The organism is Paenibacillus mesophilus (genome assembly GCF_005938385.1).
Classification (GTDB): domain Bacteria; phylum Bacillota; class Bacilli; order Paenibacillales; family NBRC-103111; genus Paenibacillus_AB; species Paenibacillus_AB mesophilus.
Map to the genome: position 1 here is coordinate 1 of NZ_VCRA01000002.1, position 57,671 is coordinate 57,671.

A 57,671-nucleotide genomic window follows, 5' to 3' on the forward strand; every position below is an offset into this window, starting at 1 on the left:
CCCCGCCCGATGTTGAAGCGCTGATTCGCAAAAACATTTTGCCGATTCGACCCATTCGTCCAGGGCAGAAGAATACGCGCAAAATCCGCTGGAAATCAGTCGTTAGCTTCGTCTACAGAGTAGCATAATTCCGTTCACATGAACATTTTTTAAGTGGATATTCCATCCGCTTTGTTTGCTGTACGCTTTTTCCTTGCTGGCACCAAAAAAACAAACGGCACAGGGCTTTTTCCCATGCCGTTTCCAATTCCATTTTTATTCCTGGTCTTGTCTTTGAGCTTAACTTAATGACATTGGCCGAATGGCCTGGCTTTTCCATGAATATCGTGGGTCTTACATTCGCGCCTTCATCGTTTTTAAATATTCGGACGGCGCCATGCCCGTCGCTTTCTTGAACTGGCGCGAGAAGTAATGGATGCTCGAATAGCCGAGCCTTTCCGCGATTTCCGTCACGTTGCACGTTTCCTCGCGGATATATTGTCTGGCCCGCTCGATGCGCATCTTGCCGATATACTCGGTGATCCCGGAGCCGGTATGCTCCCGGAAGACGGCGCGCAAGTGGGTTTTGCTAAGGGCGAATTCGGCGCATACGCTGTCGAGCGTAGGATGATCCAGCAAATGGGCGTCCAAATAGTCCACGATGCGTCCGATCAGGTCGCGCTGGCCTTTTTCCTTCGTAATCGAAGACAATTTCGGTTCGATCGACCGATTCTGGTTATTGCGGATCAGCCGGATGAGCAGCGCTTCCAAATAAATTTTGATCAGCTGCTCGGACCCGAATTCCGGCTTTTCCTTTCTCGTAAGCGGATGCATCGGCTTCTCGGACTTCGGCGCCAAGTAAGGCTTCGCGACGGGAAGCTCGAACAGCTTGTTGCCTTCCTCGATCAAGAGAGACAGCAGTTCCCGCTCACTGTTGCCGAGACGAAGCGCCTTATGAGTGAAAAACTGCATCGCTTCGGATTGGCAGTCGAACGAAATAATGAAGATGTTCGGCGGCGTGATCCGGTTGCATCTCAGGGCGTGAAATTCGTTCGGCGAATAAAACACCATTTCTCCCTGCTTCAGATGAAACGTACTGAAATCGGTCGTAATTTCCAGTTCGCCTTTGTCGCAGTATAGAAATTCCCAAAAATCGTGCTGCTCGCCGCCATACGCATAATCTTTGTTCAGCTCGCTGTAATGGAACGAATAAATTTTGTCTATGGATATTTGTTCCCTGAGCAATATATGCCGGTATCGCTTCTCCACGACTCCCCATCCTTCTTTCCAGACCTGTCATAAGCTTATCGTAAGCGCCGGGTACGATCGTGTCAATAAAGTGCAAACAGATCGACAAAAATGCAAATTTTTCGTCGTTTATGCCAAAGCTTTTCCGTTCCGTTCCCCGGTATGATTACGGTAGAAAACGGTTACCAACCGACAAAAAGGAGAGGGATTGCAATGAATAAAATTCGTACGGCCGTAGTCGGCCTGAACATGGGACTCGCTCACGCATACGCTTACAAGCTGGCGGAGCGCGCGGATCTTCGCTGGGTTGTCGATTTGGACGAGGAGAAAGCCGCGAAGGTGGCCGCCGAGCTCGGCTGCAATTATACGACCGACTGGACGAAAATTCTCGACGACGTCGATGCGGTCAGCTTGTGTACGCCGCACCATCTGCATGCGCCGCAATCGCTGACGGCAATTGCCGCCGGCAAGCACGTTCTGCTGGAGAAGCCGCTGGCCAATTCGGAGGAAGATTGCCTCCGCGTAGTCCGCGCGGCTGACGAGAACAACGTTACATTGATGCTCGCCTTCGTCGTTCGTTTCTTGCCGGCGATCCGCAAGCTCAAGGAAGCGGTAGACAGCGGCAAATACGGCGTGCCGATCAGCGCTCAAGGCTGGGTGGAAGCGTTTCTGAACCCGGTGCCAGGTACATGGTTCTCCAACAAGGAAAAATTGGGTGGAGGTTGTCTGTTCAGCCACGGCTGCCACTATATCGACATTTTGCTCTATTTGCTCGGCGAACCGAACCGGGTTTCCCACTTCGGCACGCGGGTAGGAACCGACTGGATGGAAGGGGAAGGCACATCGCACGGCATCATCGAATTCAAGAGCGGTGCGCTTGGACATTTGGTGACGAGCTGGGGCATGAAGTACAAGAAATCGCCGGCCAAATTCCAAATTCATTTGACGGAAGGCTTCCTGGAGCTGGACAACAGCATGTGGAAGGTGACGGCGATTTCCAAGGACGGCACCGAGACGCTGTACGAACGTCCGGCCGAATATCCGAACCGCCAAGGGCAGAACGTCTTGTTCGAGATCGAGCACTTCCTGGAAAGCATCGCTACCGGACAGCGTCCGGAAACGGACGGCTATGAAATTTTGAAGTCGCACCGGACCATTTGGGCGATGTACGGAAGTCAAGGAGTTCCGGTTACGGTATAACGACGGACATAAGGAGGCAATTTTCATGAAGACGATTAAAGTAGGAATTATCGGGTGCGGATTGATGGGATCGCTCCATGCCCGCACTTTGCATACATTGCCGGGCGTGAAGGTTGCGGCCGTGCACAATCGGACGAGGGAAAAGGCGGAGGCGCTGGCGGCCGAAGTCGGAGCGACCGTCTATGATTCTTATGACGCATTGCTCGAACAAGACTTGGACGCGGTTTGGGTCGCGACTCCCGATCACCTGCACGTGGATGCTTCCAAGAAAGTATTGGAGTCGGGCAAGCATCTGTTCCTGGAGAAAGCGCTAGCGACTTCCGTCGCGGACGGCGCGGAAATCGTGGCGGCAGGCGCCGCCCACCCGGAATTGAAATCGATGGTCGCTTATCCGCTCCGTTTCTCTCCCGCTTTCCGGGCGATGAAGGAGACGGTGTCGCGCGGCGATGCGGGCAAACCGATTCAAGCGTGGTCGATGCGGACTCATTTCCTCGATCCGAACCAACGCGTGTACGACAAATACCGCGATCATTATTACGATACGCCGAGCTGGTATTTCGACGACGTTACGGCAAAAGGGCCGATTTTCTCCCACGGCTCGCACGATTACGACCTGCTCACTTGGATGTGCGGTGAAGTCGAGTCCGTATTCGCATACGGCGGTACTTACTTGCTTCCTCCGGGCAGCGTAGCGGACGCATTCACCGTATCGCTTCGCTTCGCGAACGGCGGTATCGGACAAGTCAGCACGCCTTGGGTAACCCGGGTGGAATACGACATTACCGGTGTCGCGACCGAGAATTTGACCGTAGTGAACAATAACGGCCAACTGCTCGTGAAAGACGATAACGGTCCGGAACGCAAAACATCGTTCTCCGACAACGACATGTGGGTACGTCTGAACGGCCACTTCATCGATTGCGTACGCAATGACAAGCAGCCGCTCATCTCGCTTGAGGACGGCTTGCGCGTAATCGCCGTATCCGAAGCGGCGTACCGTTCGCTCAAGGAGCGCCGCGAAGTGGCGGTCGATTATTCCGCGCTGCGGAGCGCCGCGCGGACAGGCAGCGGGGTGTAACGATGAAGCCGTCTATCAAGCTGGCATGCATGAGCTGGATTTATATGAAGCACCCGTTCGAGCGGGCTTTGGAGTCGATTGCCGCAACGGGGTACAAGTACGTATCGTTCGGCTTGCCGCACGAAGGCAAGCCTGCGTTCGACGATAGCGCGGAAGGAGAAGCGGAGCGCATTTCCGGGCTGCTCCGGCGTTACGGGCTGAAGCCCGTAACGCTTGTCAGCACGGATGTGCTGTCGCCAAGCCAGCCGATCGAGAAGGCGATAAGCCGGTTGGAATTCGCCAAGGCGATCGGAGTCGACGAGCTGCTGTCGCTCGGAACGACGAGCTACAAACGGTTTCCGGATGAACCGAAGACCGAAGAAGAAATGAAGCTGTTAAACGACGCCTTTGCCGAGAAGTACCGCCGGATCGGCGAGGAAGCCGGGAAGCGCGGCATCGTGGTGACGATCAAGCCGCATACGGGCAACACGGCGACGGCAGCGGTCATTGCGGATACGCTGCGAACGATAGGGTCGCCGCATATTCTCGGAAGCTACGATCCGGGTAACGTACGGTTCTACGAAGGCATCGAGCCTTCCGAAGATTTGCCCGCCATCGCGGCGCAAACCGTGTCCCTCGTAGCGAAAGATCATCGCGGGAAGCGTGCGGAATTGGACTTCCCGATTCCGGGTGAGGGGGACGTCGATTTCGCCTCTATATTCGCCACATTGAGGTCCGCGAACTTCTCGGGACCGGTCGTCGTAGAACGGCTGGACGGAGCGAACGGGGAATTCAGTGCGAACAGCCCGATCGAGGTGCTGGATGAGCGTGTCAAGGCGGCGCGCATCAATCTGGAGCGTCTGCTGGCAAAGGCAGGATTCGAGGTATAAGGAACGTCAGTCAGGGCGGTAATTCCGTTAAAGTTCCTAAGGCTCACACGAGGGGGAAGGCGCATGGGGTCTGAGGTGCAGAAGACCGTGGAAATACGGCGGCTGGCCGACTGCACGTTCCGACAGGCGGTCGAGCTGTGGAATCTCGGATTTTCCGGTTATTATTCCGATATGTCGACGACGATCGAGAAATTCGTACCGAGATTGGGGCGGGAATCGATCCGCCCCGACCTCTCGGTCGCCGCTTTCGTGGATAGCGAACCGGCCGGCTTCGTGCTGGTGGCCAAGAAGACGGTGGACAGCGTCGACATCGCTTGGAACGGGGGCACGGGCGTCAGTCCGAACCATCGGGGCAAAGGAATTGCGAAGCTGCTCATGCGCGAAGCGGTAGACGCAATGCGCGAGAGCGGAGCGGCCATGGGGCTGCTGGAAGTCGTCCAGAAAAATGCGGGCGCGATTGCCGCTTACGAAAGCTCTGGTTTCCAGATTTGCGACGGATTGATCGGTGCGAAGCGGACCGGTCCGCTAACCGGTGCAGTTCCTTCAGAGGCCGCGCTTTCCGCCGAAGGGTACCGGATCGGGCAAGCGAAGCCTCATCAGCTCCCCAAGCTTTCGTTCTTCCGTCACGAAACGGCTTGGTCGGCGGCCTGGTACAATCAGAGAGAAGCCGACGGCATTGTCGTATTCGACAAGGAGGGCGCCGTCGGCGCCTATGCGCTTGTCCGGAAGTCTTACGGGGACAACGGCAAGCTGACGGGTGTAACGCTGTATCAGTGTGCGGCCGATCGTTCCCGATCCGATGCGAAGGCGTTGCTCCATGCGGCACTTGCGGCCGCTTTCGGTCCGTTCGGGGACGATTGCGCGAGAGTGACCGACAATTTGTCCATGTCCGATCCGGCTTTGACGGAATGGCTCGAAGCCGCCGGATTCCAGACGCTTTATACGCAATATTTGATGACCTTGCAGCTCAGATGATGCTTACGAAGCCAGCTTTTGCTTGCGCAAAAGCGTAGTTGATGCTTACGAAGCGAGCTTTGCTATCGCAAAGCTCAGATGATGCTTACGAAGCTAGCTTTTGCTTACGCAAAAGCTTAGTTGATGCTTACGAAGCAAGCTTTGCTATCGCAAAGCTCTCAGGAGGAGCGCCATGATTAGAGCCGGTATGTCGGAAGTCGATATTACGCCCGCACTTGGAAGCGAAATCCCGGGGTATTTCGGGCCGAGGCTGGCAAGCGGAATCAAAGATCCGCTGTACGTGAAATCGCTTATCGTTGAGACCGATAACGGAGCGGTCGCCTTCATCGTATTGGACTCCATCTCCGTCCCGAGGCCGACCGTACAGGCGATCCGCAACCGCGTACAGGCGGAGACGGGCATCGACCAGGCCGGTATATTCGTATCCGCAACACATACCCACACGGGAGGTCCCGTGTCTACCGGCTTCGGCTGTACGGAGAGCCCGGACTATTTGGCATGGGTCGCGGACAAAGCCGCGGACAGCGCTCTGCTCGCTTACCGCTCCTGCAAGGAAGCGAAGATCGGATTCGGCCGCGGGCATGAGGCGGACATTGCGTTCAACCGCCGGTTTTTCATGAAGGATGGCACGTTCCGCACGAATCCGGGAATCGGCAATCCATTGATCGACCGGGCAGCGGGACCGATCGACCCCGAGGTTCTCGTCATGCGGATCGACGATGCAGACGGCAATCCGATCGGCGTCGTCACGAACTACGCATGCCATACCGACACCGTAGGCGGGTCCGAGCTTTGTGCCGATTTTCCGGGAGAGCTCAGCCGATTCGTCAAGCGCGAGCTTGGGGAACGAACGGTCAGCCTGTTTCTGTTCGGAGCGTGCGGCAACATTAACCATATCGACGTATCCGGCAGAAGACCGAGGGATCCGGAGCATTACCGGTGGATGGGGCGAATTTTGGGAGCGGAAGTGGTTAAAGTCCGCGATAAAATTATCGTCGGCGGCGAAGTGTCGGTATCGGCACAAAGCGGGGAGTTTACGGTCGAACTGCGCAGTCCGACGGAAGAGGAAATCGCAGCTGCGGGGCGATATTTGGAGAGCGGTGCGCAGGACGTGCGGGAAACGACTTACGCCCGGGAAATCCGAAGAATCGCGGCGGAATGTCTCGTGGCGTCGACGACGGTCGAGGTTCAGGCGATGCGGATCGGCGAGCTGGCGGTCGTCGGGCTGCCCGGCGAAATTTTCGTCGAGTTCGGCTTGGATATCAAAAGGCAATCGGCGAGCGCCTATACGATGATCGATACGATGTGCAACGGTACGATTCGCGCCTATATTTGCACCCGCGAGGCGCATCGTCAAGGCGGTTATGAGCCGAGAATGACGTTCCGCAACCGGTTTCCCGAAGAGACGGGCGAGCGGCTGGTCGAAATGGCCGTGGAGTTGCTGGAGCGTCTGGACGCGAAGTAAACCGAGTCATACGAACAAAAAGACCGTCCGGGGGAAAATGCCCAGACGGTCTTTTGGCGTGCAGACCATATGTCAGCGCGTTTGGACCCCGCTTCAACTGCTGCCCGCAGTCATGTTGTCTAATGAGATTCGGCGATAATGATGCGACTATATTATGAACAATGAACCATATTTGCTTATTTCTGAACCTCATTACGCTATTTGGCTCCACTTCTCGTCAATCGGAGGAACAATGAACCTGGAGTAACTAATACTGAACTTTAGTTTAGTAATAGTGAAATTTGGATCGCTGTATGCCGAATTCGCCCGTCCGGCAAGCGATTAGCGCAATCAAGTTCAGTAATAGCAAAGCTTGGTTCGTTCAAGCCAATATCCAATTTGCTGTCTACCCTGTAAAATCGCATCCACCCATTCCATCGGAGTACTCTTTAAATATGTCTCATCCTTGTCCTCCATTTCCTGCCGCCTCCTCTCCCCCGAACCGGTGAAGGCGGCGATATTCACCCGGCGGAAGCCCGGTTGCCTTCTTGAACATGCGAATGAACGAGTTGACGTTGAAATATCCGACCTTCTCGGCCACCTCCTGGATTTTGCAGTCGGATGACTGCAGCAGCTCCTTCGCTTTTTGCATGCGCAAATCGTTCAAATAATCGGAGAAGTTCAATCCCGTCTGATCCTTGAACAGCTTCGAGATGTAACCGGCCGACATGTGAAGCCGCTCCGCCACCGATTCCAGCGAGATGTCCTCCTGGTAATGGCGATGCAAATAATCGATCAGCACCTGTTTGGCCGGGTGGCAGTCTTCCTTCTTCTCGTGGATCAAGGCGGTCGCCTTGCCCAGAAATGCTTCGAAGAAGTTCGTAAAGTCGCCGATGCTTGCGCACGACTGCATATCCTCATAGGGCGACAGCTCATCGAAAATGCCGCTAATATCCAGGTTCATCGCGATGAGGACGGCCATCGTCTTTGCGGTCACTTCTTTGGCGAAATCAATGTAATGCGCCGCCGGCGAGCTTTTCCGCTCCATCAGGCCGAGCACCCGCTTGACGATCTCGATGACGGCCGGTTCGTTGCCGGTTTGCAGATGGGCCGTAAATTCCCGCTCCTGGGCCGGCATGAAACCGATGCGCACCGCTTGGGGAATGTATTCGAGGACGATTTCCGTATCCCCGTTCAGCTTGCGCTGCTGCACCATCGCCCGGGCCATTTCATAGGCCGCCGTAAATCCGGTAGGCTCCCGCAATTCCGGATGGTACGCGATCGTCAGGAAGCAGTACGCTTTGTCGCGATCGAAAACCGTCTTTATAAATTCCAGCGTACGGATGAGCTCGTCGGCGGGCTTATCGGTAAAAACGAGCGTCATGATTTCATCCTTCTCGGCTTGCAGCGTAATCGTATCGGGGAAACGCTCGGATACGGCCGCATCGATATATTCCTTGATCAGGAAGGCGGCCCGCTCCGGCTTGACCGACAGCGCCTGGCCGAATTGGCGGGTAAGCGTAAGCTGGAACAGCACGAGAAAGAACGGTTTGTTCGTATCCGCCAGATGGTTGTCGGCCGAGTAAATATTTTTCAGCTTATTGATAAAGCCGACTTGCCGAAGCTTCACCGTTTTCTCGTTCAAGTCGCTGTGGATGTCGCGGTTCAGCCGCAGGATGCCTTTGATTTTGTCGTGTATAAAATTGAACTCGTCGATTTTGCTGCGCAGCGGGCTGTCCGGATCGGCATGCTCGATCGTGTCGATAATCGTGCGCACGGGCGTATTGAAGCCGACGCTGACGATGACCGAGATCGCGACGCTCATCGCCGCAGCCAGCGCCAGCACGGCAAGCAGGACTACCTTGAGCCGGGACGCTTCCTTCGCCAAATTCTCGTCGGAGATGACGTTGACGTAGGTCAGCCCGGTCTGGCCTTTCGTATAGAAATAGTAGCTGTTGTCGAGATTGAAAAAATCGCTTTTGTCCGTAAGCTTGTCGCCTACCCGGTCCGGAAGCGGTTCGTCCGTCGAACGGTAGAGCGGCCGGCCTTGTTCGTCCAAGACGTAAAACCGTTTGTCGATGGAGCTGTGGAAGGCGCGGAACATTTTATCCGAATCGAGGAGCACCGCGATATACATGGCGTCATTCATTTTATTGCGTAGCACGAGCGGCATATAAGTGCCGGTACGGTTGTAGAGTGCATCCGCGAATCGGGATTGCGGAAACAATCGGAGCGTCTCCGTAACATTCAACTGCTCGAGCCAGAACAAAGGTCCGTAATCCGGGCTTACGTAGGCGCGCACAAACGTTTCGTCGGTCCGCCCGGGTCCGTGCCTGTCGATGACGAAGCTGTTTTTGCCGAACTGCATGACGATGTTGTCCATGAACAGCAGCTCGTTGTTCAAAATGTTGCGAATTTCCTCGACGACGAGATTGACCGGCTCGAATTGCTCGGCATTAGCCGATTCGGACAGCAGGACGACTTTCGGGTTGAAATACAGTCTTGTGATCGTGCCTTGAACGATGCGGATATGGTTCTCGTAGCGCTCGGCGGTCACTTCCACGTTTTGCCTGTTGTATTTGATCACTTCCGCTCGTATATTTTCGCTGAAGTAGGCGAAGGAAAACAGGTTGAAGGAGAGAAGTAACAAGATGACGGAAATGAATCCGCCCAGCAGCTTGATAAACAGCGAGTTCCGTTTCAGCTTGAACTTTACCGGGATCATTATCAACGCCCCTTTCCAACGATGCCCCGTCAGCTTGAAGCCGCCGCACACGAAAAGAAAAATAGACAGCGCTTACATTTAAGCGGTTACGCCTTCCTTTCAATATTATACTATTGCTTAACGGAATCAATATTCAATTGTTCATCGGATATGCAATATCGGTTATTAGCGGCAAAAGGGTATTGTGAGCAAAACTACGGATGGAGGCTGCGGCTTATCCCGTGCGATGATGGGGATACGGCGGGAAGAAGACGCCGCTTTGCACCGGTATCGAAAGGGGGACGGTAAGCCACGGAAAAGGAGAAAACGAGAGAGAGCCATATGACGAATTGGGAGGTTGACAAGCATGACTAAGACGGGTGCATGGATGCTTGCCGGAATGCTTGCGGTGACGGCGGCCGTATCCGGCTGCGGCGCAGGCGACGGGAAGAAAGCGGATGAGGGCGGAAGCAAGACGGCGCCGCCGGTCGATACGAAGACGGTGGCGAAGGGGATGCCGAACAAATTCGAACCGCCGGTGAAACTGAGCACGGCCAGCTTCAACTACGGGGTGCCGAAGTTCGCGCAGGGCGACGATATGAACAACAACCCGTGGACGCGCTATTTGAAGGAAACGGCCGGGATCGAAGTGAATACGGTGTGGGACGGGCCGCGCAAGGAGCTGGAGCAGAAGCTGAATCTGATGATGGCGTCGGGCGACATTCCGGACTTTTTTCTGGCGACTCCGGATCAGTTCGCTCAGTTGAACAAGGCGGGACTGCTGCAGGATTTGACCGATGTGTACAAAAACTTCGCCACGGATAACATCAAGCAGGTGATGAAGGACGCCGGACCCGAACCGCTGGAAGCGGCGACGATCGGTGGCAAGCTGATGGGGCTGCCGTTTACTGGCGTAGCGAAGGAATCGGTCCCTGTCGTATGGATCCGCGAAGATTGGATGAAGAAGCTCGGGCTGTCCGCGCCGAAAACGATGAACGATTTGCTGGCGATTTCGGAAGCGTTTACAACAAAAGATCCCGACGGCAACGGCAAAAACGATACGTTCGGCTTGTCTCTCGATAAGGACATCAGCATCATAAACGGGTTCCTTAACGGCTTCCATGCCTATAAGGGCATCTGGATCAAGGACAAGGACGGAAAGCTCGTCTACAGCTCGACCCTGCCGGAAATGAAGACCGCTCTGGTAAAGCTGCAGGATATGTACAAAGCCGGGCAAATCGACAAAGAATTCGGCGTCAAAGATTCGCCGAAAGTAAACGAAAGCTTCGGCAGCAACAAGCTCGGCATTTACTACGGGGCTTTGACGGCCGGCTTCGCGCCTCTGTCCGTACAAACGCCGAAAGTCCGCTGGCTGCCGTTCGCCGTTCCCTCGATCGATTCCCAGCCGGCCAAGCTGCAGCACGGCTTGAATATTTTCAGCGGATTCTGGGTCGTCAAGAAGGGTGTGAAAAACCCGGAGGCCGTTCTGAAAATGGCCGACATCTGGCTGCAGCTGTTCTACTTGAATACAAAGAGCGACATCTACGACAAATACAATGACAGCAAGGGCATCGCCCATTGGACGAACGCCCCGGTCAAAATATACAAACCGTTCAAAAACGCGGAAATATCCGTCCATCTCGAGACGCTGCTGAAAAGCTCGACGAAGGCCGACGACGCGGCGCTCGCCAAGCTGACGCCCGAGGAGCGGGGCGAATACGCGCGTATTCTGGAATACCGCGCAGGCACCAGCGATTCATGGAAAGAAGCTTCCCGCAGCGATTCGTGGGGCTCCGGACCGATCATCAACAACGTCTACTTGAAGGAAAACCGGTTCATGCCCGACCAGTTCATTACCGTGCCGACCGCGAGCATGGTATCGAAGAAAGCGAACCTCGACAAGATGGAGCTGGAAATGTACACGAAAATTATACTCGGCGCCCCGCTCGACTCGTTCGATACGTTCGTCAAAGATTGGAAGCGGCTTGGCGGCGACGACATCACGAAAGAAGTGAACGAATGGTACTCGAAAAAGTAAGGGAACGGACAGCGCGAAGAAGCGGGAATCCCGCTTCTTCGTCACCCCGCGTATTGCGGGCGGATACGGATGTCCGCTCGGGCCAGGTTAGAGGCTCCAATGTGGATTCCGCCATTCTCTCGGGAGGTTATCGCGCATGATTCGTAGACTGAAGTCGGAATGGCCTCTCCATCTGATGCTCTTGCCGGGACTTGCGATCATCCTCGTGTACAGCTACGGCCCGATGGCGGGCATCGTGATGGCGTTTCAAAACTTCGTTCCGGTGTTCGGCTTCTGGAAATCGGAATGGGTCGGGTTCGACAATTTCACTTACGTGTTCAGTTTGCCGGACACGATGAAGGTCGTCTGGAATACCGTGGCGATCGCGCTGATGAAAATAACCGCAGGTCTGATCGCGCCGATCGTGACCGCGCTGCTGCTTAACGAGGTCAGGGTCAAATGGTTCAAGCGGAGCGTACAGACGCTCGTGTACATGCCCCACTTTTTGTCGTGGATTATCGTGGGAGGCATATTGATCAATATTTTGTCCCCTACGCAAGGGATCGTCAACGAGGTTTTGTCGTGGTTCGGCGCCTCTCCCGTCTATTTTCTCGGGGACAACCACTGGTTCCGCTTCGTGCTCGTCATCTCGAACGAATGGAAGGAGTTCGGCTTTGCGACGATCGTCTATTTGGCCGCGCTTACTTCCATCGATCCTTCTCTCTACGAAGCGGCGGTTGTCGACGGCGCCGCAAGATGTCGGCAAACCTGGCATATTACGCTCCCCGGCATGCGTCCGGTCATCGTGCTGATGGCGACGCTCAGCCTCGGCAGCGTGCTGAACGCGGGCTTCGACCAAGTGTTCGTCCTATACAGCCCCCAAGTGTACGAGACGGGGGATATTATCGATACGATGGTATACCGGATGGGGCTGCAGCAAATGCAATACAGCGTGGCGACGGCGGTCGGGCTGTTCAAATCGGTCGTGTCTCTGCTGCTGATCAGCGTATCGTACTGGCTAGCTTATCGGTTTGCCAATTATCGGATCTTTTGATTCTCCCCCCAAAAGTGAAGCCATTCTTCGCAGCGTATTCCGGTACTTTTGGGGGAGCCCTCTGTTTTGATGTCAGCTTTGCTCCGCAAAGCTTAAGTTTATGCTTACGAAGCCAGCTTTGCTTCGCAAAGCTCTGTTTACGCTTACGAAGTCAGCTTTGCTTCGCAAAGCTTTGAGGAGGACAGCCCAATGGTAGAAGACCGCTCATGGGGACGCAGGCTGTTCCTGATCGGCAATACGGCGTTTCTGGCCGCGCTCGCCTTGATGTGCATACTGCCGCTAGTCCATGTATTGGCCGTTTCATTCAGCTCGAACACCGCCGCATCGGCCGGTTTAGTGAAGCTATGGCCGATCGATTTCAATACGAAATCGTATGAATACGTCCTCCGTCAGGAAGCATTCCTGCGCTCTCTCTTCGTTTCGGTAGAACGGGTCGTGCTCGGTACGATCGTCAATATGGTTCTGATCGTGCTGACCGCCTATCCGCTATCCAAGGAAGTGCAGGCGTTCCGGATGCGCACGATTTACGTGTGGACGTTCTTCCTCACGATTCTGTTCGGCGGAGGACTCGTACCGACCTATATGGTCGTGCAGAAGACCGGAATCATGAACACGATATGGGCGCTTATTCTTCCTCATGCGGTACCGGTGTTCAGCGTCGTGCTGCTTCTCAACTTTTTCCGGGGGCTGCCGAAGGAGCTGGAGGAGGCGGCGCTCATCGACGGCGCAGGACCATTCACGATCATGTGGAGGGTGTTCGTGCCGTTGTCAACTCCGGCGCTGGCGACGCTTGCGCTATTCTCGATGGTCGGACACTGGAACGCTTGGTTCGACGGACTTATTTACATGCATACGCCGGAGAAATATCCGCTGCAATCGTATTTACAGACGGTCATCATCCAGCAGGATCTGCAGCAATTGTCCATGACAGACGACAAGCTGCTCAAGCTGATTTCCGATCGGACGTTCAGCGCGGCGCAAATTTTTCTCGGCGCCCTGCCGATCCTGCTCGTCTATCCGTTTTTGCAAAAGTATTTCATGAAAGGCATCGTGCTCGGCAGTGTCAAAGGCTGACATTGTGCCAAGCAAGCGAAGACCGGTATAAGGAGGGCAGCTTCCCTTCCGTATCCGGTCTTTTTCCTCTATTCGCCGCTTTTTCGCCATAATGGCGGAAGGAAGAAGCAAAAAGAACGATTCTCTCCTCCGGATTCGTCCTTGCGTACGAAATCACTAGGCAGACCGTCCGTTTTGCACTATAATAGGTCTAATCAAAGCGTAAAGAGCAGGGGATGCACGATGAATTTTACGAAAATGCACGGGCTAGGCAACGATTTCATCGTCGTCGCGGGCGAATCGCGTTTGCCGGACAACGCCTCACAGCTGGCCACCCGATATTGCAACCGATTTTTCGGGATCGGAGCCGACGGGCTCGTCTTTATTTTGCCTTCCGATAAAGCCGATTTCCAAATGCGCATCATCAACTCGGACGGCTCGGAGGCCGAGCAATGCGGCAATGCGATCCGCTGTGTGGCGAAATACGTATACGATAACGGATTGACCGATAAAACGAAACTTGCGATCGAGACGATAGGCGCAGGCGCTCAAGAGGTTCGCCTGAACGTGAAAGACGGCAAGACGCAAACCGTGCGGGTAGACATGGGAGCCCCGATTCTGGACGGACTGACCGTCCCTACCACGGTGGATGCGAATCCGGTCGTCGGGCATCCCGTCGAGGTGGACGGAACCGAATTCCGTTTTACCGCCGTGTCGATGGGCAATCCGCATTGCGTCATCTATGTGGACGATGCGGCTTCCTTCGATTTGTACCGCTGGGGTCCGAAGCTCGAGAATCACCCTTTATTTCCGAAACGGATCAATGTGGAGTTCGCCACGGTCCACTCCCGCACTCATATCGACATGAGAGTATGGGAGCGCGGAGCGGGTCCGACGCTCGCTTGCGGCACCGGAGCGTGCGCTACGCTCGTCGCATCGGTGCTGGACGGCAAAGCCGAGCGCCGGGCGGTCGTGTCGCTGAAAGGCGGCGATCTGGAAATCGAATGGAACGAGACGGACAACCGCGTCTATATGACGGGTCCGGCGGAAACGGTATATCGCGGAGTGTTGGCCTGATTAATTTACTTGCGGAAACGGGTGAGCAGCGGGAATGAAAGCGGATTTGCGGGAAGCGTTCGGTCAGCGGGTCATTATCGGCGACGGGGCGATGGGGACTTTCTTGTATCAGCTCGGCTTTCCGGTCGGCGTATCTTACGAGGAATACAATTTGCTGAAGCCGGATGTCATCGCTGGCGTTCATAAGCAGTATTACGATGCAGGGGCGAGATTGTTCGAGACGAACACATTTTCAGCCAACCGGGAGAAGCTGTCGAAATTCGGACTCGAGCACGAGGTGGCGGCGATCAATAAGGCGGGCGTAGCGATCGCCCGTCAAGCGGTCGGCGCCGATGCATACGTCGTCGGAGCGGTAGGATCGATTCGTGCGGCCCGGCGGCGCAACATTGCGACCGAGCAGCTTGTGCGCGATTTTCAAGAACAGATCGAAGCTTTGCTCGAAGGCGGCGTGGACGGCTTGCTGCTGGAGACGTTCTATGATATGGAGGAAATGCTCCTGGCGCTGCGCGCCGCGCGGCAATTGACGGATCTTCCGGTGATCGGCCAATTCGCGACGGACGGCGGGACGACGACGAACGACGGCTTCGGCTATCAGGAAGCGTTCGAGCAGCTGAAGGCGGAAGGGGCGGACGTTCTCGGCTTCAATTGCCACAGCGGTCCGAACGGCATTATGCGGACGATGGAGAAGCTGAATCCGATAGCCGGATTGCCGTTCTCCGTATTCCCGAACGCGGGCTTGCCCGGTTATGTGGACGGCAAATACGTGTTCGGTGCAAAGCCGGATTATTTCGCCGAGAATGCGCTGAAGTTTGCCGAATTGGGAGCACGTCTTGTCGGCGGATGCTGCGGGACGACTCCGGAGCATATCGCGGCGATTGCGAAGGCGCTGCAGGGCTACACCCCGAGAACGGCGCCGGCTGCAGAGAAGGGCGAATCGCCGATCGTCGTCCGAACGGGGCCGGTCGCGGCCGAACCGGAGCAGCCGATCGAGTCGGCGGGCCAACCGGCCGAGCCGACTTTAACCGAGCTGGTCAAACAGCGCCATACGGTTATCGTGGAATGGGATACTCCGCGGGATTTGGATATCGGCAAGTTTATGGAAGGGGCGAAGGTGCTGCAGGAAGCCGGCGTCGATTCCATTACGATGGCCGACAACGCTTTGGCCGTTACCCGCATGAGCAACCTGCCGATGGGCTTCCTATTGAAGGAAAAGCTCGGCGCCCGGCCGTTGCTGCACATCGCCTGCCGGGACCGCAACTTGATCGGGACGCAGTCCCATCTGATGGGAATGCACGCCATCGGTCTCGACCATACGCTGGTCATTACCGGAGACCCGTCGCGATTCGGGGATTTGCCGGGGGCCAGCTCGGTATACGACATGACCTCTTTCGAAATGATCAGGCTGATCAAGCAGTTGAACGAAGGGATCGCGTTCTCCGGCAAGCCGCTCAAGCATAAAGCGAACTTCATCGTGGCCGCCGCCTTTAACCCGAACGTGAAGCATTTGGACAAAATGGTGCAGCGGCTGGAGAAAAAAATCGAAGCGGGCGCCGACTTCATTATGACCCAGCCGGTTTACGACGCGAAGCTGATCGAGAACGTATACGAGTCGACCAAACATCTGAACGTTCCGATCTTTATCGGCTTTATGCCGATCGTGAGCGAAGGAAACGCGAATTTTCTGCATAACGAGGTGCCAGGCATTCAGCTGTCCGAAGAAGTTCGCCGGCGCATGTCGGGTCTGAGCGGCGAGAAGGGCCGCGCGATGGGCGTACAAATCGGCAAGGAGCTGCTCGACGCGGCGATTCCGAGATTCAACGGTATTTATATCATGACGCCAATGCATTTTTACGACATGAGCGTTCAATTGACACGGTACGTGTGGGAGAAGACCGGCAGAACGGTTACATGATGGGCAAGAACCCGATTTCCACTTGTCCGCACTTGCAAAATGCTTTAGAATAGGGTAATGGATGTGATCCCCCATGATTCGCAGCATGACCGGATTCGGCCAATCCGGCCGATCCGCCTGCGGTTACCGGCTGCAGGTAGAGTTGAAATCGGTCAATCACCGTTATTCGGAAATCGCAGTACGGATTCCCCGCGAGTGGCTTTCGTTGGAAGACGAAGTAAAGCGGGAAATTGGGCATGCCGTCAAGCGGGGTAAGGTGGACGCCTTTGTCGCCATAGAAAAGGAAGCGGGCGCGCCGGCATCGATCGAGATCGACTGGGCGAAGGCGGAAAGCTATCGTCAAGCGGCGGGACAGCTGAAGGAACGGTTCGGACTAAGCGACGAGCTTACGCTGAAGGAACTGATGGCGCTCCCGGAGCTGATCGTATTCCGCGAAGCCGGACGGGAGACCGCCCAATTGGCGGAGCCGCTTCTCGAATGCGTTCGCGAAGCCGTAAGCGCGATGATGCGAATGAGGGAAACGGAAGGCCGGCATATTTCCCGGTATATGACGGAACGGTTGGACGAGCTGGAAGACCTTCTGCAAGGAATGGGTGCTTTTGTGCGGAGAGCGGTAGAGGATTACCGTGTCAAGCTGCAAGAGCGGCTTGCGGAGCTGCTTGGTTCCGCCGTCGTTCTGAAGCCGGACGATCCGCGGCTGATGACGGAGGTTGCCTTGATGGCGGACCGGTCCGACATCGGGGAAGAGCTGAACCGGCTATCGAGCCACATCGGTCAATGCCGGCACTTGTTAGCCGCCGACGAGCCCGTAGGGAGAAGATTCGATTTCCTCATCCAGGAAATGAACCGGGAAATCAACACGATCGGCTCCAAATCGAACAGCATCGACATTACGGTTCGGGTTGTCGAGATGAAGGCGATTGTGGAAAAAATGCGAGAGCAAGCGCAAAATATGGAATGAAGGCCGTCTTCGAAAGTATGAGCGTTGCGGCATTAGGCAAGAATAGTGCAAGGCTGTCGCGGGACCGGCGAAACGGACCGCGCGGTCTTGAATGCGTAGGAGGGCAATGATGGCCATTAAATTGATCAATATCGGCTTCGGAAATATCGTGTCCGCAAACCGGATCATCTCGATCGTAAGTCCGGAATCCGCTCCAATCAAGCGGATCATCCAAGAAGCGCGCGACCGGCATATGCTGATCGATGCGACGTACGGAAGACGTACCCGCGCGGTGATCATCACCGACAGCGATCACGTCATTTTGTCCGCCGTGCAGCCGGAGACGGTGGCGCACAGACTTACGAACAATAAGGACGATGATCATGACGAGTAATGCGGACAAAGGCCTTTTGATCGTGCTATCCGGCCCGTCCGGTGTAGGCAAAGGTACCGTCTGCTCCATGCTCCGCAAGCTGGCTCCGGAACTCGTGTATTCGGTTTCCGCAACGACCCGCAAGCCGCGGGCGGGAGAAACGGAAGGGATAAACTATTTCTTTAAATCGAAGGAACAATTCTGTTCCATGATCGATAAGGACGAACTGCTGGAATGGGCGGAGTATGTAGGCAATTGCTACGGCACGCCCCGCAGCTTCGTTAACGAGACGATTCATGCCGGTAAAGATATTATTCTCGAGATTGAAGTGCAAGGCGCCATGCAGGTGAAACAGCGGTTTCCGGAAGGCGTATTCGTCTTCCTCATGCCCCCGTCGCTCGGCGAATTGAGAAACCGGATCGAGAACCGGGGCACCGAAACCGACGATTCGATCCGCAGCAGGCTGTCCGTCGCGGCGGAGGAGATCCGTCTGCTGGAGCATTACGATTATGCGGTGGTAAACGATCAAGTGGAATTGGCTTGCGAGCGCATCCGTTCCATCATTACCGCCGAGCATTGCAAGCGCGAACGTATAATGCCCTATGTGAAATCATGGATGGAAGAGGTGCGTTAACCCTATGCTATACCCATCGATCGACCGGCTTATCGATAAAGTCGACAGCAAGTATTCGCTTGTCGTCGCTGCGTCCAAACGGGCAAGAATGCTTCGGGACGGTTCGAAAACGGACTTGAAGGACGCTCACGCGAGCAAATACGTCGGTGTCGCGCTGGAAGAAATATACGGCGACTACATCAATGTGGAAGCTCAGAACAAAGACGCCGTAAAGAAAACGTCTAACGAATAGTTAGTCCCGCATGAACAACCTCTGGCAGGTTGTTATTTTTTTCTATTCGGAAGCAAGTTTCACGCTTCATATTCCGGAGTAAGGGAGAGGATACGAATGCTAAAGGGGAAAACGATCGTTCTCGGCGTAACCGGCGGCATCGCATGCTACAAGGCGGCGGCGCTGTGCAGCAAGCTGGCGCAGGCCGGAGCGGACGTACGCGTCATTATGACGGTCTCCGCAACGAAGTTCGTCGCGCCGCTTACGTTCCAAACGTTGTCGCGCCACGATGTGGCGATCGACACGTTCGACGAGAAGGATGCCTCCGTCGTCCAGCATATCGATTTGGCCGACAGCGCGGACCTTGTCGTCATTGCGCCGGCAACGGCCAACATCATCGCCAAAATGGCTCACGGGATCGGCGACGACATGCTCAGTACGACGCTGCTGGCGACCGAAGCGCCGATTCTTGTCGCTCCGGCCATGAACGTGCATATGTATGCGCATCCGGCGGTTACGGACAACATGCGCATTTTGCGCGAACGGGGCGTTTCCTTCATCGAGCCGGGAGAAGGGCAGCTAGCCTGCGGTTACGTCGGCAAGGGAAGACTGGCCGAGCCGGAGGAGATCATGACGGCCATCACGAAAATGTTGAACCCCTCTACGCCGTTGGCCGGCAAAAAAGTAATGGTCACCGCAGGCGGCACGATGGAGCGGATCGACCCGGTGCGCTATATCACCAACGATTCGTCCGGCAAAATGGGCTACGCGATCGCCGAGGCGGCCAAACGGATGGGAGCCCGAGTGACGCTTGTGACGGGCAAAGCTTCTATCGACGTTCCGCCTGGGGTGGAGGTCGTCCGCGTCGAGTCGACGCTGGATATGATGGACGCCGTCATGGCGCGGTTTGAACATACGGACGTAGTAATCAAGGCCGCCGCCGTCGCCGATTATCGTCCGGCGCACCGTTCGGACACGAAGATCAAAAAGAAAGGCGAGACGATGACGCTCGAACTGGTGAAAAACCCGGACATCGCGGAGACGCTGGGTGAACGCAAAACGAACCAGTTCATCGTCAGCTTTGCCGCCGAGACGAATAATGCCGAAGAGTATGCGCTCGACAAGCTCAAGCGGAAAAAAAGCGACATGCTCGTGCTGAACGACGTGACGATGCCCGGAGCCGGCTTCGGTACGGATACGAACATTGTCAAAATATTCGACCGATCGGGGATGATTGCATCGCTGCCGCAGATGAGCAAGCGCGAGGTGGCCGAACGACTGCTCGCTCTCGTTGCCGAACGGTTGGGCGGCCGCGGCGGGAGTGATGCCTGATGCCTAAGGGCGGATCACCGCTTCATGCCGGCCTGTACGAGAGCGCTTTGCTGCCTTTGGAGGAAGAGAGCGGGCCATCCACCGTCTACGCCCAAGTCATTGTCGACGTCCCCGCCAAGCAAACGAACCGGCCATTCGATTATGTCGTACCCGATGAACTGAAAACATGGATCGGCGTAGGAAGCCGTGTAGGCGTTCCATTCGGGCCGCGGATATTGCAAGGTTTCGTTATCGGACTGTCGGAGAGGACGGACATGGAGGCGAGCAAGCTGAAGAAGATCGAGCAGGTGCTCGACCTGATGCCTCCTCTCAATCCGGAGCTGGTGCAGCTCGCCAACTGGATGAGCCGTACATATGTATGCCACGAAATAACCGCGCTGCAGGCCATGATTCCCGGCGCGCTGAAGGCGAAATACGAGAAAATGATTGCGGTTGCGGAAGACGGTGGCCGGGTGCGGCAGAACCGGACCGGCGCAGGCGGCGGACAGGCGGTCATGTTCGCTGGAAGTGCCGAGGACGATGCGATCGTCGAATTCGTACGGCAGAAAACGGCCGTATCGACGGAAGCGATGCTGAGCCGTTTTCCCGCTGCGGGTCCGCTGCTGAAACGGATGCTCGAGCAAGGAACGCTCGTGGAAGTGCAGACCGTGAAAGACCGGCTGCAGGCGAAAAAAATGCTGTACGTCGAACCCGCACTGGAAGCGGAGGAGCTTCTTGCGCAAAGCCGCAGCCTTCCATCGAACGCGAAGCGGCAAAAGGAGCTGCTGATCTATTTCTCCGAAAATCCGGAGCCGGCGCCGCTGGCGGAGTTAAGCGAGAAGCTGGGCATCGGGGCGGGTACAATGAAAGGGTTGGCGGAGAAAGGATGGCTCACGATCAAGGAACGGGAAGTGTTCCGCGATCCGTATGAGGGCAGGAAGTTCGACAGAACGTCGCCTCTTCCGCTCACCGAGCAGCAGCGCAACGCGCTTGATCCGATATCCGAAGCTTTGGATAAAAAGGAGCATAACGTCTTCCTGCTGCATGGGGTAACCGGCAGCGGCAAAACGGAAGTATACCTTCAGGCGATCCAGAAGTGCCTCGACCAAGGCCGCGAAGCGATCGTGCTCGTCCCGGAAATTTCCCTTACTCCCCAAATGGTCGAACGGTTCAAAGGCCGCTTCGGCGATGCCGTCGCCGTCATGCACAGCCGTCTGTCGCAAGGCGAAAGGTACGACGAATGGCGCAAAATCGGCTTGAAGCGGGTGAAAGTCGTGATCGGCGCGCGTTCGGCCGTGTTCGCCCCGTTCGCCGATCTCGGCCTGATCATTATCGACGAGGAGCATGAGTCTTCCTATAAGCAGGAGGAAAGTCCGAAATACCATGCCAGGGATGTGGCGATCCAGCGGGCATCCCGGCACGGGGCGGCCGTAGTGCTCGGGTCGGCGACGCCGTCTTTGGAGAGCTTCTCCAAGACGGTGAACCGCCGGTCGGACTATGAAGACGGAGGCGGTTCGCAGTACCGGCTGCTGACGATGGCCGACCGCGTGGAAGGGCGTCCGCTCCCAGCCGTCCATATCGTCGATTTGCGCGAGGAATTGAAGGAAGGGAACCGGTCGATGTTCAGCCGCGGGCTGTATAAAGCGATCGAAGAACGGTTACACAAGAAAGAACAGACTGTTTTGCTGCTCAACCGGCGCGGTTATTCGACATTCGTCATGTGCCGTTCGTGCGGCTACGTCGTCCAATGCCCTCATTGTGACATTTCGCTTACTTATCATCAAGTATCGCGGACGATGCGCTGCCATTATTGCGGCTTGTCGCAGCCCGAGCCGAAGACGTGCCCGAGCTGCGACAGCGAGCATATCCGTTACTTCGGCACAGGCACCCAGCGGGTCGAGGAGGAGCTCGGCAAGCTGTTTCCCGGCATACGCGTCATCCGCATGGATGTGGATACGACGTCGGAGAAAGGGGCGCACGAGCGTCTGCTGACCCGTTTCCGCAACAAGCAGGCCGACGTTTTGCTCGGCACGCAAATGGTCGCCAAAGGACTCGACTTTCCCGATGTAACGCTCGTCGGCGTCATCGCCGCGGACACGGTTCTTCATTTGCCCGATTTCCGTGCGGCAGAGAAGACGTTCCAGCTGCTTACCCAAGTAGCAGGAAGGGCGGGGCGCCACAAGCTGCCCGGCGAAGTGTTCATCCAGACGTATACGCCCGATCATTACAGCATCGTAACGGCAAGCCGGCATGACTATAAAGCTTTTCTCGACAGCGAGCTGGAAATGAGGAGAGAGCGCGGCTATCCTCCTTATTGCGAGCTGGCGCTCATCACGTTTTCGCACGAACAGGTGCCTTTGCTCGTTCGCGCGGGCGAATCGTTTGTCGCGAGGCTGAAAGATTGCTGGCAGCGGTCGCGGAATAAGGCGGAAACCGGCCTGGCCCATAGTCCCGTGCAGCCGTCCTACTTTGAAGTATACGGCCCGGTCGCCTCGCCCATCCCGCGAATCAAAGATAGATATCGGTTCCAATGCATGGTAAAATATCGGGTGGGTGTCGACGTCTCCGGCATGCTGACGGAAACGGCCGCCGCTTTCGACGAGACGGTGCGCCAAGAAAAGCTGCAAATCAGCATAGACGTCAACCCGCAGGTACTCATGTAGGATAGGCGGCGAAATGATATAAATCCGTATTGGAGAGGAAGTGCTGCATAGAATGGCTATTCGGATTATCGTAAAAGATCCGGACCCGGTGCTTCGCGAGAAAGCAAAGCCGGTTCCGAAAATAACGCCGAACATACACAAGCTGCTGGATGATATGGCCGATACGATGTACGACGCCGAAGGCGTAGGCTTGGCCGCGCCGCAGATCGGCATATTGAAACGCGTCATCATCGTCGACGTGGGGGACGATAACGGGCTTATCGAGCTGATCAATCCGGAAATCGTCAGCAAGGAAGGCGAGCAGTTCGGGCCGGAAGGATGCCTCAGCATCCCGGGCCTCCGAGGCGACGTCAACCGCGCGATGAAAGTGACGATTAAAGGGCTGGACCGAAACGGCAATGAAATCGAAATCACCGGCTCGGAGCTGCTCGCACGTGCGTTCCAGCACGAGGTCGATCATCTGAACGGCGTCTTGTTTACCGATTTGGCAAAAAGCGTGTACCGCGAAGAGGAACGGCAAAGAAAAGGCGAGGAGTGAAGACATGAATGTCGTTTTCATGGGAACGCCCGATTTTGCCGTTCCTTCCCTTAGGACGCTGCTCGACGAAGGATACGATGTCGTCGCCGTCATTTCCCAGCCCGACCGTCCCAAAGGACGCAAGCGCGAATTGACACCTACTCCGGTTAAAGCGGAAGCGCTGAAGCACGGCATCCCCGTATTTCAACCGAACAAGCTGCGCGATCCCGACTCCGTTGAAGAACTTCGTCGCTACAGCCCGGATTTGATCGTCACCGCCGCATATGGGCAAATATTGCCGAAATCAATATTGACGATGCCGAAGCACGGCTGCATCAACGTACACGGCTCGCTGCTGCCCAAATACCGGGGAGGCGCGCCGATCCAGCATGCGATCATGAAGGGTGAGCCGGTCACCGGCGTAACGATCATGTATATGGCCGCCGGGCTCGATACGGGCGATATGATCAGCAAGGTCGAAGTGCCGATTACGGACGACGATACCGCCGGCACGATTTTCGATAAATTGAGCATAGCCGGAGCCGGGCTGCTGCGGGACACTTTGCCCGATCTGCTGGCCGGGCGAATTACGGCGATACCACAAAACGACGCGGAAGCGACTTACGCGTCCAACATAAGCCGCGACGACGAGCGGATCGATTGGTCGAAGTCTTCGCTCGACCTGTTCAATCAGATTAGAGGGTTGAATCCGGCTCCCGGGGCATTCACCCTTCTAGGCGGCGAAGTGTTCAAAGTGTGGGCGAGCCGCAAGCCGTCTTCCGACAGCCGCGCATCCGCTTTGCCCGGAACCGTCCTGCAGATGACCGATGACGGTCTCGAGGTAGCGACGGGGAGCGGTTCGCTCTGGCTGACGCATGTGCAGCCTGCCGGCAAGAAGGCGATGAGCGTATCCGAGCTGAAGCGCGGCGCACCGATCCCGCCCGGAACCGTAATGGGGGTTTGACCGATTTGAAACCGAATGGGCAGCAAGAACAGAACAAAACGAGCAATCCGAAACCAAACAAGCAGGGCAAACAAAAAGGTCCGCGACCGGATGCGAAAAATAATGGGCGTGGAGGAGGCTCCAAGCCTCCTTCAGCCCGGGAGCTCGCGCTTGCGGTGCTCACCCGCGTCGAGACGGAGCAGGCTTACAGCAATTTGCTGCTGAACCAGACGCTTCAGAAATACCGGCTGGAGAAGACGGAGACGGCGCTCGCTACCGAGCTTGTTTACGGAACGATTCAACGGAAAAATACGTTGGATTATTATATGGAACCATTTGTCGCCAAAGGAATCGCGAAGCTGGAGCCATGGGTCCGCAATTTGCTCCGTCTTAGCTTATACCAGCTACTATATTTGGATCGCATTCCGGAGCATGCCGCAGTTAATGAAGCGGTCAATATCGCCAAGCGGAAAGGACATGCCGGCATATCGGGAATGGTCAACGGCGTGCTGCGCAACGTGATCCGCGGCAAGGCCGGGCTTCGCGTTCCGGATTCGCTTGATCCGGTAACCCGGATCGCGCTGGCCGAATCCCATCCGAAGTGGCTCGTCGCCGACTGGGTAAGGAGATTCGGCGCCGATTCCGCCGAACGTATGTGCCGGTCCAATAACGAGCCTCCCCGCGCCAGCGTCAGAGTAAACGCCATGAAGCATACGGCGGAATCGCTGCTCCGACAATTGGAGGAAGCGGGATACGTCGCCCGCCCGTCCGGTTTGTCCGCCGCCGGAGTGGTGGTGGAGAGCGGGGGAAATATGGCGCTTACGCCATGGTATGCGAACGGCGAATTGTCGATTCAGGACGAGAGCTCGATGCTCGTCGCCGAAATGGTCGATCCGAAGCCCGGCATGGACGTTCTGGACTGCTGTGCCGCGCCGGGCGGCAAAACGGCGCATATGGCCGAGCTGATGAACGATTCGGGGCGCATCCTCGCCTGCGATCTTCATGAGCACAAGAGAGAGCTCATCGAAGCGCAATCGAAACGGCTCGGACTGCGGTCGGTCGAGACGAAGACGATCGATGCGCGGAAGCTGCCGGAAGCGCTCGGCGGCAAGTCGTTCGATCGTATTTTGCTCGATGCGCCCTGCTCGGGTCTCGGCGTCATTCGCCGGAAGCCGGATATCAAGTGGGCGAAAAGTCCGGACGATGTCGCCGAGATCGCCAAGCTGCAAACCGAGCTGCTATCAGGAGTATCGTCGCTTCTGGCTCCTGGAGGCATACTCGTTTACAGCACTTGCACGATTTCCGAGGAAGAGAATGAACGGGTCATCGAGCGTTTCCTCCGGGACCATCCGGATTTTTCGCTGGTGCGGCCTCCGGCGAACATGGCGGCGCGGCTGCCGGAAGATATTGTCGCCGCGGACGGGACGGTTACCGTCCTCCCTCACCGCTTCGGCTCCGACGGATTTTTCATCGCCAGGCTGCGCAAGCAGGCGAATTAGGCCGCAATCAGGTGCAAACTTTAGCTATGCGGACGGTTATGCTAAAATGGACTAGAAACGCGACGGAATCGCTATGATCCGCGCGTGCGCGTGTTATAACCGACATGTGAATTTTATCAACGGGTAGGGATGTTTTTGCTGAAACCTTTAAAACCGTTAAAACCATTGGAGCCTTATGTGCCCGAGACGTTATCGGCGTACGATCTTTCCCTCGAGGAATGGCAGACGTGGCTGAAGGAGAACGGCGAGCAGTCTTTCCGGGCCGGACAAGTGTTCGACTGGCTGTACGTCAAGCGCGTCGGGTCGTTCGAAGAGATGTCCAACTTGTCCAAGCCGCTGCGGGAGAAGCTCGCCGCTCGGTTCAAGTTCGTGTCGCTCAAGGAAATCGCCCGCCAGGCGTCCAAAGACGGCACCGTCAAGTTTTTATTCGAGCTGTCCGACAACAATGCGATCGAGACGGTCATCATGAAGCACGACTACGGCAACAGCGTATGCGTGACGACGCAGGTGGGCTGCCGGATCGGCTGTACGTTCTGCGCGTCAACGCTCGGAGGCTTGAAGCGGAACTTGTCGGCGGGCGAGATCGTCGCTCAGGTCGTTCAGGCTCAGCGGCTGCTGGATGCGACCGGCGAACGCGTGAGCAGCATCGTCATTATGGGAATCGGCGAGCCGTTCGAAAATTACGAGGCGATGCTCAAATTTTTGAAGCTGATGAACCATGAAAAAGGGCTGAACATCGGACAGCGCCACATTACTGTTTCGACAAGCGGTATCGTGCCGAATATTTACCGGTTCGCCGACGAGAATATGCAGATCAATCTCGCGATATCGATCCATGCGCCGAATGACGAGCTGCGCTCCAAGCTTATGCCCGTCAACCGGCGGTATCCGTTCGCGGAGCTGGTCGAAGCATGCAAATACTATTTGCGTACGACGGGAAGACGCATTACGTTCGAGTACGCTCTCATGGGCGGCGTGAACGATTCCGCGGAACACGCCCAGGAGCTTGCGACAGTGATGAAGGAAATGCTGCCGCTTGCCCACGTCAATCTGATTCCGGTCAACTTCGTGCTGGAGCGGGACTTCAAACGGACGGAGCGGGACGACATATTCGCTTTCCAGCGCATTCTGGAAAAGCACAACATTCCCGCGACGATCCGCCGGGAGCACGGCAGCGACATCGCCGCGGCTTGCGGCCAGCTGCGCGCTAAGCACATGGAGTCACAGTGAGGTGAGGGAAACATGCAAACGGCGCATCGTACGGACGCCGGACTGATTCGGCTTATCAACGAGGATCGGGCCGCAGTGAGAGACGAGTGGAACGGCTTTACGCTCGCCATCGTCGCGGACGGCATGGGCGGCCATCAAGCGGGGGAAATCGCCAGTCAGATGGCGATCGAGCTCGTGGAGACGGAAATGAAGACGGTCGTGACGGATATGACGGTGGAGGAGCGGAAGGATGCGGTGCGCAGCGCGATCGCGAAGGCGAACGATACCGTGTTCGAGTTCGCTTCCAAGCAAGCCCGTTACCAAGGGATGGGCACTACCGTCGTTACCGCCCTGGCGACGTCTTACGATCTGGTCATCGGTCATATCGGCGACAGTCGGGCTTATCTCGTTTCGGGCGACTCGATCCGTCAACTGACGGAAGACCATTCCCTTGTCAACGAGCTGGTCAAGTCCGGCCAAATTACACCGGAAGAAGCGAATGTCCATCCGCTCCGCAACGTCGTGACCCGCGCACTCGGAACCGATAAGCAGGTGGAGGTCGACGTCATCCACAGTGCGTGGCGGAGCGGGGATATTTTGTTGTTGTGCAGCGACGGCTTGAGCGGACTTGTCGAGGAACGGGAGCTTCATCAAATCATCGCCGACAGGCAAGATTTGGCGTGGAAGGTAGACAAACTTGTCGGCCGCGCTCTCGAGGAAGGCGGCGGAGACAACATTACGGTTGTTCTGCTCGCCAACGACGAGGTCGACCGGGCGTACGAAACGAATGATCCGGATAGGAGGGGTGGTGCATGATCGGTCATGTGCTGGGAGGACGTTACGAGCTCCTTGACCGCATAGGCGGCGGCGGAATGGCTTTGGTATATAAAGGGCATGATAATCTACTCAATCGGAAAGTCGCCGTCAAAATATTGCGGCAGCAGTACGTCCATGACGAGGAATTCATCCGCCGGTTCCGCAGGGAAGCCCAGGCGGCCGCGTCGCTTTCGCATCCGAACGTCGTCAGCATTTACGACGTCGGTCAAGAAGACGAGACGCATTTCATCGTCATGGAGTACGTCGAGGGCAAGACGCTTAACGACCTGATCAAGGAAAGGGCGCCGCTTCCCGTCGATGAATCGATCCGGATCGCCAGTCAAATATGCGACGCGCTCGATCATGCGCACCATAACCAGATCATCCATCGCGACATTAAACCCCACAATATTTTGATCGGCAAAAACGGCAGGGTGAAGGTGACCGACTTCGGCATCGCCCGCGCGGCGGACGCCTCCCAAATTACCCAGACCGGCTCCGTAGTCGGATCGGTCCATTACTTTTCCCCGGAGCATGCCAAAGGAACATTGACCGGAGCGCAATCCGATCTGTATTCGTTAGGCATCGTCTTGTACCAGATGCTGACGGGGCGGCTTCCGTTTCTCGGAGAGAGCCCGATCAGCGTGGCGCTCAAGCATTTGCAGGAAGATGTGGAGGAGCCGCGCAAGGTGAACCCGCTTATCCCGCAAAGCGTCGAGAACATCATTTTGAAATCGATGCGCAAGAAGCCCGAGGAACGGTACCGTTCGGCGAAGGAGATGCTGCAGGATTTCGATACGTGTCTCACTCCCGAGCGCCGGAACGAGGCCAAAATCACGTTTTCTTCCGGCGAGTACGACGATTACGACGACAGCGAGAAAACTCGTGTGCTCCCGGCTATCCGCGCGGATCATCAATACGTACAAGACACGACGGACGAAGACGAGCCGGAGCAGCCGCGGAAGAAGAGGGGTTGGGTGAAGCCGGTCGTTTGGACGGTCGTGATCTTGCTGCTGCTTGCGCTTATGTATATGGGAGTCCGTTATGTAAAGGAGACGCTCGAGGTACCGGAGACGGACATCCCGAATCTCGTCGGCATGACGGTGAAGGACGCGGAGGAGAAGCTGAAATCGCTGCAGCTCGCAAGCAAAGTCGTTACGCAGACCAACGCGCAAGTAGCCAAAGATATCGTGTTCCAGCAGGATCCGGCGCCGGTGCGCGTGAAGATCAACAATACGGTAACGCTGTATGTGAGCCTCGGGCCGGAGAAGCAAAAAATGCCCGACTGGAGAGGCAAAAAAATAAACGATGTGTTAAAAACGGAGCTGATCCGGCTAGGGATCGCCGAGTCGCAGATTACCCCCGTGGAATCGTTCGGCAACGAAGAGCCCGGGACGATAATAACGCAGACGCCTGCGCCCGACGAAGAGTACGATCCGAAGACGGTCGCGATCAAGCTGACGGTCAGCAAAGGCAAGGAGCAAATCCAGATGCCCGACCTGATCGGATTGACCGAAGCGGAAGCCCAATCGAGAGCAAAGCTTAACGACTTGAAGCTGATCGTGGAACAAGGCGGGACCTACAAGCAGCCGAGAGGGAAAGTATACGACCAATTCCCGTACAAGCCGAAAGATCCCGTTTCCCCCGGCGCCGAAGTGAAAATTTTCGTCAGCACCGGATATCCCGCCGACGCGAAAGAAGTGACCGTGTCCAAGGTGATTCCGCCGGCCGAGAAAGGCAAGGAGAGCACGATCGAGATCATTTACAGCGATGCTCGCGGCGACGAGATCAAGTGGGGGAACCCGCGTAAAATTACGGATACGCAAACGTTCGACGTGCAGCTCGTATTGTCGCCGGGCAAGGACGGATCGATCACTTATATTCGGGACGGCAAGCGTTACGACGTAGATACGGTTCCGTATTCGGGCAAGACAAGTTCGACTGGAAGTACCGGCGGCGGGACCACATCGGGAACCGGAGGGCAGCAGCCGGGCGGAACGACGGGTGGTACTACGGGCGGAACTACCGGTGGAACAACCGGGGGAACAACGACCAACGGTACTACCGGTGGAACGACAGGCGGCAATAAACCGACTTCCGGCACTTCGACCGGCGGAACAACCGGGGGTACTCAAACGCCGTCGGGAACGCCGACCGGCACCACTCCGCCGGCTACAGGAGGAAGGAACTGAATGCCCGAAGGCGTAATCGTAAAAGCGTTGAGCGGCTATTACTATGTAAAGCCCGCGATTGACGGAGCCGACCCGGTACAGTGCCGCGCCCGCGGAATATTCAAGAAAAAGGGCATCACCCCTCTCGTCGGAGACCGGGTCGTCTATGAAATAACGGAAAACGGCGAAGGAACGGTCGATGAAGTGATGCCCCGGACGACGGAGCTGATCCGTCCTCCGGTGGCGAACGTCGATCAGGCGCTGCTGGCGTTCTCGCTTGCGGAACCGGATCTCAACCTGCAGCTGCTGGACAAATTTCTCGTCCATACCGAGAAAGCCGGTCTGGATACGGTCATCTGCTTGACGAAGCGCGATCTGATTACCGAGGACGGACAGCCGGGCGAGAATACGCAGGAGCAGATGGCGCTGGAAGAAGTCGTTCGGCTGTACGAGGGAATAGGGTATTCGGTTATCGTGACGAGCACGAGAACGAACGAAGGGATTGCGGAAGCGCGCGCCAAGCTGGAAGGACGAACCAGCGTATTTTCCGGACAATCCGGCGTCGGCAAGTCGTCGCTATTGAACGCCCTCGTTCCCGGGCTTGCGCTGGAAACGAACGAAATCAGCTCCAAGCTCGGGCGCGGCAAGCATACGACCCGGCATGTGGAGCTGATCGCTCTCGAAGGTAATGGCGGCGGTCTCGTTGCGGATACCCCCGGCTTCAGCCAGCTCGATTTTTTGCAGATGGAAGCCGAGGAGCTGTCTTCCTGCTTCGTCGAGATGAAGCGGGCGGCATCCGGATGCAAATTCCGCGGCTGTCTTCATCAGCATGAACCGGGCTGCCGTGTATTGGCACTGGTGGAGAACGGGGAAATCGCAACGAGCCGCTACAAGCATTACCTCGTTTTTTTGCAGGAAATGAAGGAACGGAAACGGAGGTATTGACGAAGATGGCGGATTTGTTAATTGCTCCTTCGATTTTGTCGGCGGATTTCGCGCGGCTCGGCGATGAAATCCGGGACGTTGAACAGGGCGGGGCGGATTGGATTCACGTGGACGTCATGGACGGGCATTTCGTGCCGAACATTACGCTCGGGCCGCAGATCGTCCAGGCCGTCAGGCCGCATACGAAGCTGACGCTCGACGTTCATCTCATGATTTCCCGGCCGGATGATTATATACGTGCGTTCGCGCAGGCCGGCGCCGATTATATTTCCGTTCACGCGGAAGCGTGCACGCATTTGCACCGGACGGTGCAGTTGATCAAGGGAGAGGGCGTCAAGGCGGGGGTCGTGCTTAATCCGGCAACCCCGTTGACCGCATTGGAGCATATCGTCGAAGATATCGATCTTGTCCTGCTCATGACGGTCAACCCCGGCTTCGGGGGCCAGCGCTTTATACATACCAGCGTTCCGAAAATAGCTGCGCTCCGCAGCATGCTGGACGAACGAGGACTCGGTCACGTGCATGTGGAAGTGGACGGTGGAGTCAATGAGGAGACGGCGCCGCTCGTGCGGCAAGCCGGCGCGAACGTCCTTGTTGCGGGCAATGCGGTTTTTGCGCAGTCGGACCGCCAAGAAGCGATCTCGCGTATCCGCAGAGCGGCCGGAACGGGAGGAACCGTTCTTTGAGGAAGACGCTGCTGCTTCTGCTTTGCAGTTTTTTGGCCGGCCACCTGCTGTTGATCTTTTCGTGGCATGAATTTTCGATTTTTCGCTATATTTACTCGCTTGGCGCGCTGTTTATCGGCATTTATTACTTCAAGACGTTCGAGTCCAAAGGGCTGCGCATCAGCTTCGTGCTTCTGACGCTCGTATTCTGGGTGCTCCTGACGGTCGTATACGTCGCGGTCGGCAAAATCCCGATCTTGAATCTAGAGCCCCCGGGGTTGAAAGTAGAACCGTAAAGCGCGCTTCCGGTATGTTTTCCCGCGAGGCTGCATATAAATGACTACAAGAGTTGCCGCTCTTGTAGTTTTTTTGTCCGGGTCTTCACCTTTTCCGCAGGCGGCGAATAAGCTGAAGTCACAAGGTGAATCCGCGCGGCGGCGCAAAAACGGGACAGACGGCGGGCGTTCGGGGCCGCGCGGAACATGCGAGGGAGGGGTAGAAATGAAATTTTATACGATTAAGCTACCGAGATTTTTGGGTGGTATGGTCAAAGCGATTTTAAACTCGTTTAGCAAAAGCTGAATTGCAGCCGGTTCGAAGACCCGCAGACGGGCTTGCAGCGAACAACAGGACCTAAGGGAAGACGTATTCGTGCTGCTTATCGAACGATGGCGGACGATGGAAACGAAAAAAAAGCACCTAGATACGGGTGCTTTTTGTCTATTCGCCTCGACCAGCGGTGAGGCATCGTTTCCGGAGAAATGCTTACACGCGCTCGACAAGGCCGGATTTCAGAGCACGGGCGCTTACATAGACGCGTTTCGGCTTGCCGTTAACCATAATGCGCACTTTTTGCACGTTAACGCCCCAGGTCCGTTTGTTGCGGTTGTTTGCGTGGGACACGTGGTTGCCTTGGCGCGGGCTTTTGCCAGTAATATAACATTTGCGGGACATGAATTACACCTCCTGAAAGACAATCGTACCGAACACATACCACAATATATTAGCATATGCCGTATAGTGGCGTCAATTCCAAGCGATGCGCTTTTTGCATTTCTTTCTTATGTCGATTATAGTAAAATGAAAGAAACGTTTCGCTTGACGATTCATTGACTATATTCGGACTTATTCGGTTCCGATAGCATAAGAATCTGGGAGGAAGTTTGCTTATGTCCATGCAGATCGACAACGAATGGGGTAAAATTATCGTTTCCAACGATTGTATAGCCGTATTGGCCGGACAGGCCGCGCTCGACTGCTACGGATTGGTCGGCATGGCTTCGAGGAAGCAACTGAAGGACGGCATTTCCGAGCTGCTCGGCCGCGAGAACTTGAGCCGCGGCGTCGAAGTGAGGGTGGAACCGGACGGGGTGCATATCGAGCTGCACATTATCGTAAGCTATGGCACGAAAATTTCCGAAGTCGCGCACAACGTGCAGTCCAAAGTAAAATATGTGCTGAATGAAGTGGTCGGACTGAAGGCCGATTTCGTGGATATAGTCGTTCAGGGCGTGCGCATCGCGCGCTGAAAAGAAGCAGGAAACAGCAACCGGCACGTATTCCGAGGGATGGGGGAGTTTTTTCTTGAGTAAGCGCTTTTATAAGCTTAATGGCTCAAATTTTACCAACATGATCAGCAGAGGCGCCGAAGCTTTGCACGCAAACGTGGGAAACGTCAACGCTTTGAATGTATTTCCCGTACCGGACGGAGACACGGGAACGAACATGAACATGACCTTGACATCCGGCGTGGAGGAGCTTAAGAAAAAGACTTCCCCGCATATCGGCAAATCGGCCGAGGCGCTGTCAAAAGGGCTGCTGATGGGCGCCCGGGGCAATTCGGGGGTCATCCTGTCGCAGCTGTTCCGGGGCTTCGCCAAGGCGGTCCAGGATCAGGAAGAAATCGATGTGCAGCAGTTCGCGGCCGCTCTTCAGCAGGGCGTGGATACGGCTTACAAGGCGATCTTGAAGCCGGTCGAAGGAACGATCCTGACCGTAGCCCGCGAAGCGGCCAAGCATGGGCTTGCTTCGGTGCGGCGCAGCGGGGATATCGGCGAGCTGATGCGCGAAGTGCTGGCCAAGGCGAAGGAAGCTTTGGCGAAGACGCCGGAGCAGCTGCCGGTGCTTAAGCAGGTTGGCGTCGTTGATGCGGGCGGACAAGGCCTCGTGTTGATTTACGAAGGCTTCGTCGCCGCCCTGAGCGGAGAAATGCCGGACGTTTCCGCAAGCGATACGGCAATCGCGGTCAACGTTCCGGGTCACGGTGCCGGAGAGAGGATGCACGCTCAAGCCCATCTGGCGACGGAGGATATCGAGTTCGGCTATTGTACTGAGTTCATGATCCGGCTGGAGCCTGGGAAGACGCCGGGTGCGGTGTTCGACGAGCCGCTGTTCCGGGACGAGATGGAGCGGCATGGCGATTCCGTGCTTGTTGTCGCCGACGACGACCTGGTGAAGGTGCATCTGCACTCGGAGTATCCGGGCAACGTCCTGACGTTTGCGCAGCGGTACGGCGAATTGGTGAAGATCAAGATCGATAATATGCGGGAGCAGCATACCCATATCGTGGAGGAAAGCGGCGGACAAGCCGCCAAACCTCTACACGTTCATGATGCTTCGAAACAGGAGGACCCTGTTACTGCGGAGTCGGCCAAGCCGTTCGGATTCGTAGCGGTATCGGCAGGCGACGGGATAGCGGCCATTTTCAAAAACATGGGCGTTGACGTCGTGCTTTCGGGCGGTCAAACGATGAATCCGAGCACGGAAGATATCGTAGGCGCAATCGACAAAGTCCGGGCGGAGACGGTATTCGTCCTGCCGAATAACTCCAATATCGTGCTTGCGGCCCAACAGGCTCGCGATTTGACGGACCGCCGCATCATCGTATTGCCGACGAAAACGATCCCGCAAGGAATTTCGGCCATGCTCGCATTCCAGGCGAATGCAACGGCGGAACGGAACGCGGCTGCGATGGAAGAAGCGATCGGTACGGTTCAATCGGGACAAGTGACGTACGCGGTTCGAGATTCGCAAATCGACGGCATCGATATTCGCGAAGGCGACTATCTCGGCATCCATAACAGCAAAATCGTCGTTTCCGGTCCCGACTTGCTTGACACTTGCCGCAAGCTGCTTGATAGTATGATGGCGGAGGGCGGGGAGGTCGTAACGGTTCTGACGGGCGCCGAAGCGTCCGAGTCGGATACGGTCCGGCTCGCCGAGCTCGTCGAGGAGGCTTATCCCGATGCCGAGCTGGAAGTGCTGGCAGGCGGACAGCCGCTGTATTATTATTTGTTTTCGGTAGAATAATTTTAATGGACGGAAGAGGGGTACGCCGATGGCGAAAATCCGAATCGTGACGGACAGCACGTCCGATATTCCGGAAGCGGTCCGGAAAGAATACGGCATCGAAATGGTGCCCTTGAAGGTGCATTTTGGCGCGGAAACGTTTTACGACGCCGTAACGATCCGTCCCGACCAATTTTACGATAAGCTGGCATCCGCCGCGGCGATGCCGACGACTTCGCAGCCTTCGCCGGCGGATTTTCTGGAAGTGTATAAATCGCTGGGCAGCGAACCGGGTACGGAAATCATCTCGATTCATCTTTCTTCGGCGCTCAGCGGCACGTACCAGTCGGCCGTACTGGCCAAATCGATTTTGGACGGTAATACGAACGTATCGGTCGTAGATTCCAAGTCGGCATCATACGGGATCGGACTGCTGGTTGTGGAAGCGGCCAAGGCGGCGAAGCAAGGCAAAAGCAAAGATGAAATCGTCGCCCATCTCGAGCGGCTGCGTCGGGAGATGCGCATCTACTTTCTCGTGGGCACTCTCGAATATTTGCAGAAGGGCGGGCGAATCGGCAAAGCCGCCGCTCTATTCGGTTCGCTGCTGAACATTAAACCGATATTGACAATCGATAACGACGGGGAAGTATCGTCGGTGGACAAAGTTCGCGGTAGCAAGAAGGCGATGGCCCGCATCGTCGAAATGTTGAAGGCGGAATTCGGCGACCGGGATCTTCATATGACCGTGGCGCACGCCAAGTCCCAGGAAATGGCCGACGAATTCGCAGAGCTGCTGCGTGCGAACTTCCGGATTTCCGAGATGACGTTTACGGATGTAGGTCCTGTAGTCGGGACTCATGCCGGTCCGGGTACGGTAGCCGCGTTCGCGAGACCTGCCCCATGAGTACGGATTTGCATGCTCTCCCCGTTCGAAGCGTCTCGGGCGTGACTCCGGCCAAGGCGAAGGAGCTGGAGGCGCTGGGGATCGATTCGGTCGCCCGCCTGATCGAATATTTTCCGTTCCGGTACGAGGACTACCGGATACGCGATCTGACCGGCGTGAAGGACGGGGAGAAGGTTACGATACAAGGCAAAATCTATAGCGAACCGAGCGTTCAAATGTATGGGCGCAGCAAGTCGCGAATGACGTGCAAAGTATATGCCGAGCCGTTGTTCATTTCGACCGTCTGGTTCAACCGGCATTTTATGAAGGACAAGCTGAAGCCCGGGCAAGAAATCGTATTGACGGGAAAATGGGACGGCCGCAGGCTGCAGCTCACCGTTGCCGAGTCGGAGTTTCCGGGAGGAAGCTCGTCTCAGTCGGGAACGCTGCAGCCTGTTTATTCGATTACGGGCGGCATTACGCAGAAATGGATGCGCAAAACGGTGCACCAGGCGCTCACCCAATTCGGCGCGCTCGTAACAGAGGCGATTCCGCCCGAAATCGCGCAAAAGTACGGCTTCATGCCGCGCAAGCAGGCGGTATACCGGATTCATCACCCGGACGACGTGGAGGAAGGCAAGCAGGCCCGCAGAAGGCTCGTCTATGAGGAACTGTTCTTCTTCCAACTGAAGCTGCAGGCGTTCCGAGCGGTACAAAGAAAGCGTGCGGACGGAGTCGCCCACGAGTTCGACAACGAGGATGTCCGGCAATTCGTCCGTGCGCTTCCGTTCAAGCTGACCGATTCGCAGAAAAAAGTGATCGCGGAAATATTGCACGATTTGAAGGAGCCGTACTGCATGAATCGGCTGTTGCAGGGCGACGTCGGCGCGGGGAAAACCGTGGTGGCGGCCGCCGCGTTGTTCGCAACGGTCAAGGCCGGATGCCAGGGCGCTCTCATGGTGCCGACGGAAATATTAGCCGAGCAGCATAAACGGTCGCTCGAGCGGTTATTCGAGCCATACGGCGTCCAGGTCGGTCTGCTGACAGGCAGTCTCACAGACCGGCAGCGGCGCGATACGATCAATTCGCTCCATATGGGGCTGATCGACATTGTAGTCGGAACGCACGCGCTTATCCAGGATGATGTGCTGTTCCGCAAGCTTGGTCTGGTGGTCACGGACGAGCAGCATCGGTTCGGCGTCAACCAGCGCAGCGTATTGCGGCGCAAAGGGATGAATCCCGACGTGCTGTCGATGACCGCCACGCCGATTCCGCGGACGCTCGCCATTACCGCCTTTGGAGATCTGGACGTGTCGACGCTGCGGGAGCTTCCTCAGGGCCGTAAACCGATTAAGACTTATCACGTCGAACACGATAAGCTCGAGCGCGTCATCAGTTTCATCCGGCGCGAGGTGCTGGCAGGCAGGCAGGCGTATGTCATATGCCCGTTGATCGAAGAATCGGACAAGCTGGACGTACAAAATGCGATCGACGTGCATGCGCAAATGTCGCACGCGTTCCCCGAGTTTCGCGTAGGCTTGCTGCATGGCAGGATGCATCCGCAAGAGAAAGACGAGGTCATGCGCGCATTCAAGGACAACGAAGTGCAAGTGCTCGTTTCCACGACGGTTATCGAGGTCGGAGTCGATGTCCCGAATGCGACGGTCATGGTCATCTACGACGCCGTCCGGTTCGGCCTGTCTCAGCTTCACCAGCTGCGCGGTCGCGTCGGCCGGGGGGAGCATCAATCGCACTGCATTCTGATCGCCGATCCGAAGAACGAAACGGCGAAGGAACGGCTGAAAGTGATGACCGAGACGAACGACGGCTTCGAGATCGCCCGCCGAGATTTGGAGCTTCGGGGGCCCGGCGACTTTTTCGGAACGAAGCAAAGCGGGCTGCCGGATTTCAAGCTTGCCGACATGATGAGCGACTTCGAAGTGATGGAGATGGCGCGCGACGATACGGCCGAGCTGGTCGCCCGGCCCGGGTTTTGGACGTCGGCGGAGACGCTGCCTCTGCGCGAGTTTTTGCATAGGGAGCAAATTTTGGACGGAGAACGGTTGGATTGATTTCTTTGCGTATGGGAAGATTCCGGATAGAGGAAAAAAATCGACGTTATTGGTGCGATTCATAGGCTTGTTTTGCGAATAGCGGAAATTATCGCATTTATTTTTGTGATATTGGACAAAATGTCCGTGCTTCTGGAAGAAATTGTGCCGATAAGGACGATTTCTTCTTTTATTGATTCAGAAAGTTTAACTTCGCTAAAGCGTTAAAGCGAAGTGCGAGTTTCTGAACCAAGAAAAACTTCCGGTGTTCGGGTTCCCGAAAAGTACCCGGTGTAATCTTCGAAGGATAGCGTCACTTTTTGGGGTGAGAGTAGCGGTCGCTCATCCTTGAAGTACGTCGATAGACGTTTTTCTTATCGATAAAGAATGTTTAAGTTCGCTAAAGCATTAAAGCGAAATACGACATTCTTTACCAAGAAAAACTTCAGCTAAATCGCGGTCGCTCATCATCGAAATACGACGATAGTCGTTTTTCTTATTTTTCTTGAACGGTCCATTTATGGCGGTATAAGTACAATTATTGCCGCTATTCGGTAAACCGCGAATGCATAGTCAAGATGACCGCACTTCCCGCATACATTGTACAATGACGATTTTCGGGAGGTGTCCAATTGAGCTATCAAAAGTACGGAATCCCGCGGGAGCTGGTGGAGCGGGTCAAGATGAAGCTGAAAGATCCCGATATGAAAGACAGCGTGAAAATGTTATTGGACGGAGTCACCAAAGAGGATTTGCAGGATAGGGCCAAAGTCAAAACGCTTGTCAGCAAGCTGACGAAAGTGCTGCACGAGCCCGTCACGGAAAGCTTGGCGAACCAAATCGTACAGATGGTTCTCGACTTGAAGATCGATCCGAACAATACGTTTCATTTGATCAAGCTGTGGGGGATGTTCAGGTCGGCTTGATCCGCGCTGTTACCCCGGTATGTGGCCTGCCATTCCTTAGGGAATGGTTTTTTTGTGCTCGCCCTGATAGATAGGGTAGGGGGAACGATAGGGTGAAAATATTCAAAATGGAGTATGCGACATCCGATATATGATATATAATATATAATTATTGCTGTATGTATGGGTTTCTTGAAAACTCGAATATGGATACGGGGTGATCGTTATTATGAACATTGATACGCACATTCATTTGTATGATCCTGAAGCCGGAGATTTCAGTTGGCCGGAGCCGGGCTCGCCCATTTACCGAACCGTCCTGCCGCCTGATTTCACAAAGCAGGCCGCTCCTCACGGGATTACGCGATCGGTTGTCGTTGCGTGCACGACACAGCCCGAGCAGACTAAGCTGATCCTTGAAACGATGCATGACGATCCATCCATTGCTGCGGTGATCGGATTTATCGAAGCGGGGTCACCGGACTTCATCGAGTGGTATGACCGGTTCTGCGAATATCCGAAATTTCGCGGCTTCCGCTTTATATGCACGGAGAAACCGAATGAGCAGGATTTCCGCAACGCTGCGTACGTGTCGGGCAAGCGAGCAAACGTGCTGGAATTTCTCGGCAGCTTTGAAGGGATAGCTAAGATGAGCGGATTAATCGAGGCGAATCCCGAAGTAAATTTTATTATCGAGCATTTCGCCCGCATGCAGACGGACGCGAAGACGATGCCGCCGGCATTTATGCAATTTCTTGAGGACATGTCCGCTTACCCCAATGTGTATATGAAAACGTCCGCGCTTCTGCCGCTGGCGAGCGCAGATCCCGCACCGACCGACGTTTCTTGCTACATGCCCGTACTGGAGGCCGCTTACCGCGCATTTGGTGAGGATCGCTGTTTATTTGGCTCCGATTGGCCCTTCCTGGAGTTAAAGGGCGAGTATGGAACTTCGGTACGTGCTACCGAATCGTTTCTGGCTTCCAAGCATGAAGGCGTGCTGGAGAAAGTGATGCGTCGAAACGCAGAGCGAGTGTACGGATTGTAGCCGCCCTGCCATTCGGTCATTTGCATTCGCATATAGCCAAGATTGAATCGGACATACGGTAATGTGGAATCACAAGGAGATGCCGCCATATGAAAACGTATTGTATGCCGGGGACCGTCCTGAATGTGTCCGGGATTTGCCTTGGCGCTTCACCCTTTGGCAGCTATGTAGACGAACAGGAGTCGTTTCGTCATTTGGATGCATTTGCGGCGGAAGGCGGATTCTTTGTGGATACGGCCCGTACATACGGTACAAACAACGCATCGGAACAAGTACTCGGCAAGTGGATGGCCGACCGGGGCAATCGCAGTCAATTCGTTGTGGCAACGAAGGGCGGTCATGAAATAAGTGGCAACTATCGTCGCACGCTTCGCTATGAACAACTGGCGAAGCAGGTGGACGAAAGCTTGAAGCATCTCCATACCGACTATATCGATCTGTATTACTTGCATGTGGATGACCGGAGCGTACCGGTGGGGGAAATCATCGATTTGCTGGACGATAAAGTGAAGGAAGGGAAAATCCGATATGCCGGGTGCTCCAATTGGGCTGCGGACCGGATCGAGGAAGCGAACGAATACGCAGCCAAGACGGGCAAGACAGCATTTGTGGCTAGCGAGATCGAGTGGAGTCTAGCCACCGTAAACCACGCGAACGATTCGGAATTGAATAACATATGGATGGACGGCGCGCTGTACGAGTTCCATCGTCGCACCGGACTTTCCGTTTGCGCTTATTCTTCACAGGCGCGCGGCTTTTTCGCCATTTTCGATCAATACGGAGAGGAAGGCATCGATGAATCGCTGCGCAAGCAGTACTACTCGCGGCACAATCTGGACATGCTTCGACGGTTGCAGAAGCTGTCGGCGGAAACCGGGATTTCCGTCACCGTACTGGCTATCGCTTATATGTGCCATCAGAAGCGGCATTTTTTTACCATACCGATCATCAGCTGCAGAAGCATGGAGCAATTGACCCAATGCTTGACTGCCGATTGTTGCGAGCTCGATCCCGGCATGATCGCCTTTTTGGAAGCCGGCCGATATAACTGAATCCGCCTGTGCTTCATAAAGAAGGATAAGGGAGGAACGGATATGCCTGCACATGCTCTTCCGAAAGTGACCGCCGACGAGCCCGCGGCCTCCATGCCGCTATGGGCCGTATTGGAACGCCGTCTTATCTCGCTTATGAATGACTCGGTAGACCTTGTATTGGATCGGTTTCTAACGCCGGAAGGCGAGCTGTTTTGGCCCGACATAGCGGACTTTCAGACGTATGCTTACAGCAATGTCGACAATGCTTTCGAAGGCTTTCACAGTTGGCCGCTGTTTTATTTGCTCGGGGGCAGCCGGCGGTTTTTGGAGCTTGCCCACAAGCAGCATAATGCGCTGATCCGGCAATTTTCCCGGCTCCCGAAGAAAGACCTGGGTATCGAAGAGCAGTACGCCGCCCGTATCGGACGGGATACGCTGCTTGTCGACGAATATTTGTCGGATATCGATTGGATGCATCAAGGCGAGGCGGCCCAATTATTCTATATGTTGAATGCCGCCGATCCGGACAATGAACAAAACCGGGAACGCGCCATACGATTCGCCGGATTTTTTACAAATGAAACCGCAAATGTGCCCGAACCGAACTACGATCCGGTTCATCGCGTATTCCGCTCCAGCTTGATCGGCAGCAACGGACCGGCGTTTCACAAGTTCACGAAGCCGTACAAGTACAGCAGCTGGATGGAGCCGTATGGGCTTGCTTATTATGACGTACCCGGCATTCGGACGATGCTCGACTTGAAGGATGCTCAAAATGCGGAGAAGTACGGCAAAGTGTACGGTGAGCGTCTGGGCCGTGCGGACACCGTTACGAACCTGATGGTCACTTCAATGGTATTGAACGCCTATATCCATACCGGCGAGGAGAAATACAGGGACTGGGTGCTAGATTACATCGAAGGCTGGCGCGAGCGGTATGCGGCGTCGGATGGCGTCATGCCCGACAATGCGGGACCGTCCGGCGCTGTCGGCGAGACGATGAACGGCAAATGGTATGGGGGGCATTACGGCTGGACGTTCCCCCACGGGTTTCAATTTATCGGCGACGCTATGACGATTGCGGGGGAGAACGAGCGTCTGCTGACCGGCAAGACGGGGCGGCTGACTTGGGTTCGCGAGCAGCTTCTGATGTTGATGAGCCATGCGGTTCAAGATGAGCAGGGAAGTCTGCTTCTGCCGCAAAAGTATGCCGACCCCGATTCGGTGATCGAATATGCATCCCGACAGCCGATATCGCGTCCCGACCGGATTACGGACAAACCGGGGTTTACAAGGCTGCGCCAAATCGACGGCTGGTACGAATTCCGGACGCAGAACCCGTCTCATCCGGCACGCGTCTATATGGACACATTGGATCCGCAAGATATGGATCTGCTGAAACAATTGCGCGATAACACGAACGACACGTGGAATCATGTATCGGCGCGGGCGGTCAACGCCAAGACGATGGGCGGACAATACAACGCCTATATGAACTACTTGGACGGGGGATATCCGGATTATCCGGTCGATGCTCTAGTGCACAGCATGAACCAGGTATACGGGCAGCTGAAGAAGCTGCGCGGCGAGCTGGAAGGCGCCGAGAGCGGGTGGGGGTATCCTCCCGATAACGAGGTGGAATACGAGGAGCTGCGCGAGGTAACGCGGCAAATCAACGAGAAATATGGCCGACGGTTCAGCGAGTCGACCGTACACTCGTATTTCCAGACGTTCCTGCTGTATCGCAGCACGGTTACGACCGAAGCGCTCGTTCACCTGACGATGGGCGGTCTGCTGCCCGTCTATAACGGGGGTCTGCTTAATGTGTCGGTACGCTATTACGATGCGGACCGGAAACGCCCCGGTTTACCCGAAGATGTCGCAGCCTTGGTCGGCGCCATTCGGAAGGACGGGATCGCGCTGACGCTTTGCAATTTGCACCCTATTCAGCCGCGTACGGTCATCGTACAGGCCGGAGCGTTCGGAGAGCATTCGTTTACTTCCGCGGAGTACGTTAGAGGGGGCGTTGCCAATCATATCCCTATCGACGGACGATGGCTTGAAGTGGAAATAGGGGCGGGGTGTACGATCGATCTCCGGCTCGGGCTGCGCAAATTTGTCAATCAGCCCTCTTATGCCGGGCCGTTTCATTAACCGAACCTATAATAAAAGGATAGAGGCTCAGAACGTTTTTTCTGAATCTCTATCCTTTTTGTTTTGATGTCGTTTCCCGATTATCGCCCGTTCACGCGTACTCGTTGCAAGCCGGACTGCATCTTGGAACGCTCCATATCATGCTGGGCCGGATTTTCGCGATAGGCGGTCGGACTGACTCCACTGTGATGCTTGAAAAATTTCGTGAAATATTCCGGATCGATCCCCACATGCTCGGCAATCTCATGAATGTTGAGCTTGGTCGAAGACAGCAGCGTACAGGCGCGTTCGTAACGCACTTTGGCGATAAATTGCATCGGCGAGAAACCGATCATGGATTTGAACACTTGGATGAAATAATGGGGATGAAAGTGGACAAGGCCCGCAAGATCGTCAACGGTCAAGCGATCCGCCAAATGCGCGTCGATATATTCCAAGACGCGGTTGATGCTTTGCATATCGAAATGGCCGGAATCGTGCAGCGTGAGCGAGGGGTTTTTCTCGATAAAGTAGCAAAGGAGTTGAAGCAAAGTCGATTTGGCCCGCAGCGCGGAAGTTAATCCTTTCGTGGTGAAGTTGTCGGTAAGCTCTTGAAATTGCTTTTCAATGAGCGGCTTGTCTTCGACCTCGATCATCGTCGACATATGCAGCAGATCGAACAGGCGCGTTCCGCCGATCGTAGAGGTGAAGTGGCAGTAATATTTAACGAAGTTTTCGTCGTTGTAGGACGTGGCGGATATCGTAGACCCGGCCGGCAGCAATAGAAGCCTTCCCGAAGTAGGGAACAGATGGAGTCCGTTCACCCAGATGTTGCACCTGCCGGAAACGATGTAATACAGCATGTTGTATTCATACTTCATATTGTAATGAATCCATTCGGCACCCAGCGTGCGAAACGAGGATACACGAATACCGGTCTGTACATTGGCGAGGTAGTTGCCGAAGTTTTCCTTCTGCCTTTGCGTCATTTGCATCCACACATTCCCCCCTATGGTAGACCCTTGCTTGAGAACGCTTACTATTTGCATTATAACTCGATCTTTTGCTCCGCGTATAGGGAGACCTGAGTTTTTTACAGAATAGTCTGACTGTTTTCCATATGCTTTACCGTCTGCATTCCTATAATTAAGAGTATGGAAGCGGAGGTGATGACTGCTCTTGCAGGAACGGCCCGATGTAGAGAGAGGGAAAGCGGGATAGGCGGGACAGATGGCTGTTGCTGTAATCATGGTTGTGGAGGGGTTCCTATTGAAGGTCAGAAGGTCATTGTTGCGGCTGGCCGCATTTCTGGCTGTAGCCGCCGTATTATTGCCGGCATGCAGTTCAAGCAGTACGACGAAGGAAGAATCGAAAGCGGGCGAAGCGGATAAGGCGGCACCGCCGCAACCGGTTACGCTGAAGGTGATGAACGGTTTGTTTAACGAGAAGGATTGGCAGACGATCGTTGTCGAGCCGTTAAAGAAGAAATTTCCCCATATTACGCTCGATCAAGGCTCGGGAATCGCCAGAACGGCCGACCAGAAATTTCTCGAAGATACGATCGCGAGCGGAAATACGCCGGATATCGTGCTAAGCGGAGTCGTGCAATCGCAATTGATGGCTCCGCTGGGACTGGCCCAAGATTTGGCTCCGTTTATCAAGAAGTACAAGATCGACATGAACGCGTACGACAGCACTACGGTGGAAACGCTTAAAAAATATTCGCCGATCTACAAGATGGAGACGGTTACGCTTCCGCTGTATATCAACTTCAAGGTGATGCTGTACAACAAAGATTTGTTCGACAAATTCGCCGTTCCGTATCCGAAAAACCATATGACGCACGACGAGGCGATCGAGCTTTCCAGGAAGCTGACCCGGACCGACGGGGGCATTCAGTATCATGGATACGGCGCCGACAGCTATATCAACTTAGGGGGGCAATATTCGCTCAGTTATATCGACAAGACGAACAAAGTGAACCTGAGCGGGATGGAAAAGGTGTTCGAGACGCTGAAGGCGGCGTGGACGATCCCGGGCATGCAAGGAGTAACGACAACGAAAGCGTTCAATAACGATAAGACGCTGGCCATGTACACGGAATGGCTGGCCTCGGTCGTGCAAAATGCGGCGGTATACAAAGATATGAAGTGGGGAATGGTCACCTACCCGGAATTCAAAGACCGGCCTTATCAAACCGAGGTTGATTTCCACAGCTCTTATATTACGAAAACGACCAAATATCCGGATCAGGCGTTCGAAGTTATCGCTTGGATGATGCAGTCCGAAGAAATCCAAAGCTTGATTACGCGTTCCGGCAAAGTGACCGTGCTCAAAAACAAAGATATTACGGCGCTGTGGGGGAAAGATTCCGGTCTCGGTACGGAGGAAGCGTTGAAGGCGATTACGGAAACGAAAATGGCGCCGCCGCATGACATCCATCCGTTGGATAGAAAAGGTACGGTTATTGCGCCGTTAGGTCAAGCGTATACGGACTATATCAACGGCACGAAAGACTTAAATGTAGCCTTGCGCGATGCTACCGATGCCATGCAGAAGGCAGTGAATACCGAGCTTGGCAAGTAGAGTTTACAGACAAACCATTGCAGAAGGAGCTTGACAGATGAAGAAGAAACATGTCCGGTTAGCCGTCGTGGGTGGAAACCGCGGCTTCGGGTATCACAAATCGTGCGATTTGTTGTCCGATATCGTAGAGGTGAACGCGATATGCGACTTAAATGAAGCCGTCTTTGCGAAATGGAAACAAAAATATCCGAACATTCGGACGTTCACCAGCTTCGAGAAGCTGCTGGACGATCCGGACATCGATGCGATCTTGCTGGCCACTCCGATGCAGGTTCACGCCGCTCAGTCCGTGCAGGCGATGAAGGCAGGCAAGCATGTGCTTTGCGAAGTGGCGTCGGCCATGACGATCGAGGAAAGCTGGGAGCTAGTCGAAACGGTGGAGCAGACAGGCGCCGTCTATATGCTGGCCGAAAATTTCTGCTACACTCGCATGGCCATGATGATTCGCCATATGGCCGAATCGGGCGCTTTCGGCGAGCTGACCCACGCGGAATGCGGCTACGTGCACGATGTGCGGACCGCTACTCACGACGCGCAAGGCAACATCAAGTGGCGAGGCGAGATGATGCGCGACTTCAACGGCAACAATTACCCGACGCATTCGCTCGGTCCGGTATCGCAATGGCTCGGCATCAACCGCGGCGATTCCTTCGACTATATGACGACGATTGTCTCGAAGCCGGCATCGCAAAGCGACTATTTCAACGAAATATTCGGTCCCGGCCATCCGGGCTCCAAGCCGGAGTTTTGGAAGCAAGGGGATTCCTGCCTATCGCTCATCCGCACGAAGCAGGGAGCCGTCATTTATTTGCGCAACGATTTCTCCTCGCCGCGTCCGTTCAATTATTTGTACTACGGGCTGCAAGGAACGAAAGGCTCCTACTTGTCCGGACGCGACATCCACGAAGAGCCGCTCGTTTGGCTGGACGGAAGATCGCCTGGAAAGTCTCATCTAGGAAACGCAGCCTGGTCCAAAATATCCGAATTTACCGATGAATTCGAACATCCGTGGTGGAAAAGCGAAAGCGATAGAGCGAATGCGGAGCAAGCGTCCCGATTCGGCGATTATTTCGTCATGAAAGAGTTTATTACGGCTATTATCGAAAAGCGCCAGCCGGATTTCGATGTGTACGATTCGGTTGCAGTAAGCTGCATATTGCCGCTGTCGGTGCAGTCTGTCGCACAGAACGGTTATCCAGTGGCGTTCCCGGATTTTGCCAAAAACAAACGGACTTCGGTTCAATCGTAGTGGGAGACGGAGGCGGTAACCTATGAAGCTCGGAATCGGCTTACACTGCTTGCGCCAAGCGATCGTTGCCAAACAAATGACTCCGCTCGATGTGGTCGAATGGATAGCGGACACCGGAGGGGAGCATGTCGAGATCGTTCCGGTCGGGTTCGATTTGCTGGAGCAGTCCGAGCTGGCCGACGCCATTCGCCATAAAGCTGAGCAGGTCGGAATTGATGTGTCCAACTATTGCGTGCCGGTCAATTTTATTACAGCTGACGATCCCGAATACGAGCGATTGATCGAAGTCGTGAAGCGGCACGTCGATATTGCGAATCGTCTCGGGGTGAAACGGATGCGCCATGATGTCGCATCAAGGCCGCTCGCGGATACTTCGATCATCAACTTCAATCGTGATCTGCCCAAGCTCGCCGAGGCGTGCAGGATCATTGCCGACTACGCGGCACAGTACGGCATTACGACTAGCGTCGAAAACCACGGTTATTACGTTCAGGCGAGCGAACGGGTGCAAAGCTTGATTCATGCGGTCGGCCGAGACAACTACCGGGCAACGCTCGATACCGGCAACTTTTTATGCGTCGACGAAGATCCGCTTTCCGGCGCGCGCAAAACGATAAGCTTGGCCTCGATGGTTCACCTTAAAGATTTTTACATTCGAACGCCTGACCGGAGCCCGGGCGAGAAGCTTCCTGGCTGGCTCAAAACGGCAGGGGGCAATCAGCTGCGAGGTTCGATACTTGGCCAAGGCGATATTAACGTCCGCGAGATGATCCGAATGATCAAACACTCCGGCTACGACGGGCCTATTTCGATCGAGTTCGAGGGTGTGGAAGAATGCCGCAGCGCCACGAAGCAAGGATTCGATTATGCGAGACGCGTTTGGAACGAAGTGTAAGATGAGCAGCGTATTTTCACCAAGGAGAGATGAGCTTTGAACGTGTTGGCGATAGGTGCGCATCCCGACGACATAGAAATCTCATGTGCCGGTACTTTGGCAAAGCTCGTGCAGGCGGGCCATCAAGTAACGATATGCCATGCAAGCGACGGGGATAAGGGACATTACCGGATTCCGCCCGAGGAGCTTATTCCGATTCGCCAAGGCGAAGCCCGGCAGGCCGGAGCCATCATCGGCAGCGAGGTCATCTCGCTCGGGATGCGGGATGGAATCATATTGGCCGATCATGAGGGCAATCGGACGATTTTTATCGATTTGCTGTGCAGAGTGCAGCCGGATATGGTCATTACGCATGCTCCCAACGACTACATGCCCGATCATGTCGCGGTCAATAAGCTCGTGTTCGATACGACGTTTCTTGCGACGCTGCCGGGCGCTTCCAAGCTGTATCCGAACGCCGGGAAAGTGCCGTCGCTGTACTATATGGACAATTTGTCCGGCATCGATTTTCAGCCGACGTTATATGTCGATATTACCGAAACGTTCGCCACGAAGGCGGAAATGCTGAAGCAGCATCAAAGCCAGCTTGTGTGGCTGAAGGAGCACGACAACGTAGACGTACTCGATATGATGGAAACTTTAGGCAAATTCCGCGGCGTTCAAGCGGGATGCAAGTATGCGGAAGGCTTCATCCAGCATATGGCGTGGACTCGTCCTAACGCCGTGCGCTTCCCGGTATAGCGATCATGGATATCTATCCTGTAACCATTTAAAGGAGATGCGTCAAATGACAGTAAAATTTGCGATTGTCGGCACCGGTTGGGTATCCGGAGAATATTTGAAAGCGATTCATGCGCGCAGCGATTCCGAGGTGTACGGCATCGTGTCCCAAAATACGGAGCGTGCAAAGGCAAGATTGGCCGGTTTCGGGATTGAAGCACGCGTATTCTCATCCTATGACGAGATGATCAAAGATCCGAATGTAGACGCCGTCGTTCTATGCTCCACCCCGGATATCCGCGCCGAACAGGCCGCGATCGCCGCCAAGCACGGCAAACATCTCGTCATCGAGAAACCGATGACGATGAACCGGCAAGGGCTGGAGCTGATGGCCGATGCGATTTCCAAAGCTTCGATCCGCACGGTGGTCAGCTTCGTCTTGCGCTGGAATCCGATGTTCGAATCTACGAAAGCGCTTATTAATGATGACGCGCTCGGCAGAGTATATATGGCTCAGGTCGATTATTGGCATCATATCGGACCTCATTACGTGCAGTACAGCTGGAGCCGGACGAAGGAGGCCGGAGGAAGCAGCATTCTCTCCGCAGGCTGCCATGCGGTTGATGCGGTGCGTTATTTCGCCGGAGACATCACGGAAGTGACCGCCTACAGCTGCCGAACTTGGGCGCATTCGGACTATGAATTCGATCCGAATACGATCGCGATCTTTAAACTGAAAAACGGCGGTCTCGGCAAAGTGTCGTCATCGATCGAATGCAAGACGCCGTACCGGTTTAACGTGAATCTGCTTGGCGAGAAGGGGGCGGTTATGGACAATAATCTGTACACCCATAAGCTTCCGGGGCAGACGGATTACGCGGTGATCCCGACGATATTGCCGGATAGCGGCGACGTGTCGCACCATCCTTTCGCGCAGGAAATGGCGGATTTTATGAATGCGATCCATACGAAGACATCAACCCGCTGCGATTTTTTCGACGCTTACAAATCGATGGAAGTCAGCTTTGCGATCGATGAATCGGCAAGAACCGGACAGAAAGTAGTTCTCTCTTCATGAGATTGCAGCAAAAGACGGCACTCATCACAGGAGGATCGCTCGGAATCGGGCGGGCGATCGCGATCCGATTCGCGCAAGAGGGCGCCAAAGTGGCGATTAGCGGACGGGGAAAGCCCGCTCTCGAGGAAGCGGCGGCCATGATCCGGGACATAGGCGGCGAAGCTCTGATTTTTGAGTCCGACGTACAGGATCGTGCGCAAGTCAACAAGATGGTCGACGGAATTTTGGAGCGGTGGGATCGAATCGATGTACTCGTTCATAATGCCGGAATCAACTCGCCCGTACCGTTCCTGGACATGACGGAAGAAGAGTGGGACCGGCACATCGACATCAATTTAAAAGGCGCGTTCTTGGTCTCGCAGCGGGTATGCCGGGAGATGGCGGACAGGAAGCATCATGGCTCCGTCATCTTCATCTCCAGCGTCAACGGACTCGCCGCGGAAGCGAATTTGGCGCACTATAACGCGTCCAAAGGCGGGATGAACCTGCTGGCCATGTCGATGGCGGTCGAATTGGCGCCGCTCGGTATACGAGTCAATTCGCTCTGTCCGGGATTTATCGAGACAAGATTGACGAAGCCGGTGATCGACAACGGTCCGTTGATACGAGACTATCTGCGAACGATACCGATGGGCCGGGTCGGGCAGCCTGAAGAGGTTGCGGATGCCGCACTGTTTCTCGCAAGCGACGAATCCCGTTATATGACCGGGCATTGTATGGTTATAGACGGAGGACAACTCATTAAGTTATCATAGTTGGAATAAGCCAATTTTTTATGATATCAGTCATGCGAAGGGACTGCCACAGTGTCCTGACGCATGACTTTTTAATGATAAATGAGTCGACAAAGCAGAGCTTTTGCTTGTGTACGGCAATCGTGATAAACTGGAAACGAACCAAGCTTGTCTAAAATTACCATTCGAAGAGGAGTGAATTGTGTGTCGGTTGATGTTTACCTTAATTTTAACGGAAACTGTCGCGAAGCGGTGGAGTATTACGCGCAAGTGTTCGGAACCGAACAGCCAAAGATGATGACCTTTGGGGAAGTGCCGCCCAGCCCGGAATATCCGCTTCCGGAAGAAGCGAAATCTTTGATCATGCACACCCGCCTGAAGATCAGCGGCAGCAACGTCATGTTTTCGGATGTGTTTCCAGGCATGCCTTTTACAGTGGGAAACAACATAAGCCTCTCCGTTGTAACGAATGACAAGGATGAAATACAATCCGCATTCGATAAGCTGAAGGATGGCGGCACCGTAGTGATGGAGCTTCAAGAGACTTTCTGGAGCAAATACTATGGCAGCGTGACCGATAAATTCGGTGTCATCTGGCAGTTTAACTTGGGAATGGGAGATTGGTAATAAATTCGGTATACCACAACCTTGCGTCTTTTCGGCGCAAGGTTTTTTGCTGTCATCTATAAATAGCAGCCTGTTCGAATTGCATTTTAATATTGACAGCCCTCGAAAGCATCCTATATTATTAATACCACTGGAGAATATAAATAAAAAACAACATGAAAAATTAACAATTACCAGATTTATGACTAGCAATCGATAGAAATTGCAATTATTTATTCCATTGATGAAAATAATGGAGAGGTGAATAGTGAAAAAGCACGATCAAGATTTTATGAAACGGCAAAACAGGCTCACCGTTTTTGAAATCATCAAAAACCAGCAGCCGATCTCCCGTGCTTCCATCGCCAAGCAGACAGGAATGAGTCCCACGACCATAAGCCGTATTGTCGGGGAGCTGACGGAAGAAGGGTATCTCCTCGAATCCGAACAAGTATCCGCCGGTTTGGGCAGGAAGTCCACGCTGCTCGCGATGGTGGATGCAGCGGTACTCTCTGTCGGCGTAGAGCTGGATCGCCATCAGATCCAAATCGGCATTGTGGACATCCAAGGGAAAGTCGTAGCCGGCGGCACCTATCCCCGGCCTGCAGACGAAGGTGCGGACATCACGCTCGATCGCATCGGTGCGGAGATCGACCGGTTGACGAAGTCGAATGATATCGACTGCGCGCGATTGATCGGCATCGGCATCGGACTGCCCGGGATTGTGGACAACGAAAAGGGAGTCGTCATCTTCTCCGTCCAGCTTGGTTGGAAAAATGTCCGGCTTGCCGATCGGTTGAAGGAGATTACCGGCTACGATGTGGCGATTGACAACGAGCTCAAAGTGAAAGCGCTTGCCGAACATATGAAGGGCGCTGCCATCGGATCGAACCGGACCGCCTTACTCGGCTTCGGCAACGGAGTAGGCTCGGCGCTCATCGTCGATGGAGAGATTTACCGGGGGAAAACGAACAGTGCCGGGGAAATCGGCCATACGACGATCGATCCGAACGGGATGATGTGCGACTGCGGCAAGGCGGGCTGCCTTCAAACGTACATCAATATTCACTCGTTGTTGTCGGAAGCGAACAAAATTCGTCCGATCCGCTCGATAGAAGAGCTGTTCGAAGCGAGAAGGGCCGGAGAGCGTTGGGCGACATACTTGATTGATCGCGCTCTCATGTACATGGCCATTACGATTAACAACGTCGTTTGCATGTACAACCCGGACAGCGTCATTCTGAGCGGCGAGCTTACGGACAAATTCCCGGAAATTTACGAGGAAGTAGTGGAGCTATGTTCTACAAGGTTCGTGTGGGAGCCATTGCGTGGAACGTTCACGATACTGCGCTCGGTGCTCAGTGATCAAGGCGTTGTGATCGGTTCGGGATTGATGTCGCAAAATTGTTTTTTTGCGTTGGAGTAGCAGCATACAAGCTTCTGTAAGGCACAATTCGGGAGGGTACGAGGATGAGGTTTACGCCATTAGTCGAAGAATACCGCGGCGGCGTGCTGGAGAATGTACATTATGGTGCGATTGCCATAGTCGACGAGAAAGGCCATATATTGTATTCGGCAGGCGATCCGGAGCATGTTACGTTTCTGCGATCGGCGGCCAAGCCGTTTCAGGCGATGCCTGCCATGAAGCGGCGTATTGACGAGGTATACGGTCTTGCCGGCCATGAAACCGCTTTGTTTGCCGCATCGCACCGGGGAGAAGCTTTTCATATCGAAGCTTTGGAATCGATGCTCGATAAGACGGGGATCAAGGAAGAAGCGCTTCATTGCTGCGCAACGTACCCGCTCAACGAGGAAGCCAAGGCGCAACGGCATCGGGACCGGGAAGCGAAGCGAAAAATTTTTCACAACTGTTCCGGCAAGCATACCGGACTTATCGCGCTGTGCAAGCGTATGGGCTGGGATGAGCATACTTATTACGATCCGAATCATCCCGTTCAGCAAGAAATCGTTCAGACGCTCGCTTCCTTCGCGGAAGTTCCGGAAGCTTCGATTCCGCAAGGCGTTGACGGCTGCGGACTGCCGATATTCGCGCTTCCGTTGCATAAAATCGCTTACTCGTTCTTGAAGCTGGCATGCCCGGATCTCATCGAGGATACGGATACACGCGATGCCGCGGCCAGAATGGCCCGGCTCATGAACGAATACCCCGATATGATAGCGGATACGAAATTCGTTTGCTCGGAGCTGCTCAAGGATTCGAACCTGACGGCCAAAGGCGGGGCGAAGGGCGTGTACGGCATCGGTTTGAGAAAGGAACGTCTAGGCATCTCGCTTAAAGTATCCGACGGCTCCGAGCAAGTATGGCCGTGCATCATCGCCTCGATTTTGGAGAGCATCGGATATGGCAATCAAGAGACGATCGATCGGCTGTACAAGCTCGTTCCGAATACCATCGTCAATGACGGAGGGACGGAAGTCGGAGAGCGCCGGGCGGTTTTTAAGCTGAAAGCTTGACCCGAGAATAACTTCCTTTCCCGGATCAATCGGGGTACGGAGTGATTCTATATAAATCATCTATGGGGAGTGACACAAATGAAGGGTAAAGGAAGAACATGGTCGACGCTTATGCTGCTGCTAATGATAGCGGTTGTAGCCGCAGGCTGCGGCGGCAAAGCCGGTACAGACAACGCAAATGCCGGCAAGGGCGAAGGCACGAAAGCGGTCTCCAAAAACAATAAAGATATCGTGATCGCCATCAACGCCAATTTTATTACGCTGGACCCCCACAATACGAGCGATACTCATTCGATTACCGGCGCAAGAACGATGTATGAAGGCTTGATGGGCTTTGACGAGAATATGAATGTCGTGCCGATACTGGCCGCTTCCCACAAAATTAGCGATGACGGTCTCGTGTATACCTTTACTTTGAAAGAGAATGTCAAGTTCCATGACGGTACGGATTTCAATGCGGAAGCGGTCAAAATCAATCTGGATCGCATCCGCGACGAGAAAAACAACCTGAAGCTGCGCAAAAGCTTCGCGAAGGTAACCAACGTTGCCGCTCCCGACGCCAAAACGGTCGTCATTACGTTAAGCGAACCGTATAACGCGTTCTTGAACAAAATGGCGATGGCTCTGATGGTCAGCCCGAAAGCTTTGAAAGAGCAAGGCGACAATATCGGGAAAAACCCGGTAGGAACAGGTCCGTTCAAGTTCAAGGAATGGGTGCAGGGCGACCGGCTTGTTGTCGTGAAAAATGCCGATTACCGCCAGAAAGATTTGCCTAAGGTCGAAAGCATTACGTTCAAGCCGGTACCGGAGAACGGTTCCCGGATCGCAATGCTGAAGACGGGCGAAGCGGACTTCATCTATCCGATGCCGACGGAGCAAGTATCCGAGGTGGAAGGACAGAAGGACATCGTCGTGGACAAAATCGATTCGACGATCGTCCGTTACGTTACGCTGAACACGATGAAGAAACCGTTCGACGATGTGAAGGTGCGCCAAGCGATCAACTACGCGATCAACAAAGATGCATATATCAAGGTAGTCAAATCCGGTTTGGGCGCGAAGCTGGATTCTACGATGTCTTCCAAAACCCAGTACTACTCCAAGCAAACCGGCTACGATTACGATGTGGCCAAAGCGAAAAAGCTGCTTGCCGAGGCGGGCTATCCTGACGGATTCAGCGCGGAGATTTGGGGCGAGAACGATTCCGAAACGATGAAAGGCATGCAGTTCATTCAGCAGCAGCTGGCTCTGGTCGGTATTAAGCTGGATGTAAAATCGATGGAAGGCGGCACGCTGTCGCAGCAAATCAACTCCGCCAAAACGCCTCAAGAGGCCAAAATTCAAATGTGGTACGTAAGCTGGTCCCCATCTTCCGGCGATGCGGATGGGGCGACAAGAGGCTTGTTCAGCAGCGAGATGTTCCCTCCTGCCGGAGCGAACACCGCATATTACAAAAACGCGAATGTCGATAAATGGATTGCGGATGCCAACAAAGCGACCGATCCGAAGCAAGCCGGCTCCATCTATGCCGATATTCAGAAGCAAATCTGGCAAGACGCTCCGTGGGCTTTCATGGGAGTCGACCAAGTCATCTCGGGCAAGAGAGCTTACTTGAACGGCGTGAAAGTATTCCCGGACGGCTCGATCAGCGTTCGCGATGCGGAAGTGAAGCAGTAACATTTGTTTAGATAACGGGGCCGTTTCTGTCTGTTGCTGCGGAACGGCCCCTGTTATGTACTATCGTGATGAAGGGAGGCTGTCGCGTTGGGAAGATACGCGTTTCAAAGACTTCTAGGAGTAATTCCGCTGCTATTCGTCGTATCGGTGCTCATCTTCATGTTCATCCATTTGATACCCGGCGATCCGGCGAGGCTGGTTGCAGGCAAAGACGCCACGCTGGAAGAAATTAACGGCATACGCGAGCAGCTCGGGCTGAATTTGCCGCTGTGGCAGCAATATATTCATTATATGGACAAGCTGCTGCACGGAGACTTGGGCAGCTCGTTGCGTTCCGGCCTGCCGGTTTCCGATATGCTGAAGAGCAGATTTGTCCCGACGATCGTTCTCACCTTTTTGAGCCTTGGGTGGGCGCTTGTCATCGGATTGCTGATCGGTACGATCTCGGCGGTTAACCGCAACCGGTGGCCGGATTATGTCGGCATGCTGACGGCGATTTCCGGTATTTCCGTTCCCGGCTTTTGGCTCGGTCTTGTGCTTATTCAAATTTTCTCGGTCCAGCTGGGCTGGTTTCCTACGGGCGGCGTAGATTCTTGGAAATCCTATGTACTGCCGTCACTTACGCTGGGAGCGGGCATTATGTCGATGCTTGCCCGATTCTCCAGATCGTCGATGCTGGAAACGATGCGAGAGGATTATATTCGGACGGGACGCGCGAAAGGCCTGCGGGAATTTGTCGTTGTCGGCCGTCATGCGCTGCGCAATTCCTTGATCCAAGTCGTAACGATTGCCGGTCTGCAATTCGGATTCCTGCTTGGCGGCTCGGTTATGGTGGAGACCGTCTTCAGTATTCCGGGTTTGGGAAGATTGCTGGTCGACTCGATCGCGTTTAGAGATTATACCGTCATTCAGGCACTGCTTCTATTGTTTGCAACTCAGTTCATTCTCATCAATCTGATCGTCGATTTGCTGTACGGTGTACTGAATCCGAAAATCCGGTATGCGTCGAGCTAGGAGGGGACATAATGAACAACGATTCGACGATTAAGGGGACCGCATCCTCCGAAACGCATAAACCGAGGCGCGCCAAAAGCCGCGCAGCCGAGTTTTTCCGCAAGTTCAGCAAGCAAAGATTGTCGCTGGCGGCGGGTATCTTCATTATATTGCTGGCGATTGTCGCCATATTCGGTTCCAGCCTTACGCCGTATGACCCGAACGAACCGGATTACGACGCGCTCATGTCTCCTCCGTCGGCCGCTCATTGGGCGGGAACGGACGAGTATGGGCGGGATATTATGAGCCGTCTTATCGACGGAACGCAACTGACGCTTGCGGTCAGCTTGAGCGCCGTGCTTATTGCGGCGATTTTCGGAACGGTTCTCGGGCTGTTGAGCGGTTATTACGGCGGGTGGCTGGATCGGCTTATTATGCGGAGCAGCGACGTGCTGTTCTCGTTTCCGGATCTGCTGCTTGCTATCGGGATCGTCGCCATTCTTGGTCCCGGATTGTCCAATGTAGTCATTGCGGTAGCGGTGTTCGGCACTCCTTCATTCGCCCGGATCATCCGCAGCGTTACGCTATCGTCCAAAGAAACATTGTTCGTGGAAGCGGCCCGCTCCATGGGTGCGAAAGACGGACGCATTATATGGAAGCATATTTTCCCGGAGACGATTCCGAGCGTTATTGTCAATGTGACGATGAAAATCGGCGGCGCTATTTTGGCCGCATCTTCGCTCAGCTTTCTCGGCATGGGCGCGAAGCCGACCGAGCCGGACTGGGGAGCCATGCTCAGCATGGGCCGCGACTATTTGAGCATTGCGCCGCATATCGTATACATTCCCGGAGCGGCGATCTTTTTGACCGTACTTGCTTTTAACCTGGTTGGGGACGGACTGCGTGATGCTCTTGATCCCAAGACGAAAAATTAATGGGGGGGCCAGACCGTGACGCCTAAATTGCTTGAAGTACAAGGATTGAAAACGGAGTTCAGACGCGATGGCGGCAGCGTAATGGCGGTGTCCGGCGTCGACTTTCATATAAATAAAGGCGAAGTGCTCGGCCTTGTCGGCGAATCCGGCTGCGGCAAAAGCGTAACCTCCTTGTCGATCATGCGCTTGCTCAAAGATACTCCGGGACGGATCGCCGGGGGTGCGGTACTCTTCGAGGGAACCGACCTGACGAAGCTGCAGGAGAAGGAGATGCGACGGTTTCGCGGGAACGAATTGGCGATGATTTTTCAAGAGCCGATGACCTCGCTGAATCCGGTGCTGCGTATTGGCCGGCAGCTGGAAGAGCCGATTATGCTGCATCTCGGCTATGGCCGGAAGCGCGCGCGGGAGCATGCGATCCATACGTTGAAGCTTGTAGGGATTCCCCGCGCCGAGGAAGTGGTGGACGAATATCCGCACCAGCTGTCCGGAGGGATGAGGCAGCGTGTGATGATCGCGATGGCGATGGCGTGCGGCCCGAAGCTGCTCATTGCCGATGAGCCGACAACGGCGCTCGACGTGACGATTCAGGCGCAAATTCTCGATTTGATGAAGCGGTTGAAGGAAGAGCAGGACATGGGTATGCTGCTCATTACGCATGATCTGGGCGTCGTTGCGGAAATGTGCGACCGGGTCGTCGTCATGTACGCGGGACGGGTCGTCGAAGAGGCGTCGGTGGAGGATCTGTTCGAGCGGCCGCAGCACCCGTATACGAAAGGACTGATTCATTCCGTACCGAAGCTGCGTCAGAAAGTTCGCCGGCTGGATTCCATTCCGGGCAACGTCCCGGATTTGAGCGCCATGCCCCGTGGCT

50 protein-coding genes and 1 pseudogene (1 of these 51 running past the window's edge) are annotated in these 57,671 nt (G+C 55.0%); 47 read left to right on the forward strand and 4 right to left on the reverse strand.

Translation table 11 applies throughout. The annotated features are described in order from the left end of the window. Positions 1-333: 333 nt before the first annotated feature. Complete coding sequence (locus FE783_RS02675) at positions 334-1,248, reverse strand: AraC family transcriptional regulator (RefSeq protein ID WP_138877788.1); 915 nt, start codon at positions 1,246-1,248, stop codon at positions 334-336. A 192-nt stretch (positions 1,249-1,440) separates the two neighbouring features. Here FE783_RS02675 and FE783_RS02680 point away from each other — a divergent pair, with 192 nt between their 5' ends. From FE783_RS02680 to FE783_RS02700, 5 genes are all read left to right on the forward strand, one after another. After that, positions 1,441-2,427: a Gfo/Idh/MocA family protein gene (locus FE783_RS02680; RefSeq protein WP_158301590.1), complete on the forward strand. Its 987-nt coding sequence runs from the start codon at positions 1,441-1,443 to the stop codon at positions 2,425-2,427. 25 nt (positions 2,428-2,452) lie between these two features. Beyond that, positions 2,453-3,505, forward strand: a complete 1,053-nt coding sequence (locus FE783_RS02685; RefSeq protein WP_138877790.1) for a Gfo/Idh/MocA family protein — start codon at positions 2,453-2,455, stop codon at positions 3,503-3,505. 2 nt (positions 3,506-3,507) lie between these two features. Continuing rightward, positions 3,508-4,374: a sugar phosphate isomerase/epimerase family protein gene (locus FE783_RS02690; RefSeq protein ID WP_138877791.1), complete on the forward strand. Its 867-nt coding sequence runs from the start codon at positions 3,508-3,510 to the stop codon at positions 4,372-4,374. A 63-nt stretch (positions 4,375-4,437) separates the two neighbouring features. Then, a complete protein-coding gene (locus tag FE783_RS02695; RefSeq protein WP_138877792.1) occupies positions 4,438-5,349 on the forward strand; it encodes a GNAT family N-acetyltransferase in 912 nt (303 codons plus the stop codon). Positions 5,350-5,521: 172 nt separating this feature from the next. Next, positions 5,522-6,814 (forward strand): neutral/alkaline non-lysosomal ceramidase N-terminal domain-containing protein, encoded by a 1,293-nt coding sequence (locus FE783_RS02700; protein ID WP_138877793.1) that lies wholly within the window; start codon positions 5,522-5,524, stop codon positions 6,812-6,814. Between the two features lie 439 nt (positions 6,815-7,253). Here the strand turns inward: FE783_RS02700 and FE783_RS02705 are convergent, their stop codons facing one another. Next, complete coding sequence (locus FE783_RS02705) at positions 7,254-9,518, reverse strand: helix-turn-helix transcriptional regulator (protein ID WP_138877794.1); 2,265 nt, start codon at positions 9,516-9,518, stop codon at positions 7,254-7,256. A 346-nt stretch (positions 9,519-9,864) separates the two neighbouring features. Between FE783_RS02705 and FE783_RS02710 the strand changes: the two genes are divergently transcribed. The 21 genes from FE783_RS02710 (at position 9,865) to spoVM (ending at position 32,089) form a co-directional block, all read left to right on the forward strand. Then, positions 9,865-11,535, forward strand: a complete 1,671-nt coding sequence (locus FE783_RS02710) for an extracellular solute-binding protein (protein WP_138877795.1) — start codon at positions 9,865-9,867, stop codon at positions 11,533-11,535. Positions 11,536-11,671: 136 nt separating this feature from the next. Then, on the forward strand, positions 11,672-12,568 hold the full coding sequence (locus FE783_RS02715; protein ID WP_138877796.1) for an ABC transporter permease: 897 nt from the start codon (positions 11,672-11,674) through the stop codon (positions 12,566-12,568). A 189-nt stretch (positions 12,569-12,757) separates the two neighbouring features. Then, on the forward strand, positions 12,758-13,642 hold the full coding sequence (locus FE783_RS02720; protein ID WP_138877797.1) for a carbohydrate ABC transporter permease: 885 nt from the start codon (positions 12,758-12,760) through the stop codon (positions 13,640-13,642). A 222-nt stretch (positions 13,643-13,864) separates the two neighbouring features. After that, positions 13,865-14,698, forward strand: coding sequence for a diaminopimelate epimerase (gene dapF, locus FE783_RS02725; protein ID WP_138877798.1), 834 nt, complete (start codon positions 13,865-13,867; stop codon positions 14,696-14,698). Between the two features lie 34 nt (positions 14,699-14,732). Beyond that, the gene (locus FE783_RS02730) at positions 14,733-16,610 is read left to right on the forward strand and encodes a bifunctional homocysteine S-methyltransferase/methylenetetrahydrofolate reductase (protein ID WP_138877799.1); all 1,878 of its coding nucleotides are present in this window, start codon (positions 14,733-14,735) and stop codon (positions 16,608-16,610) included. A gap of 73 nt (positions 16,611-16,683) precedes the next feature. Next, entirely contained in the window at positions 16,684-17,571 is an 888-nt protein-coding gene (locus tag FE783_RS02735) for a YicC/YloC family endoribonuclease (protein ID WP_138877800.1), read from the forward strand. Positions 17,572-17,680: 109 nt separating this feature from the next. Next, entirely contained in the window at positions 17,681-17,944 is a 264-nt protein-coding gene (gene remA / locus FE783_RS02740) for an extracellular matrix/biofilm regulator RemA (protein WP_110840413.1), read from the forward strand. After that, complete coding sequence (gene gmk, locus FE783_RS02745; RefSeq protein WP_138877801.1) at positions 17,934-18,557, forward strand: guanylate kinase; 624 nt, start codon at positions 17,934-17,936, stop codon at positions 18,555-18,557. The genes remA and gmk overlap by 11 nt, the downstream gene beginning before the upstream one ends. Positions 18,558-18,561: 4 nt before the next feature. After that, entirely contained in the window at positions 18,562-18,789 is a 228-nt protein-coding gene (rpoZ, locus tag FE783_RS02750; RefSeq protein WP_138877802.1) for a DNA-directed RNA polymerase subunit omega, read from the forward strand. Between the two features lie 96 nt (positions 18,790-18,885). Next, positions 18,886-20,100: a bifunctional phosphopantothenoylcysteine decarboxylase/phosphopantothenate--cysteine ligase CoaBC gene (gene coaBC, locus FE783_RS02755; protein ID WP_138877803.1), complete on the forward strand. Its 1,215-nt coding sequence runs from the start codon at positions 18,886-18,888 to the stop codon at positions 20,098-20,100. Continuing rightward, positions 20,100-22,742 carry a primosomal protein N' gene (gene priA, locus FE783_RS02760; RefSeq protein WP_138877804.1) on the forward strand — a complete coding sequence of 881 codons (2,643 nt, stop codon included), beginning with the start codon at positions 20,100-20,102 and terminating at the stop codon, positions 22,740-22,742. Before coaBC ends, priA begins: the two co-directional genes overlap by 1 nt. Positions 22,743-22,794: 52 nt before the next feature. Further along, complete coding sequence (gene def, locus FE783_RS02765) at positions 22,795-23,280, forward strand: peptide deformylase (protein WP_138877805.1); 486 nt, start codon at positions 22,795-22,797, stop codon at positions 23,278-23,280. Between the two features lie 4 nt (positions 23,281-23,284). Then, positions 23,285-24,223 carry a methionyl-tRNA formyltransferase gene (fmt, locus tag FE783_RS02770; protein WP_138877806.1) on the forward strand — a complete coding sequence of 313 codons (939 nt, stop codon included), beginning with the start codon at positions 23,285-23,287 and terminating at the stop codon, positions 24,221-24,223. A gap of 5 nt (positions 24,224-24,228) precedes the next feature. Continuing rightward, on the forward strand, positions 24,229-25,701 hold the full coding sequence (gene rsmB / locus FE783_RS02775) for a 16S rRNA (cytosine(967)-C(5))-methyltransferase RsmB (protein WP_138877807.1): 1,473 nt from the start codon (positions 24,229-24,231) through the stop codon (positions 25,699-25,701). Positions 25,702-25,839: 138 nt separating this feature from the next. Beyond that, positions 25,840-26,931 carry a dual-specificity RNA methyltransferase RlmN gene (gene rlmN / locus FE783_RS02780; protein WP_238402864.1) on the forward strand — a complete coding sequence of 364 codons (1,092 nt, stop codon included), beginning with the start codon at positions 25,840-25,842 and terminating at the stop codon, positions 26,929-26,931. A 12-nt stretch (positions 26,932-26,943) separates the two neighbouring features. Continuing rightward, a complete protein-coding gene (locus FE783_RS02785; protein ID WP_138877809.1) occupies positions 26,944-27,726 on the forward strand; it encodes a Stp1/IreP family PP2C-type Ser/Thr phosphatase in 783 nt (260 codons plus the stop codon). Next, positions 27,723-29,918 carry a Stk1 family PASTA domain-containing Ser/Thr kinase gene (gene pknB / locus FE783_RS02790; RefSeq protein ID WP_138877810.1) on the forward strand — a complete coding sequence of 732 codons (2,196 nt, stop codon included), beginning with the start codon at positions 27,723-27,725 and terminating at the stop codon, positions 29,916-29,918. The genes FE783_RS02785 and pknB overlap by 4 nt, the downstream gene beginning before the upstream one ends. Continuing rightward, on the forward strand, positions 29,919-30,842 hold the full coding sequence (gene rsgA / locus FE783_RS02795; protein ID WP_138877811.1) for a ribosome small subunit-dependent GTPase A: 924 nt from the start codon (positions 29,919-29,921) through the stop codon (positions 30,840-30,842). Between the two features lie 5 nt (positions 30,843-30,847). Beyond that, on the forward strand, positions 30,848-31,528 hold the full coding sequence (gene rpe, locus FE783_RS02800; RefSeq protein WP_138877812.1) for a ribulose-phosphate 3-epimerase: 681 nt from the start codon (positions 30,848-30,850) through the stop codon (positions 31,526-31,528). Next, entirely contained in the window at positions 31,525-31,803 is a 279-nt protein-coding gene (locus FE783_RS02805) for a hypothetical protein (protein WP_138877813.1), read from the forward strand. The genes rpe and FE783_RS02805 overlap by 4 nt, the downstream gene beginning before the upstream one ends. Positions 31,804-32,008: 205 nt before the next feature. Next, positions 32,009-32,089, forward strand: a complete 81-nt coding sequence (spoVM, locus tag FE783_RS02810; protein WP_138878267.1) for a stage V sporulation protein SpoVM — start codon at positions 32,009-32,011, stop codon at positions 32,087-32,089. Positions 32,090-32,272: 183 nt separating this feature from the next. Here spoVM and rpmB read toward each other — a convergent pair whose 3' ends face one another. After that, positions 32,273-32,461, reverse strand: a complete 189-nt coding sequence (gene rpmB, locus FE783_RS02815; RefSeq protein ID WP_138877814.1) for a 50S ribosomal protein L28 — start codon at positions 32,459-32,461, stop codon at positions 32,273-32,275. Between the two features lie 215 nt (positions 32,462-32,676). Between rpmB and FE783_RS02820 the strand changes: the two genes are divergently transcribed. The 8 genes and pseudogenes from FE783_RS02820 to FE783_RS02855 form a co-directional block, all read left to right on the forward strand. Beyond that, positions 32,677-33,036, forward strand: a complete 360-nt coding sequence (locus FE783_RS02820; protein ID WP_138877815.1) for an Asp23/Gls24 family envelope stress response protein — start codon at positions 32,677-32,679, stop codon at positions 33,034-33,036. A gap of 100 nt (positions 33,037-33,136) precedes the next feature. Then, positions 33,137-34,816: a DAK2 domain-containing protein gene (locus FE783_RS02825; RefSeq protein WP_202916128.1), complete on the forward strand. Its 1,680-nt coding sequence runs from the start codon at positions 33,137-33,139 to the stop codon at positions 34,814-34,816. A 28-nt stretch (positions 34,817-34,844) separates the two neighbouring features. Beyond that, positions 34,845-35,699: a DegV family protein gene (locus tag FE783_RS02830; RefSeq protein WP_138877817.1), complete on the forward strand. Its 855-nt coding sequence runs from the start codon at positions 34,845-34,847 to the stop codon at positions 35,697-35,699. Next, positions 35,696-37,750 (forward strand): ATP-dependent DNA helicase RecG, encoded by a 2,055-nt coding sequence (recG, locus tag FE783_RS02835; RefSeq protein ID WP_138877818.1) that lies wholly within the window; start codon positions 35,696-35,698, stop codon positions 37,748-37,750. The genes FE783_RS02830 and recG overlap by 4 nt, the downstream gene beginning before the upstream one ends. Before the next feature lie 611 nt (positions 37,751-38,361). Further along, positions 38,362-38,655: a stage VI sporulation protein F gene (locus FE783_RS02840; protein ID WP_138877819.1), complete on the forward strand. Its 294-nt coding sequence runs from the start codon at positions 38,362-38,364 to the stop codon at positions 38,653-38,655. Positions 38,656-38,863: 208 nt separating this feature from the next. Beyond that, on the forward strand, positions 38,864-39,682 hold the full coding sequence (locus FE783_RS02845; RefSeq protein ID WP_138877820.1) for an amidohydrolase family protein: 819 nt from the start codon (positions 38,864-38,866) through the stop codon (positions 39,680-39,682). A gap of 89 nt (positions 39,683-39,771) precedes the next feature. Next, a complete protein-coding gene (locus tag FE783_RS02850; RefSeq protein WP_138877821.1) occupies positions 39,772-40,734 on the forward strand; it encodes an aldo/keto reductase in 963 nt (320 codons plus the stop codon). 42 nt (positions 40,735-40,776) lie between these two features. After that, positions 40,777-42,294: pseudogene (locus tag FE783_RS02855) on the forward strand (DUF8034 domain-containing protein); the annotation flags it as partial. Positions 42,295-42,950: 656 nt separating this feature from the next. On the opposite strand, the gene FE783_RS02860 reads toward FE783_RS02855, so the two are convergent. Beyond that, a complete protein-coding gene (locus FE783_RS02860; protein WP_158301591.1) occupies positions 42,951-43,844 on the reverse strand; it encodes a helix-turn-helix domain-containing protein in 894 nt (297 codons plus the stop codon). Positions 43,845-44,079: 235 nt separating this feature from the next. On the opposite strand from FE783_RS02860, the gene FE783_RS02865 reads away from it, so the two are divergent. From FE783_RS02865 to FE783_RS02925, 13 genes are all read left to right on the forward strand, one after another. Further along, on the forward strand, positions 44,080-45,435 hold the full coding sequence (locus FE783_RS02865) for an ABC transporter substrate-binding protein (RefSeq protein WP_138877824.1): 1,356 nt from the start codon (positions 44,080-44,082) through the stop codon (positions 45,433-45,435). A gap of 37 nt (positions 45,436-45,472) precedes the next feature. Next, positions 45,473-46,684, forward strand: a complete 1,212-nt coding sequence (locus FE783_RS02870) for a Gfo/Idh/MocA family protein (protein WP_138877825.1) — start codon at positions 45,473-45,475, stop codon at positions 46,682-46,684. A gap of 22 nt (positions 46,685-46,706) precedes the next feature. After that, a complete protein-coding gene (locus tag FE783_RS02875) occupies positions 46,707-47,579 on the forward strand; it encodes a sugar phosphate isomerase/epimerase family protein (protein ID WP_138877826.1) in 873 nt (290 codons plus the stop codon). 42 nt (positions 47,580-47,621) lie between these two features. Beyond that, positions 47,622-48,320, forward strand: coding sequence for a PIG-L deacetylase family protein (locus FE783_RS02880; protein WP_238402865.1), 699 nt, complete (start codon positions 47,622-47,624; stop codon positions 48,318-48,320). Positions 48,321-48,366: 46 nt separating this feature from the next. Next, complete coding sequence (locus FE783_RS02885) at positions 48,367-49,377, forward strand: Gfo/Idh/MocA family protein (protein ID WP_138877828.1); 1,011 nt, start codon at positions 48,367-48,369, stop codon at positions 49,375-49,377. After that, positions 49,374-50,132, forward strand: coding sequence for an SDR family NAD(P)-dependent oxidoreductase (locus tag FE783_RS02890; RefSeq protein WP_138877829.1), 759 nt, complete (start codon positions 49,374-49,376; stop codon positions 50,130-50,132). The genes FE783_RS02885 and FE783_RS02890 overlap by 4 nt, the downstream gene beginning before the upstream one ends. 183 nt (positions 50,133-50,315) lie before the next feature. Continuing rightward, complete coding sequence (locus FE783_RS02895; protein WP_138877830.1) at positions 50,316-50,738, forward strand: VOC family protein; 423 nt, start codon at positions 50,316-50,318, stop codon at positions 50,736-50,738. 247 nt (positions 50,739-50,985) lie between these two features. Beyond that, positions 50,986-52,143: an ROK family transcriptional regulator gene (locus FE783_RS02900; RefSeq protein WP_138877831.1), complete on the forward strand. Its 1,158-nt coding sequence runs from the start codon at positions 50,986-50,988 to the stop codon at positions 52,141-52,143. Positions 52,144-52,187: 44 nt separating this feature from the next. Beyond that, a complete protein-coding gene (locus FE783_RS02905; protein WP_138877832.1) occupies positions 52,188-53,192 on the forward strand; it encodes an asparaginase in 1,005 nt (334 codons plus the stop codon). A gap of 78 nt (positions 53,193-53,270) precedes the next feature. Beyond that, positions 53,271-54,869, forward strand: a complete 1,599-nt coding sequence (locus FE783_RS02910; protein ID WP_138877833.1) for a glutathione ABC transporter substrate-binding protein — start codon at positions 53,271-53,273, stop codon at positions 54,867-54,869. 87 nt (positions 54,870-54,956) lie between these two features. Next, on the forward strand, positions 54,957-55,883 hold the full coding sequence (locus FE783_RS02915; RefSeq protein ID WP_138877834.1) for an ABC transporter permease subunit: 927 nt from the start codon (positions 54,957-54,959) through the stop codon (positions 55,881-55,883). Between the two features lie 11 nt (positions 55,884-55,894). Then, positions 55,895-56,797 carry an ABC transporter permease gene (locus FE783_RS02920; RefSeq protein ID WP_138877835.1) on the forward strand — a complete coding sequence of 301 codons (903 nt, stop codon included), beginning with the start codon at positions 55,895-55,897 and terminating at the stop codon, positions 56,795-56,797. Between the two features lie 15 nt (positions 56,798-56,812). Beyond that, positions 56,813-57,671: the 5' portion of an ABC transporter ATP-binding protein gene (locus FE783_RS02925; RefSeq protein ID WP_138877836.1), read on the forward strand. The gene runs 146 nt beyond the window's last position; 859 of the gene's 1,005 nt are visible here — the first part of the coding sequence; it begins with the start codon at positions 56,813-56,815; the stop codon falls past the right edge of the window.

Bases quoted from the DNA above. Each gene is read 5' to 3' on its own strand.
- FE783_RS02680 (WP_158301590.1), top strand. From the start codon at position 1,441: ATGAATAAAATTCGTACGGCCGTAGTCGGCCTGAACATGGGACTCGCT.
- FE783_RS02685 (WP_138877790.1), top strand. From the start codon at position 2,453: ATGAAGACGATTAAAGTAGGAATTATCGGGTGCGGATTGATGGGATCG.
- FE783_RS02690 (WP_138877791.1), top strand. From the start codon at position 3,508: ATGAAGCCGTCTATCAAGCTGGCATGCATGAGCTGGATTTATATGAAG.
- FE783_RS02695 (WP_138877792.1), top strand. From the start codon at position 4,438: ATGGGGTCTGAGGTGCAGAAGACCGTGGAAATACGGCGGCTGGCCGAC.
- FE783_RS02700 (WP_138877793.1), top strand. From the start codon at position 5,522: ATGATTAGAGCCGGTATGTCGGAAGTCGATATTACGCCCGCACTTGGA.
- FE783_RS02705 (WP_138877794.1), bottom strand. From the start codon at position 9,518: ATGATCCCGGTAAAGTTCAAGCTGAAACGGAACTCGCTGTTTATCAAG.
- FE783_RS02710 (WP_138877795.1), top strand. From the start codon at position 9,865: ATGACTAAGACGGGTGCATGGATGCTTGCCGGAATGCTTGCGGTGACG.
- FE783_RS02715 (WP_138877796.1), top strand. From the start codon at position 11,672: ATGATTCGTAGACTGAAGTCGGAATGGCCTCTCCATCTGATGCTCTTG.
- FE783_RS02720 (WP_138877797.1), top strand. From the start codon at position 12,758: ATGGTAGAAGACCGCTCATGGGGACGCAGGCTGTTCCTGATCGGCAAT.
- dapF (WP_138877798.1), top strand. From the start codon at position 13,865: ATGAATTTTACGAAAATGCACGGGCTAGGCAACGATTTCATCGTCGTC.
- FE783_RS02730 (WP_138877799.1), top strand. From the start codon at position 14,733: ATGAAAGCGGATTTGCGGGAAGCGTTCGGTCAGCGGGTCATTATCGGC.
- FE783_RS02735 (WP_138877800.1), top strand. From the start codon at position 16,684: ATGATTCGCAGCATGACCGGATTCGGCCAATCCGGCCGATCCGCCTGC.
- remA (WP_110840413.1), top strand. From the start codon at position 17,681: ATGGCCATTAAATTGATCAATATCGGCTTCGGAAATATCGTGTCCGCA.
- gmk (WP_138877801.1), top strand. From the start codon at position 17,934: ATGACGAGTAATGCGGACAAAGGCCTTTTGATCGTGCTATCCGGCCCG.
- rpoZ (WP_138877802.1), top strand. From the start codon at position 18,562: ATGCTATACCCATCGATCGACCGGCTTATCGATAAAGTCGACAGCAAG.
- coaBC (WP_138877803.1), top strand. From the start codon at position 18,886: ATGCTAAAGGGGAAAACGATCGTTCTCGGCGTAACCGGCGGCATCGCA.
- priA (WP_138877804.1), top strand. From the start codon at position 20,100: ATGCCTAAGGGCGGATCACCGCTTCATGCCGGCCTGTACGAGAGCGCT.
- def (WP_138877805.1), top strand. From the start codon at position 22,795: ATGGCTATTCGGATTATCGTAAAAGATCCGGACCCGGTGCTTCGCGAG.
- fmt (WP_138877806.1), top strand. From the start codon at position 23,285: ATGAATGTCGTTTTCATGGGAACGCCCGATTTTGCCGTTCCTTCCCTT.
- FE783_RS02785 (WP_138877809.1), top strand. From the start codon at position 26,944: ATGCAAACGGCGCATCGTACGGACGCCGGACTGATTCGGCTTATCAAC.
- pknB (WP_138877810.1), top strand. From the start codon at position 27,723: ATGATCGGTCATGTGCTGGGAGGACGTTACGAGCTCCTTGACCGCATA.
- rsgA (WP_138877811.1), top strand. From the start codon at position 29,919: ATGCCCGAAGGCGTAATCGTAAAAGCGTTGAGCGGCTATTACTATGTA.
- rpe (WP_138877812.1), top strand. From the start codon at position 30,848: ATGGCGGATTTGTTAATTGCTCCTTCGATTTTGTCGGCGGATTTCGCG.
- spoVM (WP_138878267.1), top strand. From the start codon at position 32,009: ATGAAATTTTATACGATTAAGCTACCGAGATTTTTGGGTGGTATGGTC.
- rpmB (WP_138877814.1), bottom strand. From the start codon at position 32,461: ATGTCCCGCAAATGTTATATTACTGGCAAAAGCCCGCGCCAAGGCAAC.
- FE783_RS02820 (WP_138877815.1), top strand. From the start codon at position 32,677: ATGTCCATGCAGATCGACAACGAATGGGGTAAAATTATCGTTTCCAAC.
- FE783_RS02825 (WP_202916128.1), top strand. From the start codon at position 33,137: ATGATCAGCAGAGGCGCCGAAGCTTTGCACGCAAACGTGGGAAACGTC.
- FE783_RS02830 (WP_138877817.1), top strand. From the start codon at position 34,845: ATGGCGAAAATCCGAATCGTGACGGACAGCACGTCCGATATTCCGGAA.
- recG (WP_138877818.1), top strand. From the start codon at position 35,696: ATGAGTACGGATTTGCATGCTCTCCCCGTTCGAAGCGTCTCGGGCGTG.
- FE783_RS02845 (WP_138877820.1), top strand. From the start codon at position 38,864: ATGAACATTGATACGCACATTCATTTGTATGATCCTGAAGCCGGAGAT.
- FE783_RS02850 (WP_138877821.1), top strand. From the start codon at position 39,772: ATGAAAACGTATTGTATGCCGGGGACCGTCCTGAATGTGTCCGGGATT.
- FE783_RS02860 (WP_158301591.1), bottom strand. From the start codon at position 43,844: ATGCAAATGACGCAAAGGCAGAAGGAAAACTTCGGCAACTACCTCGCC.
- FE783_RS02865 (WP_138877824.1), top strand. From the start codon at position 44,080: ATGGCTGTTGCTGTAATCATGGTTGTGGAGGGGTTCCTATTGAAGGTC.
- FE783_RS02870 (WP_138877825.1), top strand. From the start codon at position 45,473: ATGAAGAAGAAACATGTCCGGTTAGCCGTCGTGGGTGGAAACCGCGGC.
- FE783_RS02875 (WP_138877826.1), top strand. From the start codon at position 46,707: ATGAAGCTCGGAATCGGCTTACACTGCTTGCGCCAAGCGATCGTTGCC.
- FE783_RS02885 (WP_138877828.1), top strand. From the start codon at position 48,367: ATGACAGTAAAATTTGCGATTGTCGGCACCGGTTGGGTATCCGGAGAA.
- FE783_RS02890 (WP_138877829.1), top strand. From the start codon at position 49,374: ATGAGATTGCAGCAAAAGACGGCACTCATCACAGGAGGATCGCTCGGA.
- FE783_RS02905 (WP_138877832.1), top strand. From the start codon at position 52,188: ATGAGGTTTACGCCATTAGTCGAAGAATACCGCGGCGGCGTGCTGGAG.
- FE783_RS02910 (WP_138877833.1), top strand. From the start codon at position 53,271: ATGAAGGGTAAAGGAAGAACATGGTCGACGCTTATGCTGCTGCTAATG.
- FE783_RS02920 (WP_138877835.1), top strand. From the start codon at position 55,895: ATGAACAACGATTCGACGATTAAGGGGACCGCATCCTCCGAAACGCAT.